The organism is Streptomyces sp. NPDC052721 (genome assembly GCF_040678315.1).
GTDB lineage: Bacteria > Actinomycetota > Actinomycetes > Streptomycetales > Streptomycetaceae > Streptomyces.
Genome location: NZ_JBFATL010000004.1, coordinates 224166 through 280598, shown reverse-complemented (window position 1 = coordinate 280598; position 56433 = coordinate 224166). Strand labels below are relative to the sequence as shown.

Sequence of the window (56433 nt, the reverse complement as noted above, 5' to 3'; positions counted from 1 at the left end):
AGACGGCGGCCGTCGACTCGTCCACGGGGACGGTGGACGGCGAGGACGGCCGCTGATGGCACCGGCGTACGCGGTTCCGCGCCTGCCGGAGCGCACCGGCCCGGACCTGGCCGACTTCGGTCTGGTCGGGATCCACGAGGCGTTCGCCTCCCAGGTGCCGGCCGCGCCGGCGGCCTGGGAGGAGCGAGGCCTGCCACCCGTGGACCGCGCCCGCCTGAACAGCACGGGCTCCTCCCTGGCCACGGACCACCCCTCCGCGGCAGCGGGCGCGCGTATCCTGGCGGCCCTGGCCCAGCGGCCGGCGGAGCGGGAGGGCCCGGGCAGTGGGCTGATCTCGGTCTGCGCGGCGGGCGGCCAAGGGGTGACGGCGATCCTGGAACGCCCCGACACCGGGCGGGGCAGGCAGAGTTGAGCAGCCGTCACATAACCCCCGAGGCTGCACATCCCCGGCCCCGGACCCTCCCCGAACCCGCACAAGCCCCTCACAGTGGAGCCGTACGATCACCTGCCTAACCGGCGGTAACCCCTTTCCGTGAAAGGGTCACCGCAGGTGCACGCACGCCAGAGGAGCCGCCCGTGTCCACGCCGTACCCGACCCCGCCCGCATCCTCCGGCACCACGGTCTCCGCCACCGACTACGACGGCCGCCCGGTCCTCGTCGAACCCGAGATACGCCGGCTGGACGGGGCCGTACGGGAAGTGGCGGTCCCCCCGTTCGCGCCCCCGGTCACCCACGGCTCCCTGGCCGACCTCCCGTACGAGAACGCGGAGACCGCCCCCGACCATGTCGTCCTCAGCCGCAAGCGCTCCGACGGCCGCTGGACGGACGTGACGGCCGCCCGCTTCGCCGCCGAGGTCCAGGCCGTGGCCAAGGGCCTGATCGCCGAAGGGCTGATGCCCGGCGACCGCATCGCCGTCATGTCCCGCACGACGTACGACTGGACCCTGCTCGACTTCGCCGCCTGGGCGGCCGGCCTGGTCACGGTCCCGGTCTACCCGACCTCCTCCGTCTTCCAGACCCGCTGGATCCTGCACGACTCCGGCGCGGTCGCCCTGGTCACCGAGACCGCCGCCCAGGCCGCCGCCATCGGCCCCGAACTCGCGCACCTGCCCGACCTGCGCCACGTGTGGGTGATGGAGAAGGACCACGTGGCCCGGCTCGCCGACGCGGGGGCAGCGGTGCCGGACGGCGAGACCGGCGTACGCCGGGGCATGCTCGGCCCCGACACGCTCGCCACCCTGATCTACACCTCGGGCACCACCGGCCGCCCCAAGGGCTGCGCCCTCTCCCACGGCAACTTCTTCGCCGAGGTCGACAACGCGATCGAACTCCTCTACCCCGTCTTCAAGGCGAAGGACGAAGACCCGTCGGTCCTGCTCTTCCTCCCGATGTCCCACGTCTTCGGCCGCATGGTGGCCATCGCCTGCGTCCGCGCCCGCGTCCGCCTCGGCCACGCCCCCAGCCTGGCCCCGCAGGACCTCCTCCCGGACCTGGACGCCTTCAAGCCGACCTGCCTGCTGACCATCCCCTACATGCTGGAGAAGGTCTACAACTCCGCGCGCGCCAAGGCGGAGGCCGGCGGCCGGGCGTCGGTCTTCGACCGGGCGGCGGCCGTGGCCCAGCGCTACGGCGAGGCGCTGGAGGCCCGCCAGACCGGCGCGGGCAACGGCCCGGGCCGCGCCCTGAGGACACAGCGCGCCTTCTACGACCCCCTCGTCTACCGCCGCCTGCGCGCCGCCATGGGGGGCCGTGTCCGGTACGCCATCTGCGGCGGCTCCCCGCTCGGCCGACGCCTCGCCGCGTTCTACGCCGGCGCCGGCATCGAGATCTTCGAGGGCTACGGCCTCACGGAGACCACCGGCGCCTCCACGGTCACCCCGCCCCTGAAACCCCGCCTCGGCACGGTCGGCTGGCCGCTGCCCGGCACGCGGGTGAGGATCGCGGCGGACGGCGAGATCCTCATCGGCGGCGACCACGTCCTGCGCGGCTACTGGGACCCCCAGGCGGGCGGAGTGGTCCCCGCGACCCGCGACGGCTGGCTGCCGACGGGCGACCTCGGCGAACTGGACGACGAGGGCTACCTGACCATCACCGGCCGCAAGAAGGAACTCCTGATCACGGCGGGCGGCAAGTCGGTGGCCCCGGCCCCGCTGGAGAACTGGCTGCGCCAGCACCCGCTGATCTCCCAGGTCATGCTGGTGGGCGACGCCCGCCCCTTCGTCGCCGCCCTGATCACCCTCGACCGCGACGGCATCACCCACTGGCGCCAGATGATCGGCAAGCACCCGGTCCCGCCGGAACTCCTGGTCGACGACGAGGAACTGAGGGCCGTGCTCCAGCGGGCGGTCGACGAGGCGAACCGCATGGTCTCCCGCCCCGAGTCCATCCGCCGCTTCACCGTCCTCCCGGTGGACTTCAGGGAGACGGCAGGCCACCTGACCCCCTCCATGAAGCTACGCCGGGACCAGATCCTGCGGGACTTCGCGGCGGAGGTGGAGGGGTTGTACGAGCGCTGAGGGAACCGGAGTGGACACGGGTGCGGTGATTGGCGCCAATCCCGGTGTGGTCACTTCACAGCACCGGCGACGGTCGGCACCCGCTCCTCGCTGGTCCCACCTCCTCCGGACTCGGCGGGGCGGGGAGCGGGTTGCCGCCTGGGTCGGTCGCGGCCCGCTCACGATCCTCGCGCGCTGTGCCGAGCCCAGTCAATCCTTGGGTTTCCTCATCAAACCCCAGTGTTAGCTTGGGTCTTGTGACCCTGGAAGACCTCCGCGTGTTCATCGCCGTGTGCCGTGCGGGCAGCCTCAGCTCGGTCGCCCGTGACCTCGGCCGCACCCAGTCCGCCGTCAGCCAGCACGTCAAGCGACTGGAGCGGGAGACCGGCGTGGCCCTGCTGGAACGCCAGCCGCGCGGGGTCGTACCGACCCAGGCCGGCCGGATACTGGAGGCCGCCGCAGGCGAGGGCATCAACGCCCTGGACGTCGCCGTACGACAGCTCCGCGACCTGGTCGACGGCCACAGCGGGTACGTCCGGGTAGCCACCGGCGCGACGACCGTCCGGCACTTCATGTCCGACGCGGTCGTCACGTTCCGCCGCGAGCACCCCAAGGTCAACCTGGAGTTCCGCACGGTCAGTTCGGGCCGGGGCAGCTTCGACGCCCTCGCCGACGGCACACTGGACCTCGCCTGGATCACCATCGGCCCACCGGTCCGGGGCATCGAGCAGCGCACGGTGGTGGAGCTGCCGTGGCTCCTCGCGGTCCGGGCGGACGACCCGCTGGCCGGCCGCCCGTGCCTGGACCCGGCCGAGCTGTCCGGCGTCCGGATCATCCGGCTCCCGCCGAACTCCACATCCGCCGCCCACCTGGAAGCGGCGTGCGCCGAGCGGGGCGTGCGGTTCGCCTACGAGCCGAGCGTGGCCGACTGGGACACGGCCCTGCTGCTCGCCGAGCTGGGGATCGGAAGGGCGGTCGTACCCGCCGTACCGGGGCTTCCGGTCCCCGGCGACGGCCCGCTGCGCCTGGTCCCGCTGCCCGGCCTCCGTCCCCTCCCCGTCGGCTGGGCCGTCCGCCGCTGGGACGCGCTCAGCCCGCCGGCCCGGGCCTTCGCGGACACGGTCGCCGCGTTGCGCTGAGCGCCAGCTCCACCCAGACCGTCTTGCCGACGTCCCGCTCGGACACGCCCCACAGTTTCGCGAGCACCTGTACGACGACGAGACCCCGGCCGTTCTCGTCCTCCAACCGCCCGTCCAGGAACCGCAGGGGGCGGTCACCCCGGGCGTCACTCACCTCGATACGCAAGGTGTCCTGGGCGAGGAGCAGAGCCAGCCGCAGTTCGAAGTCCCGGCCGGGTACGCGACCGTGGGTGACGGCGTTGGCGGCGAGTTCGGCCACGACGAGCTGGGCGGTGTGGCTGAGGTCGCCGTCATGGGGATACCCCCAGGTGGTGAGCGCGGTGGCGGTGAGCCGACGGGCCAGACGGGCGCCTCGGGGCGTCGAGCTGAGCCGTTGGACGAGTTCGGTTGTGGGGGTGGAGATTTCTACGTTCACATCACCGAGCGTGGTGGCTTCTCCCTACGCTGACCAGGGGAGACCCGGCGACTGTCCGTAGTCGTACGGGTGCGGCTTGTGGGAGTACGGGTCAGTCGGAGGGTGGCGTGACGGAGGAGAGCGAGCGGAGGCCGGAGACGCCGGCGGAGGAGAACGGGTCGGCTGCGGTGTTCGCCGTACTCGGCAAGCAGCTCAAGTTGATGAGGGAGCGGGCAGGGCTGAACCAGCGGGAGTTCGGCCAGTTGGTGGGGTACGGCCCCGATCAGATCTCCGCCATGGAGCGAGGGGTACGCACGCCGAGGCCGGAGTTCCTGAGGCGGGCCGACGAGATCCTCGGGGCGAACGGCATGTTCATCGCGGTCATCCCCGAGGTGGAGGAGGCGATGACCAGGGCGCGGACGCGGCATCCTGAGTGGTACCGGGGCTACGCGGCACTGGAGGCGCAGGCAGTGTCCCTGCACGACTACAGCACCATGGGCGTGCTGGGCCTGCTCCAGACCGAGGACTACGCGAGGGCTGTGTTCACCCAGCGGCATCCGCCCCTGGACGAGGAGACCATCGAGAAGCGGGTGGCGGACCGGCTCTCACGCCAGCAGATCTTCGAGCAGTGGCCGCCGCCCGAGTTCAGCTTCGTCATCGAGCAGGCGGTGCTGGAGCGGCCGATCGGCGGCCCGAAGGTGCTCAAAGACCAACTGCGTCAGTTGCTGAGGATCGGGCGGCGGCGAAACGTGCAGCTACAGGTCATGCCCACGGGACGGCATGAACACCCTTGCCTGGATAACGGCTTCACCTTGCTCATCCCCAAGGGGAAGGAGCAAGTTGCTTACATGGAGTCACAGGGATACCCGAAGTTGATCAGTGACCGAGAAGAGGTCCGCGTTCTCGCTGCTCGCTATGGGATCATCCGTGCTCAGGCCCTCAACCCGCACGAGTCTCTGGACTTGATCGAGAAGATGCTGGACGGACGATGACCATAGAGCAGTTGACCTGGTTCAAGTCGAGCTACAGCAGCGGCGAAGGCGGCCAGTGCCTAGAAGTCGCCCCCCACCCCACCGCCATCCACATCCGCGACTCGAAGCAACCCCTCGCCGCCCACCTCACCGTCACCCCCTCCGCATGGTCAGCCTTCCTTCTGGGCGAGAAGGAACGCCTGCGGGACGGGTGATTCGCCGCGCGTCGCCTCAGGGGCGCGCACGGTGGTGGAGCGGAGGGTGAAGCCGGCGTCGGAGAGCAGGTCTGCCATCTGCTCGGGGCGGCGCCGGTGGTAGTCCAGGGCCACGTCGTGACCGAAGGGGCGTTCGAGGCGGAGCGGCACGTCACCCACCTGGAAGGCGAGCAGGAGCCGGCCGCCGGAGCCCAGGACGCGGTGGAACTCGGTGAACAGGTCGGGGAGTTCGTCCACGGGTGTGTGGATGCTGGAGTACCAGGAGACCACCCCGGCCAGCGAACCGTCGGCGACCGACAGCTCCCGCATCGAGCCCTGCTCGAACCGCAGCGCGGGATGCTGGCGGCGGGCGATGGCGATCATGGCGTCCGAGAGGTCCAGGCCGAAGACGGACAGGCCCAGACCGGCCAGGTACGCGGTGATGTCGCCGGGGCCGCAGCCGAGGTCGGCCACCGTGCCGTGGGGGCCGACCTGTTCGGCGTACGCGCTGAGGAGGGCCCGTTCCAGGGGCCGTTCGGCGAGGGGGTCGCGGAAGTGGTCGGCGTAGTTCTCGGCGATGGTGTCGTAGAAGGCGCGGGTGTCGGTCATGGGGAGGGACCGTAGCGGCCCGCACGGACACTCCGCTTAGGCTGCTGCCGTTGGCCAACGCATCAACTGGGGGGACAGGCCGATGAACCAGTCGACGGAGGTGTTCCAGCCACTCCAGGCGGACGACCCACCCGTGGTGGCGGGCTACCGGCTCGCCGCGCGGCTGGGCGCGGGCGGTATGGGCCGGGTCTACCTGTCCCACACGCAGGGCGGCCGGCCCGTCGCGCTGAAGGTCGTACGGCCCGAGCTGGCGGACGATCCGGACTTCCGGCGGCGGTTCGGCAGGGAGATCAAGGCGGCTCGGCGGGTGCGGGGGGCGTACACCGCCGAGCTGATCGACGCCGATGCCGACGGCGTGCCGCCGTGGCTCGCCACGCTGTACGTGCCGGGGCCGTCCCTGGCGGAGGCCGTGGCCCGGCGGGGGCCGTTGCCGGTGGCGGCCGTGCTGTGGCTGATGGCGGGGGTGGCCGAGGCACTTGAGGCCATTCACGCCGAGGGGATCGTGCACCGTGACCTGAAGCCGTCGAACGTGCTGCTGGCCGCCGACGGGCCCCGGGTGATCGACTTCGGTATCGCGCTGGCCGCCGACGGCACCTCGTACACGGCGACGGGCGGCACGATCGGCACGCCCTCGTTCATGGCTCCGGAGCAGGCGTCCGGGGGTGAGGTGGCGGCGGCGACCGACGTCTTCGCGCTCGGGCAGACGGCCGCGTTCGCGGCGCTGGGCAGGCCGCTGTACGGGGACGGTCCGGCCGTGAACGTGCTGTACCGGATCGTGCATGCGGAGCCCGATCTCGATCTGCTGCCCGAGCCGTTGCGTCCGCTGCTCGCCCGGTGCCTGGCCGCCGATCCGGCGGAGCGGGCCACTCCGGCGGAGGTCGTGGAGTGGTGCCGGCAGCGGCTGGGCGCGGACGCCGACGCGGGCGGGGGACCGGCGGTGTGGCGGGAGATCACCGGACCGGAGGTCGTGGTTCCGGCACCCGTCCCGGAGCCGACCCCGGCGTACGCACAGCCACCGGTGCCCGCCCCCACCTCGCCCTATCGGCAGCAGCCGCTGATCGCGCCGGTCGGCTGGCCGCAGCCGACGCCGGAGCAGCGGAAGGCCCGCCGCCGGCGCGCCGCGCTGATCTCGGTCGCGGGTGTGGCGGGCGGCGCGCTGCTGGTGGCCCTGCTGGCGTGGTCGGTCATGGACGCGAAGGGCCGGGCGAGCGGGCGGAACACGGCCGGTTCCCGGACGTCCGCCACGGCATCTGCCCCACAGTCGTCCTCATCGGCGTCCGCGCCGGGCTCCTCGTCGGATTCCTCGTCCCGCTCCTCAGGCGCGTCCGTCCCGGGGGCCGGTGACGTCGGGTCCTCGGCCTCTCCCCGGGACCCGCGGCCGGAAGGGTTCTCCCAGCTGTGGCTGGACGCGAAGAACTCACTGAGCCTCAAGGGCCAGGAGCCCCAGCGGAAGAACCGCAAGGGCGACATCCGCTTCGACTGTCAGGCGATCGGCTGCGAACTGAAGAGCGACAACGTCGTGTTCATGCAGATGTACGGCGGACACGGCACCACCCTCGACGAGTGCCGTCTCTTCCTCAAGCACGCGACGAAGCACAGTTGGACGCTGAGCAGCGCGGCGGCCGGCACCGAGTTCTGCCTGAAGGACGACGAGGGCAACATCGGGCTGTACGTGATCCAGACGAAGTCCACCGCGATGCCCGACATGGCCTTCCTCATGGGTGACCTGACCGTCTGGCGCCACGCCGCCTAACCCACCCCCGCCACCCGCAGAAGCGCCGTCGTCGTGGCCGCCCCCAGCACCACCACGGCGAACGGTGCCCGCCGCCAGGCCAGGACGGCTCCCACCAGGACGCCGGTGGGGCGGGCCCAGCCCGCGAAGGTGCCGGACTCGGTGAGGGCGCCCGTGGCCAGCAGGGCGACCAGGAGGACCACGGCGCCCGCCGAGGCCAGTTCCTGGACGCGGGGCGGGACGGTGACCCGGCCGTGCAGGACCGGGCCGACCAGCCGGAAGGCGTACGTGCCGACGGCCAGGGCGAGGATGACGACGAGCGTGGTGTTCACGCGGCGGCTCCCCGGTCGGCCGGGCGCCGGTGCAGAAAGAGTCCCGTCAGGGCCAGCAGGACCGGGACCCCGGCCGGCACGACGGGCGTGACCGCCAGGGCGAGGGCGGCGCCGAGCAGGGCACACCGCCGTACCGTCGCGTCGGCGCGGAGGGCGGGCAGGACCAGGGCGACCAGGACGGCGGGGAACGCGGCGTCCAGGCCGTAGCGGGCGGTGTCACCGAGGGCGCTGCCCGCGAGCCCGCCGGCCACGACGCCGGTGTTCCACACGGCGAACAGCCCGAGCCCGGATATCCAGAACGCCCGCCGCTGCCGTACCGGGTCGGACTGGGCGAGGGCGAAGGCGACCGTCTCGTCGGTGACCAGGTGGGCGCCCAGGAAGCGGGTCGCCCGGTTGCTGCCGATGATCTCGGCCACGGCCAGACTGAAGGCCGCGGTCCGGGTGTTGAGCAGCAGCCCTGTGGCCACGGCGGCCACGGGGCCGCCCCCGGCGAGCAGCACGCCCACCGCGCTGAACTGGGCCGAGCCCGCGTAGACCACCAGGGACATCAGCACCGGCACCCACAGCGGCAGCCCGCCCGCGACGGACACGGCGCCGAAGGAGACGCCGACGATGCCGCTGGCCAGCCAGACGAGCGAGCTGTCGCGGAGGAGGGAGCGGTCCCTGTGCGGCTCGGGTGTTGTTCGGTGCGGCGAACGCATGTTCTCTACGATGGACAGTGAGCGCCCTGTCCGTCAAGGCGAACGAACGTACCGATGGAGCGAACGCGCATGTCCGAGGTGCCCGCCCGGCTCCCCATGGAGTGGATCGCCGCGTCCCTGAAGCGGGAGCGTGGCCGTGCCGGTCTGTCCCTGTCCGAGCTGGCCAAACGCGCCGGAATCGCCAAGTCCACGCTGTCCCAGCTGGAGGCGGCGAGCGGGAACCCGAGCATGGAGACCATCTGGGCGCTCGCGGTGGCGCTCGGCGTGCCGTTCAGCGCGCTGGTGGAGTCACCGGCGCCCAGCGTCCAGGTGGTCCGGGCCGGCGAGGGGCCCACGGTCGGCTCGGAGCGGTCCAGCTATGTGGCCTCGCTGCTGTCGGCGAGCCCGCCGGGGGCGCGCCGGGACATTTATTACGTGTGGCTGGAGCCCGGGACCGTACGGGATTCAGAGCCCCACATTCCGGGGACCGTCGAGCACATCGTGGTCAGCGACGGGGCCGTGAGAGCCGGTCCGCGCGGCGAGGCCGTGGAACTCGGCCCGGGGGACTACATGTCGTACCGGGGAGACATGCCTCACGCGTACGAGGCGCTCGCGGCCGGGACCAAGTTCGTGCTGATCATGCAGCACATGTGAGCGTTCGTGAATACGAAATGAACGGGGAAAGGCAGGAGCCCCGTCGCCGGTGGCGCGGGGCTCCTTGGGTACTGCACTCAGGTTCTGCGATCAGGCAGTGATCAGACGGGAGTGACGTTCTCCGCCTGCGGACCCTTCGGGCCCTGCGTCACGTCGAAGCTCACCTGCTGGTTCTCCTCGAGGGAGCGGAAGCCGGAGGCGTTGATCGCGGAGTAGTGAACGAAGACGTCGGGGCCGCCGCCCTCCTGGGCGATGAAGCCAAAGCCCTTTTCGGCGTTGAACCACTTCACGGTTCCGGTAGCCATAAGCCCTCCTTGGGCTCAAAAGGGTTGCCCTGCCTCCAGAACCTGCAAGTGCGAAACGGTGCTGCACGACTGCATTCGTCTGAAAACGACGAGAGCCCGCGGTTACATGCTCCGCAGGCTCTGTACTGCAAGGGAAACCAAACTGCAACTTGCGGCAAGCCTAGCATCCGGGCAGCCGAAAGCAATAGGGATCAAGATCACGTCACCCGGATGTTTGAACGTCCGCTAGGCCGTTCGGGGGTGGGGTCGGTCCCAGCACCGTACCCCGCGGGGTCTAGTCTCGCGATGTGGACAATTCTCGCACCCGGCCGCGCGTCGGCCACATCCAGTTCCTGAACTGCCTGCCCCTCTACTGGGGGCTCGCGAGAACCGGCACGCTCCTCGACTTCGAGCTCACCAAGGACACCCCGGAGAAGCTCAGCGAGCGGCTCGTGCGCGGCGACCTCGACATCGGGCCCGTCACCCTGGTCGAGTTCCTGCGCAACGCCGACGACCTCGTCGCCTTCCCCGACATCGCCGTCGGCTGCGACGGCCCGGTGATGTCCTGCGTGATCGTCTCGCAGGTCCCGCTGGACCGGCTCGACGGCGCCCGGGTCGCCCTCGGCTCCACCTCGCGCACCTCGGTCCGGCTCGCCCAGCTGCTGCTCGCCGAGCGGTACGGCGTCCAGCCCGACTACTACACCTGCCCGCCCGACCTCAGCCTGATGATGCAGGAGGCGGAGGCCGCCGTCCTCATCGGCGACGCCGCCCTGCGCGCCAACCTCCTCGACGGGCCCCGCTTCGGCCTCCAGGTGCACGACCTCGGCGCGCTGTGGAAGGAATGGACCGGCCTGCCCTTCGTCTTCGCGGTGTGGGCCGCCCGCCGGGACTACCTGGAACGCGAGCCGTTCATCACGCGCCAGGTCCACGAAGCCTTCCTCGCCTCCCGCAACCTCTCCCTGGAAGAGGTGCAGAAGGTCGCCGAACAGGCCGCCCGCTGGGAGGAGTTCGACGAGGCCACCCTGGAGCAGTACTTCACCACCCTCGACTTCAGCTTCGGCGCCCCGCAGCTGGAGGCCGTCGCCGAGTTCGCCCGCCGGGTCGGCCCGACGACCGGCTTCCCGGCCGACGTGAAGGTGGAACTGCTCCAGCCCTGAACGGGGTAGGAACCCGGGGCGGGCCGGCTGAGGGGGAGGGAAACGTGGGCGGGGTGACCACGGGGGTGCTGGTGCTCGGCGCCCTGCTGTGGGGCGCGCTGACGGGGGCGCTGCTGCCCCGCGCCGCCTACCGTTTCGCCGTACCGTCCGGTGAGCCGTGGCGCGACCGCTGCCCCGGCGGCCACCATCCGGTCCGGGGCTGGCTGGGCGGGGCGGGATGCGGGGAGTGCGCCGAGTCTCAGGAGCGCGCGCCTTCCTCGTCGTACACCTCCCACACCTCTTCGTACGCCCCCTCCGCGCCCCTCCTCGCCACCGCCACCGCCCTCGTCTGTGCCGCGCTCGCCGCCGCCACCGGCACCCGGCCCGAGTTGGGGGTGTGGCTGCTGCTCGCGCCCGTCGGCGTGCTGCTCGCCGCCGTCGACTTCCGGGTGCAGCGGCTGCCCGATCCGCTGACCCTCCCGCTCGCCGCCACCGCCCTCGCCCTGCTCGGCCTCGCCGCCCTGCTCCCCGAACACGCCGGCCACTGGCGCACCGCCCTCTACGGCGCCCTCGCGCTCGGCGCCGGCTACTACCTGCTGTACCGCGTCAACCCGGGCGGCATGGGCTTCGGTGACGTGAAGCTGGCCGTGGGCATGGGCGCCGTACTCGGCTGGTACGGCTGGCCAACCGTGCTGCTCGGCACCTTCGCCGGATTCCTGCTCGGCGCGCTCTACGGCGGCGCGCTCGTCCTCGCCCGGCGGGCTGGCCGGAAGACGGCCGTGCCGTTCGGCCCGTTCCTCCTCGCCGGTGCCCTCACCGGACTGCTGATCGGCGCGTACGCGGCCTGAGGTCTTTCACCCGAAACGGCTGGCGTAGGCTGGTTCGGTCCGTCCACACCCTTGACGAAAGGGACGCCCTGGTGACCGAGATGGCCGACCTCACGTCTGTCCTCGACCGTGCCGCCGCAGGTGGGCGGATCACCCCGGAAGAGGCGCTCGTCCTCTACCGCGACGCCCCCCTGCACGCCCTGGGCGCCGCCGCCGACGCCGTGCGCCGCCGCAAGTACGCGGGCATCGAGCACATCGCCACGTACATCATCGAGCGGAACATCAACTACACCAACGTGTGCGTCACGGCGTGCAAGTTCTGCGCCTTCTACGCGGCCCCCAAGGACAAGGAGAAGGGCTGGACGCGGGATCTGGACGACATCCTGCGCCGCTGCGCCGAGACCGTCGAGCTCGGCGGCACCCAGATCATGTTCCAGGGCGGCCACCACCCGGACTACGGCGTCGAGTACTACGAGAAGCACTTCCGGGCCATCAAGGAAGCCTTCCCGCAGCTGGTCATCCACTCCCTGGGCGCGTCCGAGGTCGAGCACATGGCCCGGATCAGCGGGGTCTCGGTGGAAGAGGCCATCACCCGTATCCACGAGGCCGGCCTGGACTCCTTCGCCGGTGCCGGCGCGGAACTGCTCCCCGAGCGCCCCCGAAAAGCCATCGCGCCCCTCAAGGAGAGCGGCGAGCGCTGGCTGGAGATCATGGAGACCGCGCACCGGCTGGGCGTCGAGTCCACCTCCACCATGCTCATGGGCACCGGCGAGACCAACGCCGAGCGGATCGAGCACCTGCGGATGATCCGGGACGTACAGGACCGTACGGGCGGCTTCCGCGCGTTCATCCCGTACACCTACCAGCCCGAGAACAACCACCTGAAGGGCCGCACCCAGGCGACCCTCTTCGAGTACCTGCGGATGATCGCCATCGCCCGCCTCTTCCTGGACAACGTCCAGCACATCCAGGGCTCGTGGCTCACCACCGGCAAGGAGGTCGGCCAGCTGTCCCTGCACTACGGCGCGGACGACCTGGGCTCGATCATGCTGGAGGAGAACGTGGTCTCCTCGGCCGGTGCCAAGCACCGCTCCAACCGTCTGGAGATCATCGACCTGATCCGCAAGGCGGGCCGCGTCCCGGCGCAGCGCTCGACGACGTACGAGCACCTGGTCGTCCACGACGACCCGGCCAACGACCCCGTGGACGACCGCGTGGTCTCCCACATCTCCTCCACGGCCATCGAGGGCGGCACGGCCCACCCCGAGCTGAAGCTGCTCGCGTCGAACTAGGGCCGCCTTGCTGACGATTCACGCGGACTCCCGGGGGCACGCCTTCCTCGTCAAGGGCGAGTGGATCGAGGCGGTCGGTCCCCTGGAGGAGCTGGCCGCCGCGCAGCCAGGCGTGCGCGTGCGCAGCTGGCCCGGCATCCTCACGCCCGGGTTCGTCAACCTCTACGGCAACGAGCTGCTGGAGCAGACGTACCACCCGGACCCACGGGAGGCCGACGACCTCGGCACCGAGCCGCTGACCGGGGACGCGCTCACCCTGCTCACCCTGGACGACGCCCGCCGGGGCGCGAGCGCCCGGCGGGGCATCCAGCGCATGCTGACGTACGGCACGGTCGCCGTGGCCTGCGAGCCCTTCCGCAGCCGCGCGGTACGGGACGCCGTACGACGCACCGGGATCGGGACCGTGGGACGGCTGAACACCCCCGACGACCCGCCCTCCCTGGACCCGTTCGGCTCCGCCAGGCCCCCCATGCCGGCGACGGAACGCCGCCAGGGCTCCGCCGCCCGCTTCGCCGTGTTCGACGTACGCGACGAGGAGGAACTGGCCGAGCGGGGCGCGGGGACGTGCGTGGCGACGGTGGTGGCGGGGCGCTTGGTGTTCCGCCGCCGCTGAGACGCCGTGGCGATCCGCTCACCCGGAGAAGCGGCGCGCGAAAGCCTGGTGCCGGCCGTCCCGCTGATCGCGGCACGCAGGAAGCCGACGCTCCTGCCGAGAGGGCGGGCTGCAAGAATGGGCGGGTGACCCGCGCTTCCCTGAACAAGCAGCCGCACGAAGTCGCCTCGATGTTCGACGACGTGGCGGAACGGTACGACCTGACGAACGACGTGCTGTCGCTCGGCCAGGACCGGCGCTGGCGCAAGGAGGTGGCGACGGCGGTCGACGCGCGCCCCGCGCAAAAGGTCCTGGACCTCGCCGCCGGGACGGCCACCTCCTCGCTGCCCTTCGCGCGGACGGGCGCGTACGTCGTCCCCTGCGACTTCTCCCTCGGCATGCTCCAGGTCGGCAAGAAGAAGCACACCTGGCTGCCGTTCACGGCGGGCGACGCGACGAGGCTGCCCTTCAAGGACGACACCTTCGACGCGGTGACGATCTCCTTCGGGCTGCGCAACGTGCAGGACACGGACGCGGCGCTGCGCGAGATGTACCGGGTCACCCGGCCCGGCGGACGCGTGGTGATCTGCGAGTTCTCCCACCCGACGTGGGCGCCGTTCCGCACCGTCTACACCGAGTACCTGATGCGGGCGCTGCCGCCGGTCGCGCGCGCGGTGTCCTCCAACCCGGACGCGTACGTCTACCTCGCCGAGTCCATCCGGGCCTGGCCCGACCAGCCCGCGCTCGCCGAACGGCTCCGCAAGGCGGGCTGGTCCAAGGTGGCGTGGCGCAACCTCACCGGCGGGGTGGTCGCGCTGCACCGGGGCTTCAAGGAGAGCTGAATCCGGCCACCGCGTACGGGTCGCCGGGCTGTTCCAGCTCCCGTCGCAGTCCGCCCGCCGGGGGTCGCGGAACGCGTGGTTCACGCACGCCTCCGCCGCCCTCGCCCTCACCGAAGTCGAACCACACGTACACCATCGAGTCCGGCGGCACCTCGGCACCGGGCTGCGGATACTGGCGTACGACGTAGTCGACGACGGTGCGGTGGAACTCCGGGCGGTCCGGCGCGTTGAGGAACAGTCCCCGCGCCCTGGCCGTTTCGCGCGCGTCCACGGCCATCAGACCGACCAGACGCGGGACGCGCACTTCGGGTGTTTTGGGTGTTATGCGCACAGATGTCACCCCCAGCGGTACTGGAAGGGTAACTCTCGCCCGGCCCACCCGGAAGGCGCCGGTGTCTTTCTGTAACAGATGACTACTGTGCGTGATGAAAGGGGAGCCGGAAGCACAGGGCCGGCTCGTTCAGCGTGGGGTGCGCGTAGGTCTCCGCCCGCTCCATGCCGAGCCGCCGGGCCACCGCGATCGACCGCTCGTTGCCCTGCGGGACCATCGCCACCACCCCCGGCACCCCGGCCTCCCGTACACGTCTGAGCGTCTCCCGCGCCGCCGCCGTCGCGTACCCCTTGCCCCAGTGCGCCCGCCCGAGCCGCCAGCCGATCTCGGTCTCGCCGACCGGGCCCCAGTCCGGCCGCCACGGGTGCGCGCCGGTGAAGCCGACGACCTCCCCGGACTCGTCCAGCAGGGTCCACAGGCAGAAGCCGTGCTCGGCGTCGTTCCGCCGCTGGCGCGCGGTGAGTTCCTCGTAGACCGACAGCTCCGCCGGCCTGCCGCCGTGGAACTCCATGACCTCCGGGTCGGCGAAGATCCGGTGCCAGGCGACCGCGTCCTCGTGCGTGGGAACGCGCAGCCGTACCGCGGGGAGAGGTCGGTTCACGGGGCAGCCCTTCAGCCAGGCGATCAAGTCCGCTGAATAGACTGCCCATGTCCAGTGCCGGTCGGCACGCACATTTCGAAACTTGGGGAGATCCCGCCGTGACCGAGCCCCTCTCCGACCACACCGCCGATGTGATCGTCGTGGGCGCGGGGCCAGCCGGCTCCACGACCGCGTACCACCTCGCCAAGGCCGGTCTCGACGTCCTGCTCCTGGAGAAGACCGAGTTCCCGCGTGAGAAGGTGTGCGGCGACGGCCTCACCCCGCGCGCGGTCAAGCAGCTCGTCGCCATGGGCATCGACATCTCGGAGGAGGCCGGCTGGCTGCGCAACAAGGGCCTGCGCATCATCGGCGGCGGCTCCCGCCTCCAGCTCGACTGGCCGGATCTCGCCGCCTATCCGAACTACGGCCTGGTCCGCAAGCGCGACGACTTCGACGAGCAGCTCGCCCGCAACGCCCAGAAGGCCGGCGCCCGCCTGTACGAGCGCTGCAACGTCAGCGGCCCGGTCCTCGACGACCGCACCGGCCGCATCACCGGCGTCACCGCCAAGCTCGGCGAGGAGAAGCGCGAGGTCACCTTCCACGCGCCGCTCGTCGTCGCCGCCGACGGCAACTCCACCCGCCTCTCCCTGGCGATGGGCCTGCACCGCCGCGAGGACCGCCCCATGGGCGTCGCGGTCCGGACGTACTTCCAGAGCCCCCGCCACGACGACGACTACCTGGAGTCGTGGCTGGAACTGTGGGACCGCCGCGGCCCCCAGGACCGCCTGCTGCCCGGCTACGGCTGGATCTTCGGCATGGGCGACGGCACGTCGAACGTGGGCCTCGGCGTGCTGAACACCTCCGCCTCCTTCAAGGAGCTGGACTGGCGCGAGATCCTCAAGGCCTGGTGCGCCTCCATGCCGGAGGACTGGGGCTACACCCCCGAGAACATGACCGGCCCGATCCGCGGCGCGGCCCTGCCCATGGCCTTCAACCGCCAGCCGCACTACACGCGCGGGCTGCTGCTCGTCGGCGACGCCGGCGGCCTGGTGAACCCCTTCAACGGCGAGGGCATCGCCTACGCCATGGAGTCCGGCCAGATCGCCGCCGACGTCATCGTGCAGGCCCACGCGCGCGCGACGCCCGCCCAGCGCGAGATCGCCCTCCAGCACTACCCGCGCGTCCTCAAGGACACCTACGGCGGTTACTACACGCTCGGCCGCGCCTTCGTGAAGCTCATCGGCAACCCGAAGGTCATGCAGATCGCCACCCAGCGCGGCCTGACCCACCCGCTGCTGATGAAGTTCACCCTGAAGCTGCTGGCGAACCTCACCGACCCGACGGGCGGCGACGCGATGGACCGCATCATCAACGGCCTGAGCAAGGTGGCCCCGAAGGCGTGACTAGGCGCTGAAAGCCGCGGCGTTGGCGGCCCGGCGGGCGTACACCGCGTCCCGCTGGTCCGCCATCTGCCGCAGCGCGTCCTTCTTGTCCCGTTTCGAGAGCCGGTCCAGATAGACGTACCCGTTGGTGTGGTCGGTCTCATGGGCCAGGCACCGCGCGAAGTACCCGGTGCCCTCGACGACGACGGGGTTGCCGTCCCTGTCCTGCCCGCGCACGACGGCCCGGTCCGGCCGCGGTACGGCCATCACGGCACCCGGCACCGACAGGCACCCCTCGCCCTCGTCCAGCAGCCGTCGCCCGGTCGTGGGCGTTTCGAGCACCGGATTGACGATGTGCCCGACATGTCGGACTCCTTCGTCATCGGGGCAGTCGTACACGAACAGCCGCAGATCCACCCCGACCTGATTCGCCGCCAGCCCCGCGCCCTCGGCGACATACATGGTGCGGAACATGTCGTCGATGAGCGCGGCGAGGTCGGGCCCGAACTCCGTGACGTCCCGGCACGGCCTGTGCAGCACCTCTTCACCGACCTCGGTGACACGGCGCACCGCGCCCCGTCCGGCCTCGGGGGCGTACCGCGGGTAGTGGTCGGCGGGGCTTCCCTGTACGAACACGCGTGGCATCGCGCGGACTCCTTCGCTCGGCGACGGACCACCGGACGGCGGCCCGAGCAGAGCATGTCAGGAACGACGCGAGGCGGGTCAGGGGCGGCGCGCCGCCTTCCAGGGACGGCGCGCGGTGTTCCAGGTACGACGCAAGGGCCGCTGCCCCCGAGCGGCTGCGGCCCTACGCGTGTGAGAGGTGCGGAGTGCGCTCAGAGCACCCGCACGGCGCCGGTGGGCGGGTCGTACGACAGCGGGCGCTCCACGACGCCGCTGGAGGGGTTCTGCGCGCCCACGAACATGCCGTCGCCGACGTACACCCCGACGTGGTACGCGCTGCCCGCGCTGCCCCAGTACAGGATGTCGCCCGGCTGGAGGTTGCTCAGCGAGACCTGGGTGCCGGCCGTCGACTGGTCCTGGGAGACGCGCGGCAGGCTGATGCCGACCTGCTTGAAGGCCGTCTGCACCAGGCCCGAGCAGTCGTAGGCGGAGGGGCCGGTGGCGCCGGAGACGTACGCCTTGCCGACCTGCGCCTTGACGAAGCTGATGACGGCCGCGGCCGAACCGGTGGCCGTGGAGGTGCTGGTGGAGGTGGACGTGGAGGTGGAGGTGGAGCCGGCGTCCGCCGTGGTGGAGAGCGTGGTCCGCTCCGCGGAGCGGGAGGCGCGGGCGGCGGCCTCCTTGCGGGCGGCCTCCTGGGCCTTCTTCTTGGCCTCCGCCGCCTTCTTCTTGGCGTCGGCGAGGTCCGTCTTGGCCTGCTTCGCGGCCTTCGCGGCAGCCGCGTCACGCTCGGCCTGCAGCTGGTAGTTCGCGGCGGCCTGTTCGGTGGCGTCCGCGGACTGGGCCGCCTGAGCGGCCAGGTCGGCCGTCAGGGTGGGCAGTTCGAGGGTCTGCGTCACCGGCTCGGCCGCGTTCGCCGAGCCGGACGCCCCGGCGACTGCCAGGGTGCCGAGGACGCCACCGGCAACTCCGGCCCGCATCGCGAGGGTCGACGCGCTGCGGCGGGGCTTCCGGTGGCTGCGTATGTGAGCGGTGTGGGACATGGGAACAACCGGTACCAGGGGCTCCTTCATATCTTCAAGAAACGTGTGCTGCGCCACATTTGTTCAATCGAGACCCGGAAACCCGGGCGTGTCGCTCTTTATTGACGCCGTAACGGACATTGCGGACGCTCGTGATCAAGGCCTTGATCACGGTCTTTGATCATTACGTCCGAATTGCCCCCCGCCTACCACTGGTTGGGTTCGTTGGCCAAGCCCGGTTCTCAGGGGTCTCTCATGGATGTGGCGGAGGTCACGGAACGATTACCGGAATCGTGGCGTCCGACGCCTGTCCGGCTCGTGAACGCGTGCACGCGCCCGGAACCGCGTCCACACCCCGCCCCGGCCTCCCTCCGAGGTGTGAACGCGCCCCACTACCAGCCCCCCGCGTCCATCGCCAATTTGCATGCATCGGAAGCATCTTGATATGGAGACGCCCCCTCCGGCCTGCGATGACGTGCGAGATTGTCACTTCTGGTGATCAACTGAACGCTTCGCGTATGAAGATCACTCATCATCCGACTTCATGATCCTTCGTCAGGTGGTGGAGATCACAAAGCTTGTGTAATACCCCGTGTCGCAGATCACAGAGCGGCGGGCATAAGATGCGAGGCAGTTGGGCTTGTGACCTGCTTCACATGTTCGCGATCTTCGCCGGGGCGAGCGGGGTTCGTGGGACCGGTGAGGCGGATGTGAGCCCAGTGCAACCGCCAGCAGTCAGTGCCGACTGAGAGGAGCGAGGAGCGGTGAACGCGTATGCGCCCATCCTCGTACTGGGAGCCCTCGGGGCAGGCTTTGCGATCTTCTCCGTGGTCATGGCCACGCTGATCGGTCCGAAGCGGTACAACCGCGCGAAACTCGAAGCCTACGAGTGCGGCATCGAGCCGACCCCCACGCCGGCCGGCGGCGGGCGCTTCCCCATCAAGTACTACCTGACGGCGATGCTCTTCATCGTCTTCGACATCGAGATCGTCTTCCTCTACCCCTGGGCCGTCACCTTCGACGCCCTGGGGATTTTCGGGCTCGTGGAGATGCTGCTCTTCGTGCTCACCGTCTTCGTCGCCTACGCGTACGTATGGCGGCGCGGCGGCCTGGAATGGGACTGAGGGGCCTTTAACGACATGGGACTCGAAGAAAAGCTGCCGAGCGGCTTCCTGCTGACCACCGTCGAGCAGGCCGCGGGCTGGGTGCGCAAGGCGTCCGTCTTCCCGGCCACCTTCGGCCTCGCCTGCTGTGCCATCGAGATGATGACCACCGGCGCCGGCCGCTACGACCTGGCCCGCTTCGGCATGGAGGTCTTCCGCGGTTCACCGCGCCAGGCGGACCTGATGATCGTCGCCGGCCGGGTCAGCCAGAAGATGGCGCCCGTCCTGAGGCAGGTCTACGACCAGATGCCCAACCCCAAATGGGTGATCTCCATGGGCGTCTGTGCCTCCTCCGGCGGCATGTTCAACAACTACGCGATCGTCCAGGGCGTCGACCACATCGTCCCGGTCGACATCTACCTGCCCGGCTGCCCGCCCCGCCCCGAGATGCTGATGGACGCGATCCTCAAGCTCCACCAGAAGATCCAGTCCTCCAAGCTCGGCGTGAACGCCGAGGAAGCGGCCCGCGAGGCGGAGGAGGCGGCGCTCAAGGCCCTGCCCACGATCGAGATGAAGGGGCTGCTGCGGTGAGCGACGCGAACGGCACCCAGGGAGACCACGGGGTGAACGGCTCCGCGAACGGGGTGAACCCCGAGAAGGATCTCTCCGCCTCCAACCTCCCCGGCCGGCGCGGCCAGGGCGGCGAGGAGATCCGCGTCCAGCGCGGCATGTTCGGCGCCGACAACGGCGGCGACACCTCCGGCTACGGCGGCCTGGTCCGCTCGGTCCGACTCCCGGGACCGGCGGCCCGGCCCTACGGCGGATGGTTCGACGAGGTCGCCGACGAGCTGGAGGGCGCCCTGGAGGAACAGGGACTCCTCCCCGGGAACGCCATCGAGAAGACGGTCGTCGACCGCGGCGAGATCACCTTCCACATCGAACGCGAGCACCTGGTCCGTGTCGCCCGCACCCTGCGCGACGACCCGGCCCTGCGCTTCGAGCTGTGCACCGGCGTCAGCGGCGTCCACTACCCGAACGACAAGGGCCGCGAGCTGCACGCCGTCTACCACGTGCGCTCGATCACCCACAACCGGCTGATCCGCCTCGAAGTCAGCGCCCCCGACAGCGACCCGCGCATCCCGTCGCTGGTCTCCGTCTACCCGACGAACGACTGGCACGAGCGCGAGACCTACGACTTCTTCGGCATCGTCTTCGAAGGTCACCCGGCCCTGACGCGGATCATGATGCCGGACGACTGGCAGGGCCACCCGCAGCGCAAGGACTACCCCCTCGGCGGCATCCCCGTCGAGTACAAGGGCGCCCAGATCCCGGCTCCGGACCAGCGGAGGTCGTACTCGTGAGCACGCAGTCAGCATCCGCCGCGTCGGCCGCGTCCGCGCGCGAGACCACCGAGGGCACCGTCTACACGGTCACCGGTGGCGACTGGGACGAGGTCGTCCAGTCCGCGGCCCGCGCCGACGACGAGCGCATCGTCGTCAACATGGGTCCCCAGCACCCGTCCACCCATGGAGTGCTCCGCCTGATCCTGGAGATCGAGGGCGAGACGGTCACCGAGGCCCGCTGCGGCATCGGCTACCTCCACACCGGCATCGAGAAGAACCTCGAATACCGCACGTGGACGCAGGGCACCACGTTCGTGACGCGCATGGACTACCTGACGTCCTTCTTCAACGAGACCGCCTACTGCCTCGCCGTCGAGAAGCTCCTCGGCATCGAGGACCAGATCACCGAACGCGCCAAGATCATCCGGGTGCTCCTGATGGAGCTGAACCGGCTGTCTTCCCACCTGGTGTGCATCGCCACCGGCGGCATGGAGCTGGGCGCCACCACGATCATGATCTACGGATTCCGTGATCGTGAAATGATTCTCGACATCTACGAGCTGGTCACGGGCCTGCGCATGAACCACGCGTACATCCGGCCCGGCGGACTCGCCCAGGACCTGCCGCCCGGCGCGGTGGACCAGATCCGCGAGTTCGTGAAGAAGATGAAGAAGAACCTCCCGGAGTACGACAAGCTCGCCACCGGGAACCCCATCTTCAAGGCCCGCATGCAGGACATCGGCTACCTCGACCTGGCCGGCTGCATGGCCCTCGGCGCGACCGGCCCGATCCTGCGTGCCACCGGCCTGCCGCACGACCTGCGCAAGGCCCAGCCGTACTGCGACTACGAGACGTACGACTTCGACGTCCCGACCGCCGACACCTGCGACGCCTACGGCCGCTTCCTCATCCGCCTGGAGGAGATGCGCCAGTCGCTCGGGATCATCGAGCAGTGCCTGGACCGGCTCCAGCCCGGCCCGGTCATGGTCGCCGACAAGAAGATCGCCTGGCCCGCCCAGCTCGCTCTGGGACCGGACGGACTCGGCAACTCCCTCGACCACATCAAGAAGATCATGGGCACCTCCATGGAGGCCCTCATCCACCACTTCAAGCTGGTCACCGAGGGCTTCCGGGTCCCGCCGGGACAGGCGTACGCGGCCGTCGAGTCGCCCAAGGGCGAACTCGGGGTGCACGCGGTCTCCGACGGCGGCACCCGCCCCTACCGGGTCCACTTCCGCGACCCGTCCTTCACCAACCTGCAGGCCATGGCGGCGATGTGCGAGGGCGGCCAGGTCGCCGACGTCATCGTCGCCGTAGCGTCCATCGACCCCGTGATGGGAGGCGTCGACCGGTGACCACCTCTTCTTCCGAGCGGGGCGTCAGCCTGGGCATGCCCGAACTGCCCGCACCCGCGTACCCGGACGACGTCCGGGCCCGGCTGGAGGCGGACGCGCGCGAGGTGATCGCGCGCTACCCGGACTCCCGGTCCGCCCTGCTGCCGCTGCTCCACCTCGTGCAGTCGGAGGAGGGCCATGTCACGCGCACCGGCATGCGGTTCTGCGCGGACATGCTGGGCCTGACCACGGCCGAGGTCACCGCCGTCGCCACCTTCTACACGATGTACCGGCGCAAGCCGTCCGGCGACTACCAGGTCGGCGTCTGCACCAACACGCTGTGCGCGGTCATGGGCGGTGACGCGATCTTCGAGAGCCTCCAGGAGCACCTGGGCGTCGGCAACGGCGAGACCACCGACGACGGCAAGGTCACCCTGGAGCACATCGAGTGCAACGCGGCCTGCGACTACGCGCCGGTCGTGATGGTCAACTGGGAGTTCTTCGACAACCAGACCCCGGCGAGCGCCAAGCGCATGGTCGACGATCTGCGGGCGGGGCGCCCCGTGCAGCCCACGCGCGGGGCGCGCCTGTGCACCTTCAAGGAGACCGCGCGGATCCTGGCCGGCTTCCCCGACGAGCGGCCCGGGGCCGTCGAGGAGGGCGGCAGTGCGGGACCCGCGTCGCTGGTGGGCCTTCGCCTGGCAAGGGGAGAGGCCGCACCCGCGCGCGTGGTCCATCCGCGCGGAGGTCCGCATGAGGAACCGCAGGACAAGGTGCACGAGCCGTCGCCGGCCGAGCACCTCAGCTCCCATGACGCGCCGCAGGACACATCGGCCTCCGACCCTGCCCACCCCGCGGGGCCTACCGCCGAGGAGGGTGAGTGATGACCGTGGTATCCGAGGTCAAGGACCCGAGCCCGGAGAAGCTGCTCGCACCCGTGCTGTCGGCCTTCTGGGACGAGGACCGGTCCTGGACTCTGGACGTCTACCGGAGGCACGAGGGATACGAGGGGCTCCGCAAGGCCCTCGCCATGTCACCGGACGACCTGATCGCGTACGTCAAGGACTCCGGGCTGCGGGGCCGCGGCGGCGCGGGATTCCCGACCGGGATGAAGTGGCAGTTCATCCCGCAGGGTGATGGAAAACCGCACTATCTAGTTGTCAACGCCGACGAGTCGGAGCCGGGCACCTGCAAGGACATCCCGCTCCTCTTCGCGAACCCGCACAGCCTCATCGAGGGCATCGTGATCGCGTGCTACGCCATCAGGTCGTCGCATGCCTTCATCTATCTGCGGGGTGAAGTCGTCCCCGTTCTGCGGCGGTTGCATGAGGCCGTGCGCGAGGCCTACGCGGCGGGCTACCTCGGCGAGAACATCCTGGGCAGCGGACTCGACCTCCAGCTCACCGTGCACGCCGGCGCCGGCGCGTACATCTGCGGTGAGGAGACCGCACTGCTCGACTCGCTCGAAGGCCGCCGTGGTCAACCGCGGCTCCGTCCCCCCTTCCCTGCCGTGGAAGGCCTCTACGCCTGTCCCACTGTGGTGAACAACGTCGAGTCGATCGCGTCGGTTCCCGCCATCCTGAAAAACGGCAAGGACTGGTTCAGGTCGATGGGCAGCGAGAAGTCCCCGGGCTTCACGCTCTACTCGCTCAGCGGCCATGTCGCGAGCCCCGGCCAGTACGAGGCCCCGCTCGGCATCACGCTGCGCCAGCTCCTCGACATGAGCGGCGGCATGCGGCCGGGCCACCGCCTGAAGTTCTGGACGCCGGGCGGGTCCTCCACGCCGATGTTCACCGACGAGCACCTCGACGTCCCCCTCGACTACGAGGGCGTCGGCGCCGCCGGCTCCATGCTCGGCACCAAGGCGCTGCAGTGCTTCGACGAGACGACCTGCGTGGTGCGGGCGGTGACCCGCTGGACCGAGTTCTACGCCCACGAGTCCTGCGGCAAGTGCACACCCTGCCGCGAAGGGACGTACTGGCTGGTGCAGTTGCTGCGGGACATCGAGGCCGGCAAGGGCGTGATGTCCGACCTCGACAAGCTCGCCGACATCGCCGACAACATCAACGGCAAGTCCTTCTGCGCCCTCGGCGACGGCGCCGCGTCCCCGATCTTCTCCTCGCTGAAGTACTTCCGCGAGGAGTACGAGCAGCACATCACGGGCCGGGGCTGCCCCTTCGACCCGGCCAAGTCGACGGCCTGGGCGGACCGCCCGGAGGTGAACGCATGACCGTGACCACCAGTGCTCCCGCGGGTGGGGGAGAGGCGGCGGTCCCGCCGGAGGACCTCGTCACGCTGACGATCGACGGCATCGAGATCAGCGTGCCCAAGGGCACCCTGGTCATCCGGGCCGCCGAGCAGCTCGGCATCGAGATCCCGCGCTTCTGCGACCACCCCCTGCTGGACCCGGCCGGCGCCTGCCGCCAGTGCATCGTCGAGGTCGAGGGCCAGCGCAAGCCGATGGCGTCCTGCACGATCACGTGCACGGACGGCATGGTCGTGAAGACCCACCTGACCTCGCCGGTCGCCGAGAAGGCCCAGCAGGGTGTGATGGAGCTGCTGCTCATCAACCACCCGCTGGACTGCCCGGTCTGCGACAAGGGCGGTGAGTGCCCGCTGCAGAACCAGGCGATGTCGCACGGCAACGCCGAGTCCCGCTTCGACGGCAAGAAGCGGACCTACGAGAAGCCCGTGCCGCTCTCCACCCAGGTGCTGCTCGACCGGGAGCGGTGCGTGCTGTGCGCCCGCTGCACCCGCTTCTCCAACCAGATCGCGGGCGACCCCATGATCGAGCTGGTCGAGCGGGGCGCGCTCCAGCAGGTCGGCACAGGCGAGGGCGACCCGTTCGAGTCGTACTTCTCCGGCAACACCATCCAGATCTGCCCGGTCGGCGCGCTCACCTCGGCCGCCTACCGGTTCCGCTCCCGCCCCTTCGACCTCGTCTCCTCCCCGTCGGTGTGCGAGCACTGCTCCGGCGGCTGCGCCACCCGCACCGACCACCGGCGCGGCAAGGTCATGCGGCGGCTCGCCGCCTACGACCCCGAGGTCAACGAGGAGTGGATCTGCGACAAGGGACGCTTCGCGTTCCGCTACGCGCAGCAGAAGGACCGCCTCGACACGCCGCTGGTGCGCAACGCCGACGGTGTCCTGGAGCCCGCTTCCTGGCCCGAGGCGCTGGAAGCGGCCGCGCGGGGCCTGAGCGCCGCCCGCTCCCGGGCCGGTGTCCTCATCGGCGGCCGGCTGACCGTCGAGGACGCCTACGCGTACAGCAAGTTCGCGCGCGTGGCGCTCGACACCAACGACATCGACTTCCGCGCGCGCGTGCACAGCGGCGAGGAGGCCGACTTCCTGGCGGCCCGGGTGGCCGGCCGCGGCCGGGACCTCGACGGTACGGGCGTCACGTACACCTCCCTGGAGAAGGCGCCCGCCGTCCTGCTGGTCGGCTTCGAGTCGGAGGAGGAGGCACCGGGCGTCTTCCTGCGGCTGCGCAAGGCCTGGCGCAAGCGTAAGCAGCGGGTGTTCTCGCTGGCCACGCACGCCACCCGGGGCCTGGAGAAGGCGGGCGGCACGCTGCTGCCGGCCGCTCCGGGCACCGAGCCGGAGTGGCTGGACGCGCTCGCGAGCGGCGTCGGCCTGGAGGAGCCCGGCACGCTCGCCGCCGAGGCCCTGCGCACCGAGGGCGCCGTCATCGTCGTAGGAGAGCGGCTGGCCGGTGTCGCGGGCGGACTCACCGCCGCCCTGCGCGCCGCCGCCGCGACCGGCGCCGAGCTGGTGTGGATCCCGCGCCGGGCCGGTGAGCGCGGCGCCGTCGAGGCGGGCGCCCTGCCCTCGCTGCTGCCGGGAGGCCGCCCGGCGACCGACCCGCGCGCGCGGGAGGAGGTCGCCGCGGCCTGGGGCCTCGCCGAACTCCCGGCGCGCTACGGCCGCGACACCCACCAGATCGTCGAGGCCGCCGCCACCGGCGAACTCTCGGCACTCCTGGTGGCCGGCGTGGAGGTCGCCGACCTGCCCGACCCGGCACGCGCGCGTGAGGCGCTGGAGAACGTCGGCTTCCTGGTGTCGCTGGAGCTGCGGCCCAGCGAGGTCACCGCCCACGCCGACGTCGTCCTGCCGGTCGCCGCGGTCGCCGAGAAGGCGGGCACCTTCCTCAACTGGGAGGGCCGTGTGCGCTTCTTCGAGGCCGCGCTCAAGCCCGACCAGATGACCCGCCCGCTCGCGCCGACCGACACGCGGGTGCTGCACATGCTCGCCGACGCCATGGACGGTGTCGAAGGCGCCGACGGCCGCCGGCAGCTGGGCCTGCCGGACCTGCGCAGCACGCGCGCGGAGATCGACCGGCTCGGCTCCTGGGACGGCCCCCGCGCCTCCGGACCCACGGAGATCGCGGGCGCGCTGCCCCGCCCGGCCGCGGGTGAGGCCGTGCTCGCCGGGCACCGGCTGCTGCTCGACCAGGGCGTCCTCCAGGAAGGCGACGAGGCGCTCGCCGGCACCCGGCACGCCGCACACGCGCGCGTGTCCGCCGCGACGGCCGCCGAGGCGGGCGTCGCGGACGGCGGCATCCTGACCGTCACCGGCCCCGCCGGCGCGGTCGGACTGCCCCTGCAGATCACCGAGATGCCCGACCGGGTGGTCTGGCTCCCGCTGAACTCCGTCGGTGCCGGCGTCGCCTCCGACACCGGGGCACGGCCCGGCTCCCTCGTCCGCATCGGCCCGGCGGCAGTCGCCGGCGAGGCCCCCAAGGAGGTGGAGGCATGAGCCCGTACCTCGCCGCTGAAGACCTCTCGATGTTCGGCCGCGACCCCTGGTGGCTGGTCGTCGTCAAGGCCGTCTTCTGCTTCGCGTTCCTGATGGTGACCGTTCTGTTCTCCATCGTCTGGGAGCGCAAGGTCGTCGCCTGGATGCAGCTGCGCATCGGCCCCAACCGGCACGGCCCCTGGGGCATGCTCCAGTCGCTCGCCGACGGCGTGAAACTGATGCTCAAGGAAGACCTCATCGTCAAACGCGCGGACAAGGTGGTCTACGTCCTCGCGCCGATCGTCGCGGCCATCCCGGCCTTCATGGCGATCGCGGTGATCCCCTTCGGACCGGCCGGCAACGAGATCTCGATCTTCGGCCACCGCACCACGATGCAGCTCACCGACCTGCCGATCGCGATGCTCTACATCCTCGCCATCGCCTCGGTCGGCATCTACGGCATCGTGCTGGCGGGCTGGAGTTCCGGCTCCACCTATCCGCTCCTGGGCGGCCTGCGCTCCTGCGCGCAGATGATCTCGTACGAGATCGCCATGGGCGCCGCGTTCGCCTCCGTGTTCCTCTACTCGGGGTCGATGTCGACGTCCACGATCGTGGAGCAGCAGCACGACCGCTGGTACATCCTGCTGCTGCCGGTCTCCTTCATCCTGTACATCGTCACGATGGTCGGCGAGACCAACCGCGCCCCGTTCGACATGCCGGAGTCCGAGGGCGACCTGGTCGGCGGCTTCAACACCGAGTACTCGTCGATCAAGTTCGCGATGTTCATGCTCGCCGAGTACGTGAACATGGTGACGGTCTCGGCCGTCTCGGCCACCCTGTTCCTCGGTGGCTGGCGCGCCCCCTGGCCGGTCAGTTCCTTCTGGGAGGGCGCGAACCACGGCTGGTGGCCGCTGCTCTGGTTCGTCATCAAGGTCCAGCTGCTGCTGTTCTTCTTCATCTGGCTGCGCGGCACGCTCCCGCGCGTGCGCTACGACCAGCTGATGAAGCTCGGCTGGAAGGTCCTCATCCCGGTCTCCGTGACCTGGCTGATGCTGGTCGCGACCGTCCGCGCCCTGCGCAACGAGAACTACGACTTCGCCGACATCGCCCTCTACGTCGGCGGCGGTGTCCTCGCCCTGCTGCTGATCTCCTTCGTCGCCGACATGTTCCGCGACAAGGCGAAGCCGGCCGGACAGCCCGCCGACGAGCAGCCGGCCTTCGACCCGATGGCGGGCGGGTTCCCCGTGCCGCCGCTGCCCGGACAGGAGCTGCCGCCGGCGCCGAGGCGCCGCCCGCGCTGGGGCGAGCGGGAGCTGATTGTCAGTGGTGGACCGGACACTGTCAGTGACGGATCTTCGGATGGAAAGGAGGCGTCCGATGGCTGAGGAGCCTCAGGAGGCCGGGCAGACCAAGCCCGGATTCCAGAACCCCGTGGCCGGCTTCGGCGTGACCTTCAAGGCCATGTTCAAGAAGCGGCTGACCGAGCAGTACCCGGAGCAGAAGAAGACCACGGCTCCGCGGTTCCACGGACGGCACCAGCTCAACCGCCATCCGGACGGCCTGGAGAAGTGCGTCGGCTGCGAGCTGTGCGCCTGGGCCTGCCCCGCCGACGCCATCTACGTGGAGGGCGCCGACAACACCGACGAGGAGCGCTACTCGCCGGGTGAGCGGTACGGCCGCGTCTACCAGATCAACTACGCCCGCTGCATCCTGTGCGGGCTGTGCATCGAGGCGTGCCCCACGCGCGCGTTGACGATGACGAACGAGTTCGAACTGGCCGACTCCAGCCGCGCCAACCTCATCTACACCAAGGAGCAGCTGCTCGCCGGTCTCGAAGAGGGCATGGTCGACACGCCGCACGCCATCTTCCCGGGGACGGACGAACAGGACTACTACCGCGGCCTGGTGACGCAGGCCGCGCCCGGTACGGTCCGCCAGGTGGCCGTCTCCAGGGGCGAGGTCCCGCAGGAGGCCGCCTCCACCTTCGGCGAGGACGAGCCGGCCTCGGAGAAGGTGATCGGCCGATGAGCGCGCAGCACCTCGCCGCCTACACCACCTCCACCGGTGAGGCCTTCCAGTTCTGGGTCCTCGGTACGGTCGCGGTGATCGGCGCCCTGTGCACCGTCTTCATGAAGAAGGCCGTGCACAGCGCGCTCTGCCTCGCCGGCACCATGATCGTCCTGGCGGTGTTCTACCTCGCCAACGGCGCCTACTTCCTCGGGATCGTGCAGATCGTCGTCTACACCGGCGCGATCATGATGCTGTTCCTGTTCGTGGTGATGCTCGTCGGCGTCACGGCCGCGGACTCCCTGAAGGAGACCATCAAGGGCCAGCGCTGGCTGGCCCTCCTGTGCGGGGCCGGCTTCGGGGTGCTGCTGTTCGCCGGCATCGGCAACGCCTCCCTGAAGGAGTTCAACGGCACCGGCCGGGCGAACGCGAACGGCAATGTGGAGGGGCTGGCGTCCCTCATCTTCACCAAGTACGTCTTCGCCTTCGAGATCACCGGCGCGCTGCTCATCACGGCGGCCGTCGGCGCCATGGTGCTCACCCACCGGGAGCGCACCGAGCGCGCCAGGACCCAGCGCGAGCTGTCCGAACAGCGCATCCGCGAAGGGAAGCACATCCCGCCGCTGCCCGCCCCCGGTGTCTACGCCCGGCACAACGCCGTGGACATCGCGGGCCTGCTGCCCGACGGCACCCCGTCCGAGCTGACCGTCAGCAAGACGCTGCGCGAACGCGGCCAGATCCGTGACGTGTCCACGGAGGCGCTCAACGACCTGCGGGCGCTGGAGCAGCGCGCGGAGGAGCGTCTGGGGCGCCGGGCGATCGAGCCGGAGACGTTCAAGCGGCCCGAGGAGGCGTCGAAGTGAACCCGGTCAACTACCTCTACCTCGCCGCCCTGTTGTTCACGATCGGCGCGACCGGCGTCCTGATCCGGCGCAACGCCATCGTGGTCTTCATGTGCATCGAGCTGATGCTGAACGCCTGCAACCTCGCGTTCGTCACCTTCTCCCGGATGCACGGCAACCTCGACGGCCAGATCATCGCCTTCTTCACGATGGTCGTCGCCGCCGCGGAGGTCGTGGTGGGTCTCGCGATCATCGTGTCGCTGTTCCGTGCCCGCCACTCGGCCTCGGTCGACGACGCCAGCCTGATGAAGCTGTAAGGGGTCGGAAGAATCGTGGAGAACCTGATCGCGCCGCTCATCGCGGCGCCCCTGCTCGGAGCGGCCGTCCTCCTGGTCGGCGGCCGGCGCCTCGACCGCGTCGGCCACTGGATCGGCACGCTCCTGTCGGCCGCCTCCTTCGTGTTCGGCCTCATCCTCTTCGCCGACCTGCTCGGCAAGGGCGTGGAGCAGCGGACCCTGACGCAGCACCTGTTCAGCTGGGTCCCCGTGGCCGGCTTCCAGGCGGACGTCACCTTCCGCCTGGACCAGCTGTCCATGACGTTCGTGCTGCTCATCACGGGCGTCGGCTCGCTGATCCACCTGTACTCGGTCGGGTACATGGAGCACGACGAGCGGCGTCGCCGCTTCTTCGGCTATCTGAACCTGTTCCTCGCGGCGATGCTGCTGCTCGTCCTCGCCGACAACTACCTGCTGCTGTACGTCGGCTGGGAGGGCGTCGGTCTCGCCTCGTACCTGCTGATCGGCTTCTGGCAGCACAAGCCCAGCGCGGCCACGGCCGCGAAGAAGGCCTTCCTGGTCAACCGGGTCGGCGACATGGGCCTGTCGATCGCGATCATGCTGATGTTCACCACCTTCGGCAGCTTCGCCTTCGGCCCGGTCCTCAGCCACACCGGTGACACCTCCGAGGGCAAGCTCACCGCGATCGGCCTCATGCTGCTGCTCGCCGCCTGCGGCAAGTCCGCCCAGGTGCCGCTGCAGTCCTGGCTCGGGGACGCCATGGAGGGCCCGACCCCGGTCTCCGCCCTCATCCACGCGGCGACGATGGTGACCGCGGGCGTCTACCTGATCGTCCGCTCCGGCGCCATCTTCAACGCGGCCCCCGACGCGCAGCTGGCCGTCACGGTCGTCGGCGCGGTCACGCTCCTGTTCGGTGCGATCGTCGGTTGCGCCAAGGACGACATCAAGAAGGCGCTGGCCGGCTCGACCATGTCGCAGATCGGCTACATGGTCCTCGCGGCGGGCCTCGGGCCCATCGGCTACGTCTTCGCGATCATGCACCTGGTGACGCACGGCTTCTTCAAGGCCGGGCTGTTCCTCGGCGCGGGTTCCGTGATGCACGGCATGAACGACGAGGTCGACATGCGCCGCTACGGCGGCCTCAGGAAGTACATGCCGGTCACGTTCGTCACCTTCGGCCTCGGCTACCTCGCCATCATCGGCTTCCCGGGCCTGTCCGGCTTCTTCTCCAAGGACAAGATCATCGAGGCGGCGTTCGCCAAGGGCGGCACCGAGGGCTGGATCCTCGGCGGCGCGGCCCTGCTGGGCGCGGCCATCACCGCCTTCTACATGACGCGCGTGATGCTGATGACGTTCTTCGGCGAGGAACGGTGGCGCAACGCCCCGACCCCGTCCCCGGCCGAGCCCAGCGTGGAGCCCGCCGCCGAGACCCGGGGCGAGCACGCCGAGCCGCACCCGCACGAGTCCCCGAAGGTCATGACGATCCCGATGATCGTCCTCGCCGTCGGTTCCGTCTTCGGCGGTGCCTTCTTCAGCATCGGTGACCGCTTCCTCAACTGGCTGGAGCCGGTCACCGGTCACGATCACGGCGACTCGCCGCTCAGCGCCGGGGTGATCACCGGGGCCACCATGGTCTGCCTGGTCATCGGTGTCGCCGTCGCCTGGGCCCAGTACGGCCGCAAGCCGGTCCCGGCCGTCGCCCCGCGCGGCTCCCTGCTCACTCGCGCGGCCCGCCGCGACCTGCTCCAGGACGACTTCAACCACGTGGTCCTGGTGCGTGGCGGCGAGCACCTGACGCGCTCCCTGGTGTACGTCGACCACACCCTGGTCGACGGCGTCGTCAACGGCACGGCGGCCGGCTTCGGCGGCCTGTCGGGACGGCTGCGCCGGCTCCAGAACGGCTTCGCCCGCTCCTACGCGGTCTCGATGTTCGGCGGCGCGGCACTCCTGGTCGCCGCGACCCTGCTGATGAGGGCGGTCTGATACCGATGTCCTTTCCTCTGCTGACAGCGACGGCGGCGCTCCCGGCCCTCGGGGCGGTCGCCACGGCCGCCGTGCCGGCCGCCCGGCGCACCGCCGCCAAGTGGCTGGCGCTGGTCGTCTCGCTCGCCACGCTCGCCCTGGCGATCACCGTCCTGGTCCGCTTCGACCCGGACGGCTCCCGCTACCAGCTCACCGAGTCCCACGCCTGGATCAAGGACTTCGGGGTCAGGTACGAACTGGGCGTCGACGGCATCGCGGTCGCGCTGATCGCGCTGACCGCCGTACTGATCCCGTTCATCATCCTCGCGGGCTGGCACGACGCCGATCCGCTGGAGACCGGCAGCCGCCGCTGGCGGCCCACCCAGGGCTTCTTCGCGCTGATCCTGGCCGTCGAGGCGATGGTGATCATCTCCTTCGAGGCCACCGACGTCTTCCTCTTCTACATCTTCTTCGAAGCCATGCTCATCCCGATGTACTTCCTCATCGGCGGCTTCGGGGACCGTGCCCACGAGCACGGCGAGGAGACGGCCGCCACCCAGCGGTCGTACGCGGCGGTGAAGTTCCTGCTCTACAACCTGGCCGGCGGTCTGATCATGCTGGCCGCGGTGATCGGCCTCTACGTGGTCGCCGGGAACTTCTCGCTCACGGAGATCGCCGAGGCCCGCGCCAGCGGCTCGCTGCACATGGCGACCAGCACCGAACGCTGGCTGTTCCTCGGCTTCTTCTTCGCCTTCGCGGTGAAGGCGCCGCTGTGGCCGCTGCACACCTGGCTGCCGAACGCCATGCAGGAGTCCACCGCCCCGGTCGCCGTCCTCATCACCGCGGTCGTCGACAAGGTGGGCACCTTCGCGATGCTCCGCTTCTGCCTCCAGCTGTTCCCGGAGGCGTCGAAGTGGGCGACGCCCGTCATCCTCGTCCTGGCGGTCATCAGCATCGTCTACGGCGCGCTGCTCGCCGTCGGCCAGCGGGACATCAAACGCCTGGTGGCCTACGCGTCCATCTCGCACTTCGGTTTCATCATCATGGGCATCTTCGCGATGACCGGCCAGGGCCAGTCCGGCGCCACGCTCTACATGGTCAACCACGGCATCTCCACGGCCGCCCTGATGCTGGTCGCCGGCTTCCTCATCTCCCGGCGCGGCTCCCGGCTCATCGCGGACTACGGAGGCGTGCAGAAGGTCGCCCCGGTGCTCGCCGGCACCTTCCTGATCGGTGGCCTCGCCACCCTGTCGCTGCCCGGACTGGCGCCGTTCGTCAGCGAGTTCCTGGTCCTGGTCGGCACCTTCACGCGCTACCCGGTGATCGGCGTCATCGCCACCTTCGGCATCGTCCTCGCCGCGCTGTACACGCTCGTGCTGTACCAGCGGACGATGACGGGCCCGGTGAAGCCGGAGGTCTCCGCGATGCCCGATCTCCGCGTGCGTGAGCTGGTGGTCGTCGCCCCGCTGATCGTGCTGCTGATCTTCCTGGGCGTCTATCCGAAGCCCGTGACGGACATCGTCAACCCGGCGGTCAAGCAGACCATGTCCGACGTCCAGAAGAAGGACCCCAAGCCCGAGGTGGAGGCGGCCAAGTGAGCACACCAGCCGTCCACAGCCTGTGGACAACCGCGGCCGAACCGATCTCGAAGATCGACACGCCGAAGATCGAATACGGACAATTGTCGCCGACACTGATCGTCATCGGTGCGGCACTGGTCGGGGTCCTCATCGAGGCGTTCGTGCCGCGCCGGTCCCGCTACTACGCGCAGGTGTTCGTGTCCGTCGTCGCCCTGTGCGCCGCGTTCGCCGCGGTCGTCGCGCTCGCGGCCGACGGGTTCGGCACCACGAAGGCGCACATCGCGGCGATGGGCGCCATCGCGGTCGACGGCCCCGCCCTCTTCCTGCAGGGCACGATCCTGCTGGCCGGACTGGTCGGCCTGTTCACCTTCGCCGAGCGGCGCCTGGATCCGGCCGCGCACGGCAACCGGGTCGACTCCTTCGCGGCGCAGGCCGCCTCCGTACCCGGCAGCGACAGCGAGAAGGCCGCCGTGAAGGCGGGCTTCACCACCACGGAGGTCTTCCCGCTGCTGCTCTTCGCGGTCGGCGGCATGCTGATCTTCCCGGCGGCGAACGACCTGCTGACCCTGTTCGTGGCACTGGAGGTCTTCTCCCTGCCGCTGTACCTGCTGTGCGCGCTGGCCCGCCGCAAGCGGCTGATGTCGCAGGAGGCCGCGGTCAAGTACTTCCTGCTGGGCGCGTTCGCCTCCGCGTTCACCCTGTTCGGCATCGCGCTGCTGTACGGCTACGCGGGCTCGATGTCGTACGCGCGCATCGCCCAGGTCGTCGACGGCACGGTCACCGACGTCGACCCGGCCCTCGCCAACACCATGGGCAACGACGCGCTGCTGCTGGTCGGCGGCGCGATGCTCCTGATGGGCCTGCTGTTCAAGGTGGGCGCGGTGCCGTTCCACATGTGGACGCCCGACGTCTACCAGGGCGCGCCGACCCCGGTGACCGGCTTCATGGCGGCGGCGACGAAGGTGGCCGCGTTCGGCGCGCTGCTGCGCCTGCTGTACGTCGTCCTGCCCGGGCTGCGCTGGGACTGGCGGCCGGTCATGTGGGCCGTGGCGATCATCACCATGCTGGGCGGTGCGGTCGTCGCCATCACCCAGACCGACATCAAGCGGCTGCTGGCGTACTCGTCCATCGCGCACGCCGGTTTCATCCTGGCGGGTGTGATCGCCACCTCGAAGGACGGCGTGTCGTCGGTGCTCTTCTACCTGGCGGGCTACTCCTTCGTCACGATCGGCGCGTTCGCCGTGGTCACGCTGGTGCGCGACGCGGGCGGCGAGGCGACCCACCTGTCGAAGTGGGCGGGCCTCGGCCGCCGCTCGCCGCTGGTGGCGGCCGTGTTCGCGGTGTTCCTGCTGGCCTTCGCCGGTATCCCGCTGACCTCCGGGTTCGCCGGGAAGTTCGCCGTGTTCAAGGCGGCGGCGGACGGCGGCGCGGCCCCGCTGGTCGTGATCGGTGTGATCTCCTCGGCGATCGCCGCGTTCTTCTACATCCGCGTGATCGTGCTGATGTTCTTCAGCGAGCCGCGGCCGGAGGGCCCGACCGTCGCCGTACCGTCACCGCTCACCATGCTCGCGATCGGCCTGGGCGTGGCCGTGACGCTGGTCCTCGGTGTGGCGCCGCAGTACTTCCTGGACCTGGCGAACCAGGCGGGAGTCTTCGTGCGCTGACGCCGGCGTCACCCGCGCCGCTGCCCGGCACCCTCACAGGAGGGCGCCGGGCAGCGGTGTTCCCGCGGTCACTCCGGCTATCGCTGACCGGTGTCGCACGGAAACGACCGAGCCTGTGGATAACTCCGGGGCTGTCGGTCCGGACCCCTATGGTGGAGGCAGCGGTCGAGAGACGACACACGGGGGACCGACGGGGGACAGGACGATGGGCGTGACGGGCGGGATCAGCGAGATGGCACAGGTGACCGAGGGGCCGGGCGCGGCCGACAGCGAGGCGCTGGCCACGCTCGACCGGGTCTTCGGATACGACGCCTTCCGGGGTGAGCAGCAGGCGATCATCGAGCATGTGGTGGCGGGTGGCGACGCCGTCGTCCTCATGCCGACCGGCGGCGGAAAATCGCTGTGCTACCAGATCCCGGCCCTGGTCCGGCCCGGCACCGGCGTCGTCGTCTCGCCGTTGATCGCCCTCATGCAGGACCAGGTGGATGCCCTGCGTGCCCTCGGTGTCCGCGCCGGCTTCATCAACTCCACCCAGGACTTCGACGAGCGGCGCATGGTCGAGGCCGAGTTCCTGGCCGGCGAGCTGGACCTGCTGTACCTGGCGCCGGAGCGGCTGCGCGTGGACGCCACGCTGGACCTGCTCTCCCGTGGCAAGATCTCCGTCTTCGCGATCGACGAGGCCCACTGTGTGTCCCAGTGGGGCCACGACTTCCGCCCCGACTATCTCGCCCTCTCCCTGCTCGGCGAGCGCTGGCCGGACGTCCCGCGGATCGCCCTCACCGCCACGGCCACCCACGCCACCCACCAGGAGATCACCCAGCGGCTGAACCTGCCGACGGCCCGGCACTTCGTCGCCAGCTTCGACCGGCCCAACATCCAGTACCGGATCGTGCCCAAGGCCGACCCCAGGAAGCAGCTGCTCGCCTTCCTCCGGGAGGAACACGCGGGCGACGCCGGCATCGTGTACTGCCTCTCGCGCAACTCGGTGGAGCGCACGGCGGAGTTCCTGACCGCCAACGGCATCCAGGCGGTGCCGTACCACGCGGGCCTGGAGGCGGCCACGCGCGCGGCGCACCAGGCCCGGTTCCTGCGCGAGGACGGCCTGGTCGTGGTCGCGACCATCGCCTTCGGCATGGGCATCGACAAGCCGGACGTACGCTTCGTCGCCCACCTGGACCTGCCCAAGTCGATCGAGGGGTACTACCAGGAGACCGGCCGGGCGGGCCGCGACGGCCTGCCGTCCACGGCCTGGATGGCATACGGCCTGAACGACGTCATACAGCAGCGCAAGCTGATCCAGTCCGGCGAGGGCGACGAGGCGTTCCGCCGCCGGGCCGCCGCCCACCTCGACGCCATGCTCGCGCTGTGCGAGACCGCCCAGTGCCGCCGTGGCCAGCTGCTCGCCTACTTCGGGCAGGACCCCGAGGCCGCGGCGTGCGGCAACTGCGACACCTGCCTCACCCCGCCCGAGACCTGGGACGGCACGATCGCCGCGCAGAAGGTGCTCTCCACGGTGGTGCGGCTGCAGCGGGAGCGCGGGCAGAAGTTCGGCGCGATGCAGATCGTCGACATCCTGCTCGGCAAGCGCACCGCCAAGGTGATCCAGTTCGACCACGACCAGCTGTCCGTCTTCGGCATCGGACAGGACCTCTCCGAGGCCGAGTGGCGCGGGGTCATCCGGCAGCTGCTGGCCCAGGGACTCCTCGCGGTCGAGGGGGAGTACGGCACGCTGGCGCTCACCGGGGCGAGCGGCTCGGTGCTGCGGCGCGAGCGCGAGGTGCCGCTGCGCAAGGAGCCGAAGAAGCCGGCCACCTCCCGGACGCGGTCCACCGGCTCCTCCGGGGGCGACCGCAAGGCCAAGGCCGTCGCGGCCGAGCTGCCCGAGGCGCTGCTCCCCGCCTTCGAGGCCCTGCGGGCCTGGCGCGCCGAACAGGCCCGGGAACAGGGCGTCCCGGCGTACGTCATCTTCCACGACGCCACCCTGCGCGAGATCGTGACCCGGTGGCCCGGCTCGGTGCGGGAGCTGGGCACGGTGAACGGCGTCGGCGAGAAGAAACTGGTGACGTACGGCGAAGGGGTGCTCGAAGTGCTGGCCTCCCTGGACGGGGCCGCCAAGCCCGCCGACGAAGCCCCGGCGGCCGGCGGCACACCGGACCCCGACTGGCCCGAACCGCCGGACGAGCCGGAACCGGACGACTGGATATAGCCCGGTACGGTCTGGCGCGCTGCGGGAGCTCAAAGCCCCCGCGCCGCACGGGCCCGGACGTCCGCGTCCGAGTCGGCCGTGGCCGTGGCGAGGGCCGAGCGGGCCTCCGCCGAGGTCCGGTGCCGGCCCAGAGCCGGGACCGCCGCCTCACGGACGTCGGCGTTCGGGTCGGCAAGGGCCTTGGCGAGGGCCGGGACGGCCGTGTCGCGGGCCCGGCCGACAGCGTGGTCGCGGCACCGGACCGCACCTGCCAGGCCGGGTCCGACAGGGCGGCCACGGCACGTGCGGCCAGCGGCGGCGAGCAGCCGGTGGCGGCCGGCGCACCCAGCGCGGCGCCGCGCACCAGCGGATCACCGTCCTCGGTCAACCGGTCCAGAGCGGCGGTGAGCAGATCCCGGTCGGCCGCGGCGAGGGACGCCGAGAGACGGTGGCCAGGGCCTTCGCCACGGTGACCCGGACCTCCCGGGAGGGATCGTCCGCCGCGCCCGCCGGCGGCCGGACCGCGTCCACCGAGACGAGCGCCCGCACGGCCTCCGTCCGGACGGCGATGCCGGGGTCGTCCAGCGCCGCCGCGAACACCCTGGCCTCGCCGAGGCGCAGGGCCCGCAGCACATCGAGGGCGGCGGCCCGGACCACGGGGTCGGCCTGACCGAGCGCCCCGGCGAGAGCGGCGCCCAGGGCCGGTTCGGCGGCAGCGTCTCGACCCCCTCCCGCAGCCAGGCCGCGGCAGCCGCGCGGACCTCGGCATCGGGGTCGGTGAGCGCACCGGCGAGGGCCCGGCCGGTGCCGGGCGGCACGGTCTCCGTGAGCACCGCGACGGCCGTACGGCGCACAGGGGGATCGGAGTCGGCCAGGCACGGCTCGACCGCCGAGAGTTCGGGCTCCGCCTCGGTCTGCCCCAGCAGCCCGAGCAGCCGGTGCTCTCGTTCTCCGGGGCACGATCTGCCGCCCGGCGGATCCGGTCAGGACAGTGCCGTCAAACCCGGGGCGAAGGTGATCAGCAGCGGGATCAGCGGCACCAGCGCGGCCACTGTCGTCGTCAGCGCCCGGTGCCGGCGCAGCAGCCGTGGCGGCGGCTCCAGCAGGCGGTCGACGCGCTCGCCGAGGAGACGGCGGCTGGAGTCGCAGGACAGGACACCCCGGTGCTGGTTCAGCTCGATCAGGGCGAGGGCCGTGGTGAGGTGCCCGCAGCGCCGGGAGGCCGTGTCGTCGGCGGCCAGCTCGACCAGGCGGTGCGTCTGGTCGCAGAAGTGGGCGAAGAGCGGCACGCGCGGAAAGCCCGTGGCGAGGGCGGTGGACAGGTGCAGCAGCCAGTCGTGGTGGGCGCGGGCGTGCCCGCGCTCGTGGGTGAGGACGGCGTCCAGTTGAAGGTCGGTGAGGCGGTGCAACGCCCCCGTGGTGACGACCAGTTGCGGCGGGTGACCCGGCATCCACCAGGCGTCCGGGTACTCGTCCTCCAGCACCAGCATCGGCCCGCGCGCCGCCGGCAGCCCGGCCGGCAGCTCGGGGGCACGCTCGCGCAGGTGCGCCCGGGCCTGGCCCCGGCTGCGGCGGGCCTCGACGAGTTCGCGGGCCAGCATCGCCGTCGTCCAGGCGGCCCCGCAGGCCAGCAGTACGGTGAGCGCGGCGGCCCACACCGGCGCGGTGGACAGGTCGTACGCGGCGGTGACGGCGGGCGGCGCGGGCGCGAACACGCGGTCGCGGACGGTGTGGAAGACGGCCGCCGCGCCCAGGACCAGTGCGGTCAGGCAGCACAGCAGGACGGTGGCGACCAGGCACTGCCACACCCACAGTGCGACCACGGGTTCCCGCTCGGGCCAGGCGGCACGGGTCAGCGCGCGCGGCGCCGGTACGGCGGCCGTCAGGGCGACGACGCTCAGCAGGAGCAGGCAGACAGTCATGCCGGGGCTCCGGTTCCTGGTCGGAGAGGTGTGCGGGTGACGGTGGTGCCGGGCACGCGTCACGCGACGGCGGCTCGCGCGTGGTGCGTGTCCCCGTCAGTATGACGAAGACGGGCGGCCGGAGTCAGGTGCCGACACCGATCCGCCGGGACCGGACCAGGCCCGTGACTCCCGCCGCGCCCGGCCGGCCCGCCACACAAGCCACCGGCCCGCCCGGCACAGCCGCCCGGCGACCCCCCGCAGCGTCAGCCCGACACCACCCGCCCGCTGACCTCCCCCAGCCCCACCCGGCGGCCGTCCGCGCCCGGGGCCCATGCCGACAGGGTGACCACGTCGCCGTCCTCCAGGAAGGTCCGTTTGCCGTCCGGGAGTTCGAGGGGGTCGCGGCCGTTCCAGGTCAGTTCCAGCAGGGAGCCGCGCTGGCGTTCGGCGGGGCCGCTCACCGTGCCGGAGCCGTACAGGTCGCCCGTGCGCAGCGAGGCGCCGTTCACGGTCATGTGGGCGAGCTGCTGGGCGGCGGTCCAGTACATGGTGGAGAAGGGCGGTTCGGAGACGACGTGGCCGTTGACCGCGACCGAGATGCGCAGGTCGTAGCCGCCAGGTTCCGTGCCGGGCGCCGAGTCGTCCAGGTAGGGCAGCAGCGGATGGGTGCGCTCCGGAGGCGCCACGCGCGCGTGCTCCAGCGCCTCCAGCGGAGTGATCCACGCCGACACCGAGGTGGCGAAGGACTTGCCGAGGAACGGGCCGAGAGGGACGTACTCCCAGGCCTGGATGTCCCGCGCGGACCAGTCGTTCAGCAGGCACAGTCCGAAGACGTGCTCCCGGAAGCCGCCGAGCGCGACCGGGCTGCCGAGCCGCGACGGCACGCCCACGACGAAGCCGACCTCGGCCTCGATGTCCAGCCGGATCGAGGGGCCGAAGACGGGCGCGGGGTCGGCCGGGCCCTTGCGCTGCCCGGACGGCCGTACGACGTCCGTGCCGGAGACGACCACGGTGCCGGAGCGGCCGTGGTAACCGATCGGCAGGTGCTTCCAGTTGGGGGTGAGGGAGTCCTCGGCGTCGGGGCGGAAGATCTGGCCGACGTTCCGGGCGTGGTTCTCCGAGGCGTAGAAGTCGACGTAGTCCGCGACCTCGAAGGGCAGGTGCAGGGTCACCTCGGACAGGGGGTGGAACAGCGGCTCGACGGTCGCGCGGTGCGCCGGGTCCGTGACCCAGGACGTGACGGCGCGCCGTACGTCCGACCAGGTGGAGCGGCCGGCGGCCAGCAGCGGGTTGAGGGTGGGCCGGGCGAGCAGCGGCTGGTGGGGCGAGCCGAGCGCGGCGGCCGCGGCGCCCGCGTCGAGGACGTGGTTCCCGAGCCGGACGCCGATCCTCCGCTCCGTGCTGCCGGAGGGCGCGAACACGCCATAGGGGAGGTTGTGCGGACCGAAGGGGTCGCCCTCGGGGACGTCGAAGGGGGGCATGGGGTGCTGCCTCACTCTCATCCGGGCCATGCATGGCACCGCGTTCCATGTGGTCGGGCCACACGTTACGGCCGAGCTGAGTGTCTTGGGCAGTGCCTCACCAGGTGCTCGAAAGGTTTGGGGGCGGAGGCGGAGGACGGCAGCCCCCTGCTCAAGTTCGCTTCACCGCGCCTGGTCACACACCTGGCCGCACCCCACGACTGAGCGGCGCTCACCGCGCGGTCCACGGTGAGGGGTTGGCGGGAACGGCACGTAAGTGCGGGGAATGACGGGTGAGTCGGCGGGGCGTCCTGTCCGTATTCTCTGATCATGGCACCCACCCCGGCATATGCACTGATCGCCACTGACCTGGACGGGACGCTGCTGCGCGGCGACGACACCGTCTCGGACCGGTCCCTCGCCGCGCTCGCGCGGGTGGCGCGGGCCGGTGCCCGGCACCTGGTGGTGACGGGCCGCCCGGCACCGCGGGTGCGGCCGCTGCTGGCGGACCTCGGCTGCGCCGGGCTCGCGGTGTGCGGGCAGGGGGCCCAGGTCTACGACGCCGGTACCGACCGTCTGCTGTGGTCGGTCCGGCTGGACCGGGAGCTGGCCGAGACCGCGCTCGGCAAGATCGAGGCGGAGGTGGGGCAGATCTACGCGGCGGTCGACCAGGACGGCGTGGACGGGCTCACGCTCATCGAGCCGGGCTACCGGATGCCCCACCCGACGCTGCCCGCGGTGCGGGTCGGCCGGCGGGACGATCTGTGGTGCGCGCCCATCAGCAAGGTGCTGCTGCGGCACGCCACCCTGTCCGACGACGAGTTGGCGGCCGTGGCCCGCGCGGCGGTGGGCTCGCTGGCGACGGTCACCATGTCGGGGCCGGGCACGGTGGAGCTCCAGCCGTGCGGGGTGACGAAGGCGACCGGGCTGGCGCTGGCCGCCGAACGTCTCGGGATCGCCGCCGAACGGGCTCTCGCGTTCGGCGACATGCCCAACGACATCCCGATGTTCGACTGGGCCGGGCGCGGTGTCGCCATGGCCAACGCGCATCCCGAACTCAAGGCGGTGGCCGACGAGGTCACCCTGTCGAACGAGGACGACGGCATCGCCGTCGTCCTCGAACGACTCTTCCCGACCGACTGACCGGAACATCAGTAGCGCCCGGCCCGGCCGCCGGTGCCGGTCAGTACGCGCCGAACACGTTGTCGATGGACCCGTACCGCGCGGCCGCGTAGTTGCAGGCGGCGGTGATGTTGGCGACCGGGTCGTAGATGTTGAAGGACGTTCCGGGCACGTGGTACGCGTTGAACGTCGGGTCGATGACCTGGAGCAGGCCCTTGGACGGGATGCCCTTGGCGGCGTTGGAGTCCCAGAGGTTGATGGCGTTCGGGTTGCCCGAGGACTCGCGGATGATGTTGCGGTAGATGCCGTTGTAGGTGCCCGGGATGCGCTTCTCGGCCATGATCGCGAGCGACTCGCGGATCCAGCCGTCGAGGTTGTTCGGGTAGCCGGCGGGGGTGGTGGCCGCCGTGGTGGTGGCGGTGCTGGGGGCCGCGGAGGCGCTGGTCGCGCCGATGAGCGGCAGGGCGAGGACGGCGGCGCCGGTGCCGGCGGCGGTGAGCGCGCGGACGAGACGGCTGTTCCGGGTACGGCGGGGCTGAGCGACAGCAGACATGGGGGCGTTCCTCTCCGGCGCCTGCGGGGTGAGCTGTCGGGTTCGGGCGGGGAGGTGCCCGGCCGTGCCCCTGACGGAGGCATGGCTTCACCCCTAGCCGTCCGGCGCGGCGTGTGCCGTCCGGACCGGCGGCTTACCTGGGTCCCCCGCTCCTGCCGTACGAATTTCGTCGATGGGTATGCGGGCGGCGGCAGGATTCGGCGTCCGCCCGACGGCCCGGAACGTATGCGAGAGCACATGTCGGGAACAAGGGCCGGATTCATGCAACGTGCGATTTGACCTTGATCGACGGCGTATGGGGTGCTTGATCCTTTGCGGTTGCCAATGCTCAACTCGCCAACGGCGCAAGGGGTCACGGGGGTTCGGCCGGGGAGGTGGGGCGGCCGGTCGCGTGACCCAATTCACGAAATAGCAAACAGTTTTAAATCGGACATGGGGGATTAGGGGGATTCATGCTTGAAGTCGGGGTGATGCCGGAACCTGGCATATGGGGCGCGTCGTTGCCGAGGTGGGGGCACAGTGTCCGGATTACTCTTATATGGATAAATTTCCGTTCACACTGTGTGATCAAGACCATGCCGGTCATGGTCCGGTATCGCCCGGGCTGGACCGGTGGGCGCTATCGGTGATCGAAAGAGGACCGGATACGCTGACTTGAGTGAGGGCAGCGACCTATCGACAAACCGTGTAATCGCCAGCAGACACCAGCAGACAGGAGACCCCTCGTGACCGTCGTCGGGCCGTTCGGGCTGAGCGTGCGGGACCAGGCTCTCGAAGCCGATGTCCAGGCCGGATTGGCGGCTGTCGAGGAAGGCTTGCTCGAAGCCACCAAGAGCGAGGTCCCGTTCATCACGGAGGCCGCGCAGCACCTGGTGCGGGCGGGCGGGAAGCGGTTCCGGCCACTCCTCGTGATGCTCGCCGCCCAGTTCGGCGACCCCTACGCGCCGGGCGTGGTGCCGTCGGCCGTGGTCGTGGAGCTGACCCACCTGGCCACGCTGTACCACGACGACGTCATGGACGAGGCGGCCGTACGGCGTGGCGTGGACAGCGCCAACACGCGCTGGGGCAACTCCGTCGCGGTCCTCACCGGCGACTTCCTCTTCGCCCGCGCCTCCCAGATCCTCGCCGACCTCGGCCCCGAGGCGGTCCGGGTGCAGGCCCTGGCGTTCGAACGGCTCGTCACCGGCCAGATCCTGGAGACCGCGGGCCCCTCGGACGGCCGAGACCCGGTCGAGCACTATCTGGACGTGCTCGCCGGCAAGACGGGCTCCCTGGTGGCGGTGTCGTGCCGGTTCGGCGCGATGATGTCCGGCGCCGACGAGACGCTCGTCGACGTGCTCACCCAGTACGGCGAACGGCTCGGAGTCGCCTTCCAGCTCGCGGACGACGTCCTGGACATCGCCTCCGACTCCCACGAGTCCGGCAAGACGCCGGGCACCGACCTGCGCGAGGGCATCCCGACCCTGCCGGTGCTCCGGCTGCGCGAGCGGGCCGCCCGGCTGGGGCTGGCCGAGGACGTCGCGCTGTGCGAGCTGCTGGACTCCGACCTCAGCGACGACGCCCGGCACGCCGAGGCGCTGGCCGCGCTGCGCGCGCACCCCGCGCTGGAGCAGGCCCGCCGGGACACCGTGCGGTACGCGGAGGAGGCGCGGGCCGCGCTCGCCCCGCTGCGCGAGTGCGATGCCAAGGCGGCGCTGATCGAGCTGTGCGACGCGGTCGTGCACCGCGCCGGCTGACCCGGCCGGTCACCCGTACGGGCGCCGGCGTCCGGCACGACCCCTACGGGTCGGGTGGAGAAACCGCCGCCGGGTGTCATACCGCAGGTGTAGACGGAGTTGGCTCCGAGGTCTGACGCTTGTTCACGGCCGATTTGGTCAGATGGACACCACGGAAATCACCACTCCTCACCGTTTCGGGTGAGAATGGCGGCTCAGGGTGGACCAGCGGACCAGCGTGAGGACAGCCGCCGCCGACGACGGAGGTAAGGCACACATGGCACCGTACGAATCCGACGACGCAGTGGGCGCCGCGCGCGACGAGCACCCGCGCTCCGGCCGGCGCAAGGCCGCCCGGTACGCCGTGCCGGTCGCGGTGGTGGGGGTGGCGGCGGCCACGATCGGGCTGGTCCCGGCGCTCGCCGACTCCGGTGACCCCGACCTGCCGAAGATCAGCGCACAGCAGCTCATCGAGAAGATCGCCAAGTCGGACGTGCAGCAGCTGTCCGGCACGGTGAAGATCAGCACCGACCTCGGCCTGCCCGACCTCGGCGGCCTGGAGGACGGCCTGATGTCCGGCGCGGGCCGGGGCGGCTCGGGCGACGGCTCCTCCGCCGACCCGCAGGCCAAGCTCACCGAACTGGTCTCCGGCACGCACACCCTGCGCGTCGCCGCCGACGGCCCGGACCGGCAGAAGCTGTCGCTGCTGGAGAGCGGCGCCGAGTACAGCCTGATCCACGACGGCAAGGACGTCTGGGGCTACGACAGCAAGAGCAACGAGGTCCACCACTCCACCCGGCCCGGCTCCGGCAAGGAGCGTGAGGCCGAGCCGCCGGCCACGCCCAAGGACTTCGCCGACCAGGCCCTGAAGTCGGTGGACGACACCACGTCCGTCACCGTCGACGGCACCGCCCAGGTCGCCGGGCGCGACGCCTACAAGCTGCTGATCCGGCCCAGGCAGTCCGGCACCACGGTCGGCGCGATCAGCATCGCCGTGGACGCGAAGACCGGCATGCCGCTGAAGTTCACGCTGACGCCGAGGAGCGGTGGCGCCGCCGTGTTCGACGCGGGCTTCACCCAGGTCTCCTTCACCCGGCCGGCCGCCTCCACGTTCGACTTCACGCCGCCCAGGGGCGCGAAGGTCACCGAGGAGAAGGACGCGGCCGGGGCCCGGGAGCACGCCCCGAAGCACGGCGAGGACTTCGCCGGAGGCCTTGAGGGCAGGGACGGGCTGAAGGTGCTGGGCAAGGGCTGGACGTCCGTCGCCACCTTCGACACCGGCGCCAAGGGCGGCCTGCCGACCGGCTCCCAGGGCGGTGACCTCGGCGGCTTCCTCGGCTCGCTGGGCGACCCGGTCTCCGGGAAGTTCGGCAAGGGCACGGTCTTCTCCACCCGTCTGGTCAACGCCCTGATCACCGACGACGGCACGGTGTACGCCGGCGCGGTGACCAAGGAGGCCCTGGTGAAGGCGGCCGACGCGGGGAAGTGACCTTCCCGGCACGCCGCACCGGATGAGACGAACGGGACGAACCGAGGGGAGCCGATGGACGAACCGTCCGCCACGCAGCCGGACCCGGGCGACGCGACGGCGAGTGTGATCGCCACACGCGGCCTCACCAAGCGCTACCGCGGCGGACAGCTCGCCGTGGACGGTCTCGACCTGACCGTCCCGGCGGGCAGCGTCTTCGGCTTCCTCGGCCCGAACGGCTCCGGCAAGACCACCACCATCCGCATGCTGATGGGTCTGATCGAGCCGACCGCGGGCACCGCCCGGGTGCTCGGCCGGCCCATGCCGCGGGCGGCCCGTACGGTCCTGCCGCAGGTCGGCGCGCTCATCGAGGGCCCCGCCCTGTACGGCTTCCTCTCCGGCCGGGACAACCTGCTGCGCTACGACGCCGCCGACCCGACCGCCGACCCGCGCACCCGGCGCGCCCGCGTCGCCGCGGCGCTGGACCGGGTCGGTCTCGCCGCCGCCGCGGGCAAGAAGGCGAAGGCGTACTCGCTCGGCATGAAACAGCGTCTGGGACTGGCCGCCGCGCTGCTCCAGCCGCGCAGACTGCTCGTCCTGGACGAGCCCACCAACGGTCTCGACCCGCAGGGCATGCGCGAGATCCGCACCCTGGTCAGGGAGTTGGCCGCCGACGGCACGACCGTCTTCCTCTCCTCGCACCTCCTCGACGAGATCGAACAGGTGTGCACCCATGCGGCGGTCATGGCGCAGGGCCGGCTCGTCACCCAGGGCGCGGTGGCCGATCTGGCCGCCGGGGCGCGCGGCCGGCTGGTGGTGACCACCCCGGACCCGGCCGAGGCGGCACGCGTGCTGAAGGAACTGGGCGTCGCAGACGTGACGGCCGACGGCGACCGGGTCACCGGCGAACCCCCGGCGCGGGATCTCGCCGAGGTGACCGCGGCCCTGGTCACGGCGGGCGTCCGGGTCCGGGGCCTCACCGTCGAACGGGCCTCGCTGGAGGACGCGTTCGTGGCGCTGACCGGGGAGGGCTTCGATGTCGCGGGCTGATGTGCTCCAGGCGGGCGCCGGGCGCCGGGCGAACCCCCTGTGGACCCTCGGGCTGTTGCGCAGCGAGCTGGTCACCACCGTCCGCCGCTGGCGCACGCTGGCCCTGCTCGGGGTGCTGGCCGCGGTGCCGGCGCTGGTCGGGATCGCGGTGAAGATCGAGACGCGGGGCGGCGGGCCGGCGGGCGGGGGCGGCGGCGAGGGCCCTGCCTTCATTTCGCAGATCACCAACAACGGCCTGTTCCTGGTGTTCACCGCACTGGCCGCGACCCTGCCGTTCTTCCTGCCGATGGCGGTCGGCGTCGTGGCGGGCGACGCGATCGCCGGGGAGGCCGGCGCGGGCACCCTGCGCTATCTGCTGGTCGCCCCGGCCGGCCGCACCCGGCTGCTGCTCACCAAGTACGCGACCGTGCTGGCCTTCTGTCTGCTGGCCACCCTGGTCGTCGCCGTCTCGGCGCTGCTCGTCGGCGCGCTGCTCTTCCCGCTCGGCGAGCTGACCACGATCTCCGGCACCCGGATCAGCTTCGCCGAGGGGCTCGGCCGCGCCCTGCTGATCGCCCTCGTGGTCGCGGCCTCCCTGGTCGGCGTGGCGGCCCTCGGCCTGTTCGTGTCGACGCTCACCAACAGCGGCATCGCGGCGATGGCGACCACGGTCGGCCTGCTCATCACCGTGCAGATCGTCGACCAGATACCCCAGTTGCACGCGATCCAGCCGTACCTGTTCTCGCACTACTGGCTGTCCTTCGCCGACCTGATGCGCGATCCCGTCTACTGGGACGACCTGGTGAAGAACCTGGGTCTCCAGGGGCTGTACGCGGCCGTGTTCGGCGCGGCGGCCTGGGCGCGGTTCACGGCGAAGGACATCAACGCCTGACGCGGGCTCACCGGAGTGGGGCGCCGACGGCCTCGTACGGGAAGCGCGCGAGGGGCGCGTCCTGCGCGAAGAACGTCTTCGCGCGCGCCAGCGCCTCGGCGTCCTCGTGTACGTCACCGGGCGCGCTGCCGTTGCCGAGCAGGACCCCGCCGAAGCGCATCCGCAGGTAGGCGGCCGAGTTGTTGAGCGTGCCGGCGTACGGGTCGGCGACCGACGGCTCGTCGTCCGCCAGCGCGGCGATGCCCCAGAGGGTGCGGCCGGCCATCGTCGCCTTGAAGTCGACGCCCGGGGTGCGCAGCCAGGCCGACCAGTAGTCCAGGTAGCGCTTGGTGAGGCTGGACACCGAGTACCAGTACAGCGGCGAGGCGATCACGATGTCCGTCGCCGCCAGCGTGGCGTCGAGCAGCAGGCCGGCCGGGGTGTCCGGGGACGGCCGGACATGGTCGCTGTCGTGCCGCAGGTCCACGAAGTCGGGCAGGGGGTGGTCGGCGAGGCGGATCCAGCGCTGTTCGACCTCGCCGGGCAGCTGCGCGGCGGCCTCGCGGGCCAGCAGTTCGGTGTTGCCCGCTTCCCGGGCGCTGCCCAGGAGGAAGAGGAAACGGCGGCTCATGAGTCCCCCAGATGTGTCATGTCGTACCGCGATTGAATGCGTACGCATCCTATGCACATGCAAGCAACTTCCGCCAGAGTGCGGCTGGTGCGAGGCTGTGACGTCGCGGTGACGTGGAAAACCGTGCGGAGCGGACACACTGGTGGGCAGGACGCGTACGACCGGATCGCGACGCCGGGGGAGTGAGGGACACCGATGGCTGGAGTCAGCTTCGAGAAGAAGCGGGCGCGGCAGCCCGTGGGGCCCGCGGCGGCGGTGTCCGTCCGGGTGTTCGGCGCGGGAGGCGCGTCGGTGGACGGGGCGTCGGTCGTGGCGGCACCGGGCGAGGAGATCCAGCAGGCCGTGCTCGACCACCTTCAGCGCCTGGCCATCAGCGTGGGCGCGCCCATACGCGCCACGGTCCACGACGACCTCGCGGGCTGCGTGGTCCCCCTGGAGGTCTCCGCGGACGGCTCCAGCCGGGTGACGGGGGAGGCGGTCCGGGTGACCCCGCGGCCGGCGGCGTCCGGGACGCCGGGCACCGTGCAGGCCCCGACCGGGCAGTTCGGACCGGCGCCGGTGATGAACGGGCCCGACACGGACACACAGGGCCCCGCGGCTCACAGCCCCCTCGCTGCCCTGCCGCCGGAGCCCTCCGCTCCCACCCCCACCCCGGCCCGTGGATTCGACGCGGTCGCCGAGGAGGTGCTCGGGGACGGGCCGCTGACCGAGACCGCCGAGGGTGCGGAACTGCTCACCGAGCCGCTGAGCCGGATCAACGAGGCCGTGCGGTCCGGCCGTATCGACACGGCGGCGGAACTGGCCGACCGGACGCTCGCCGAGGCGTCCGCCGTGTTCGGCCCGCGCCACGCCGAGGTGCTGCACCTGCGCGAACTGTCCGCCTACATCGCCTACCTGGCCGGTGACCCGGTCCGCGCCTTCCGGCTGTCCCTGGACGTCGCCGGGCTGCGCCGGCAGGCACGGGACGGGGAGGCCGCCTACGACAACGTGCGCAGCGCGGCCACCGCCTGGCGCGCGGTGCGCGACCCGGAGGAGGGCCTGCGCCTGGGCCGCGACCTGATCGACCTGTGGACGGACCTCACCGCCGAGCCGGGCCCCGCCGCGGACGACCCGGGCCCGCTGGAGTCCGCCCGCGCCCGCATGGTCCGCCTGACCGACCGCGTGGCCAAGGCGGCGGCGCAGGCGTGACCGGCCTCACGCAGAGCGGGCGGACCCGGCGTCACTGCACGCAGAACTCGTTGTCCTCCGGGTCCGCCATCACCACCCACTGGCCGCCGGGCTCCTTCACCTCGCGCACCACCCGGGCGCCCAGCGCCTGAAGGCGTGCCACCTCGTCCGCGCGCCGCTCCGGGCCGGCGTGGACGTCGAGGTGGAGCCGGTTCTTCACGGTCTTGGGCTCCGGTACCCGCTGGAACAGCAGCCGCCGCCCGAGCCCGGTGCCGGACCCGGGGTCGTACGGGTCGTCGGGGTGCCGTACGGCGATCAGGTCACGGAACGCGGCCCGCCCGTGGTACTCGACGGTGGCCTCCCCGGACAGCGCGCCGACGGACAGCAGCCGTTCGACGAGGGCGCTGTTGTCCTCGGGGGTGTAGTGCAGCGCGGCGGCCCAGAAGTCGGCCTGTGCGTGCGGGTCGGCCGCGTCGATGACGAGCTTCCAGTGCAGGGGGGCGGGCGCCTGTGTGGTCATGGCTCCCACTTATAGCCGGACGCGTCGGCGGAAGGGGGCACTCCGCCCCCTGGGGCGACTGTGCCCCCTCCAGGTCAGGCGTCCGCCGGAGTCGACGCCGACGGCGATGTCGACGCCGATGTCGGCGTCTCGACCGTGCGGGCCGTCGGCACGGCGAGCCGCGCCGGTCGCCTGGCCCACCGCAGCGCGTCGCCCGTGAGCAGGATCAGCGCCAGCCAGACGAGCGCGAACCCGGCCCACCGCTCGGCCGGCATGGCCTCGTGGAAGTAGAGGACGCCGAGGAGGAACTGGAAGATCGGGGCCAGGTACTGCAGCAGGCCCAGCGTGGACAGGGGCACGCGGATCGCCGCCGCGCCGAAGCAGACCAGCGGGAGGGCGGTGACGATGCCCGTGGAGGCGAGCAGGGCGGCGTGTCCGGCGCCCTCGCCCAGGAAACTCGCCTCGCCGTGCGCGGTCAGCCACAGCAGATAGCCGAGCGCCGGCAGGAACTGGATGGCGGTCTCGGCGGCCAGTGACTCGACCCCGCCGAGGTCCACCTTCTTCTTGACCAGCCCGTAGGTGGCGAAGGAGAAGGCGAGGCAGAGGGAGATCCACGGGGGGCGGCCGAAGCCGACGGTCAGTACGACGACGGCGGCGAGGCCTATGCCGACCGCCGCCCACTGCACGGGCCGCAGCCGCTCCTTGAGGAGCAGCACGCCCATCGCGATGGTGACCAGCGGGTTGATGAAGTAGCCGAGCGAGGCCTCGACGACGTGGCCGGCGTTCACCGCCCAGATGTAGACGCCCCAGTTCACGGTGATGACACCGGCGGCCACGGCGACGAGGCCGAGCCGACGGGGCTGGCGCAGCAGCTCTCCGGCCCAGGCCCAGCGGCGTACGAAGAGCAGCGCGGCGGCGACGAACACCAGGGACCACACCATGCGGTGGGCCAGGATCTCCATGGCGCCGGCCGGTTTGAGCAGCGGCCAGAACAGGGGCACCAGCCCCCACATGCCGTAGGCGGCGAAGCCGTTCAGCAGGCCTGTGCGGTGCTCACCCTCGGACGTCCCGGCCACGTCCCCTCCTTCTCGCTCGTGCGTCCGCGCGTGGACGCACGAGGACGAAGGTAGCGCCGGGCGACCCCGGCTGTCATGCTCGTATCGCCATACGGTCATGACAGCCGGGGGTCCGCCCGTGTCAGCCCTTGAGCGCGGCGGTGACGGCCTCCGCGAGCGGCGTGGCCGGGCGGCCGGTCAGCCGGGACAGGTCGCCGGAGGAGACGACCAGCTCTCCCTTCTCGATCGAGGCGTCCACGCCGGCCAGGATCCCGGCCACCGGCGCGGGCACCCCGGCGCCGGTCAGGATGCCGGTGAGGGCCTCCACCGAGACCGGGTTGTAGACGATCTCCCTGCCGGTCTGCCGGCTCAGCTCGGCCGCGTACTCGGCGAAGCTCCACGCCTCGTCGCCGCCCAGCTCGTACGTCGTGTTCTCGTGACCCTCGCCGGTCAGCACCGCGACCGCGGCGGCGGCGTAGTCGGCGCGGGCGGCCGAGGAGACCCGGCCGTCACCGGCGGCGGCCACCACCGCGTTGTGCTCCAGCACCGGCGCCAGGTTCTCGGTGTAGTTCTCGTGGTACCAGCCGTTGCGCAGCAGGCTGTAGGGCAGGCCGGAGGCGAGCAGCACCTGCTCGGTCGCCCGGTGGTCGTCGGCCAGTGAGGCCGTCAGGGTGCCGGGGGCGCTGGTGTAGGCGAGCAGTGCCACGCCGGCCGCCTTGGCCGCCTCGATGACGACCGTGTGCTGCCCCACCCGGCCCTTGTCGAACTCGTTGCCGGAGATCAGCAGGACCTTGTCACCGGCGGCGAACAGGCCGTCGAAGGTCTCGGGCACGTTGTAGTCGGCGACGGCGAGCCGCACTCCCCGGGCGGCGAAGCCGGCGGCCTTCGCCTCGTCGCGCACGACGGCGGTGATCTGCTCGGCCGGGACCTTCTCCAGCAGCTGTTCCACGACGTGCCGGCCGAGGTGTCCGGTGGCTCCGGTGACGACGATGCTCATGAGGGGTGACTCCTTCTCCGGTGGGTATGCCACTCACCCTAGGAGCTGCACTAACCGAGCGAAAGTACCCACTTTGAAGTAAGGTACTGGTATGCCGGTAAGCAAGAACGTGGTGGACGCCGAGGCGATGTGCCCGCACCGCCTGGTCCTGGAGCACGTCACCAGCCGCTGGGGTGTCCTCGTCCTCATCGAGCTGCTGGAGCGGCCGTACCGGTTCAGCGAGCTGCGCCGGGCGATCAGCGGCTCCGGCGGCCGGGGCGTCAGCGAGAAGATGCTCACCCAGACCCTCCAGACCCTGGAGCGCGACGGCCTGGTCCACCGGGACGCCAAGCCGGTCATCCCGCCCCGCGTCGACTACTCGCTCACCGGCCTCGGCCGCGAGGCGGCGGAGCAGGTCCGGGCCCTCGCCCAGTGGACGCACAACCGCATGGACGAGGTCGAGAAGGCCCGCCGTGCCTACGACGAGAGCCGTCGCGCACACGCCGAGAGCCGCCGCGCATACGACGAAGCCCGGGACAACCAGTCCCGGGCCTCCTGAACCGGCAGCCTGATCAGCCGACGACCGTCCACGTGTCCCCGCCCGCCAGCAGCGCGGCCAGGTCACCCTTGCCGTGCTGCTCGACCGCGGTGTCGAGCTGCTCGGCCATCGCCGTGTCGTAGACCGGCCGTTCGACGGAGCGGAACACTCCGACCGGGGTGTGGTGCAGGGTGTCCGGATCGGCCAGCCGGGACAGGGCGAAGGCCGTGGTCGGGGACGCGGCGTGGGCGTCGTGCACCAGGACCTCCGCCTCGTTCTCCGGGGTCACGGTCACCACCTTCAGATCGCCGGTCCGCCGGTCGCGTACGACCCCTCTCGCGCCGTCGGGCCCGAAGCGGATCGGCTGCCCGTGCTCCAGCCGGATCAGCGCCTCCTCGGCCCGCTGCTTGTCCTTCAGGGCGTCGAACGCGCCGTCGTTGAAGATGTTGCAGTTCTGGTAGATCTCGATCAGCGCCGTGCCCGGGTGGTCGGCGGCGGCGCGCAGCACCTCGGTCAGGTGCTTGCGGTCCGAGTCGATCGTGCGCGCCACGAAGGACGCCTCCGCGCCGATCGCCAGCGACACCGGGTTGAACGGCGCGTCCAGCGAACCCATCGGCGTCGACTTGGTGACCTTGCCGACCTCGGAGGTGGGCGAGTACTGGCCCTTCGTCAGGCCGTAGATCCGGTTGTTGAACAGCAGGATCTTCAGGTTGACGTTGCGGCGCAGGGCGTGGATCAGATGGTTGCCGCCGATGGACAGCGCGTCGCCGTCACCGGTGACGACCCACACGCTCAGGTCCCGGCGGGAGGAGGCCAGGCCCGTGGCGATGGCCGGGGCGCGGCCGTGGATGGAGTGCATCCCGTAGGTGTTCATGTAGTACGGGAAGCGGGAGGAGCAGCCGATGCCGGAGACGAAGACGATGTTCTCCTTCGCCAGCCCCAGCTCCGGCATGAAGCCCTGCACGGCCGCGAGGATCGCGTAGTCACCGCAGCCCGGGCACCAGCGCACCTCCTGGTCCGACTTGAAGTCCTTCATCGACTGCTTGGCCTCGGCCTTGGGGACCAGCTGCAGCAGCCCGTTGGTGGCGTCAGTCATCGATGGCCTCCTTCAGCGCCGCGGCGAGCTGTTCCGCCTTGAACGGCATGCCGTTGACCTGGTTGTAGGAGTGGGCGTCGACCAGGTACTTCGCCCGGACGAGGGTGGCGAGCTGCCCGAGGTTCATCTCGGGGACGACCACCTTGTCGTAGCCCTTCAGGACCGTGCCGAGGTTGCGCGGGAAGGGGTTGAGATGGCGCAGATGGGCCTGGGCGATCGACTCGCCGGCCGCGCGCAGCCGCCGTACCGCCGCCGTGATCGGGCCGTAGGTCGAGCCCCAGCCGAGGACCAGGGTCCTCGCTCCGTGCGGGTCGTCGACCTCCACGTCGGGGACCTCGATGCCGTCGATCTTGGCCTGCCGGGTGCGGACCATGAAGTCGTGGTTGGCCGGGTCGTAGGAGATGTTGCCCGTGCCGTCCTGCTTCTCGATGCCGCCGATGCGGTGCTCCAGGCCCGGGGTGCCCGGGATCGCCCACGGCCGGGCCAGCGTCTGCGGGTCCCGCTTGTACGGCCAGAAGACCTCGGTGCCGTCCTTCAGCGTGTGGTTCGGGCCGGAGGCGAACTGCACCCGCAGGTCGGGCAGCTCGTCCAGGTCGGGGATGCGCCACGGCTCGGAGCCGTTGGCCAGATAGCCGTCCGACAGCAGCATCACCGGCGTGCGGTAGGTCAGCGCGATCCGGGCCGCCTCCAGGGCGGCGTCGAAGCAGTCGGCCGGGGTCTGCGGCGCGACCACCGGCACCGGCGCCTCGCCGTTGCGGCCGTACATCGCCTGGAGCAGGTCGGCCTGCTCGGTCTTGGTCGGCAGACCCGTCGACGGGCCGCCGCGCTGGATGTCCACCACCAGCAGGGGCAGCTCCAGCGAGACCGCGAGACCGATCGTCTCGCTCTTCAGGGCGATACCGGGGCCGCTCGTCGTGGTCACCGCCAGCGAGCCGCCGAACGCCGCGCCCAGCGCCGCGCCGATGCCCGCGATCTCGTCCTCGGCCTGGAAGGTGCGCACGCCGAAGTTCTTGTGCTTGCTCAGCTCGTGCAGGATGTCCGAGGCCGGCGTGATCGGGTACGACCCCAGGAACAGCGGAAGATCCGCCTGGCGGGACGCGGTGATCAGGCCGTAGGCCAGGGCGAGGTTGCCGGAGATGTTCCGGTAGGTGCCGACCGGGAAGGCCTTGGTGGCCGGCGCGACCTCGTAGGAGACCGCGAAGTCCTCGGTCGTCTCGCCGAAGTTCCAGCCCGCGCGGAACGCCGCGATGTTGGCCTCCGCGATGTCCGGCTTCTTCGCGAACTTCGATTTCAGGAACTTCTCGGTGCCCTCGGTGGGCCGGTGGTACATCCAGCTCAGCAGACCCAGCGCGAACATGTTCTTGCTGCGCTCGGCCTCCTTGCGGGAGAGGTCGAACTCCTTCAGCGCTTCCACGGTGAGCGTGGTCAGCGGCACCGGATGGAGGCTGTAGCCGTCGAGCGAGCCGTCGTGGAGCGGGTCGCTGGCGTACCCGACCTTCTGCAGGGCGCGCTTGGTGAACTCGTCGGTGTTGACGATGATCTCGGCGCCGCGCGGGAGGTCGCCGATGTTGGCCTTCAGGGCGGCCGGGTTCATGGCGACCAGGACGTTCGGCGCGTCACCGGGGGTGAGGATGTCGTGGTCGGCGAAGTGGAGCTGGAAGGACGAGACACCCGGCAGGGTGCCGGCGGGGGCGCGGATCTCGGCGGGGAAGTTCGGGAGGGTGGAGAGGTCGTTGCCGAAGGAAGCGGTCTCCGAGGTGAAACGGTCCCCGGTGAGCTGCATGCCGTCACCCGAGTCCCCCGCGAACCGGATGATCACCCGGTCCAGGCGCCGCACGTCCTTCGCGCCGCCCGGTTTGCGCTGCTCTCCCACGACGGTTCCGTCGGTCTGCTCCGCTGGGCTGCTGACCTGGCTGGTCACTGAACTGGACCTCCTTCGAGGCGGCTGTCCGGGGCCTGGTCGTCCCACGGACCATCCCAGGATCAACCCTACGTCGGTTAGGGTCGCCTTCCCGAGGCCATCCAAGGATTGGACGACATTTCGAGACGGCCTGTCGCGCTGTGTGCACATCATGTCCCGCATCGCCCGAGCACCGGTCAAGGCGCTCCCCGCGCGTGTACAGGTTCTCTCCTCCGGCTCCCGTCCGGACCCGGCGGTCGCCCTCTACGGGTCCCTCCGGGCCTTCCTCCCGGGTACCCGCCTCAACCGAAGCGGGAGAGGCTGACGCGGCGCTGACAGGGGGCTGACACCGGACCGGGCCCTCTAGGCCCTGTCGTCAAACTCCCGTCTGACGCGCGACGCCATGCACGCACTCTCGCCGCACCGGGCCCCGACCCAAGTACATCCAGTACGAGGGCCGGGGCCCGGCACGCCGAGAGCACGCACCTGACGCCGCGCGGCCCGCCCTCCGGGCGGACGACGGGAGTTTGACGACAGGACCTAGGAGTTCAGGTAGGTGAGGACGGCCAGAACCCGCCGGTGGTCCCCCTCGCTCGGGGCCAGGCCGAGCTTCAGGAAGATGTTGCTGACGTGCTTCTCCACGGCGCCGTCGCTGACCACCAGCTGCCGGGCGATCGCCGAGTTCGTCCGTCCCTCCGCCATCAGCCCCAGCACCTCGCGCTCCCGGGGCGTCAGCCCCGCCAGCACGTCCTGCTTGCGGCTGCGGCCGAGCAACTGCGCGACCACCTCCGGGTCCAGCGCCGTACCGCCCTCGGCGACCCGCACCACCGCGTCCACGAACTCCCGGACGTCCGCCACCCGGTCCTTGAGCAGATAGCCCACGCCCCGGCTGGAACCGGCCAGCAGCTCGGTGGCGTAGCGCTCCTCGACGTACTGCGACAGCACCAGCACCCCGAGCCCGGGGTGCAGCCGGCGCAGCAGTACGGCCGCCCGGACGCCCTCGTCGGTGTGCGTCGGCGGCATCCGTACGTCCGCCACCACCACGTCGGGCAGCTCACCCCGCTCGTCCAGCCCGGAGATGGTCTTCATCAGCGCGTCCGCGTCGCCGACGCCCGCCACGACATCGTGCCCGCGGTCGGTCAGCAGCCGGGTCAGGCCCTCCCGCAGCAGCACTGAATCCTCGGCGATGACCACCCGCACCCTGTCCTCCACGATCTTCCGGCCCCCAAGCCCGATCCCCCGCGACGCCGTCCGCCCGGGGCGTCCTCCGGGGGTCCAGCATTCCA

At 71.1% G+C, this 56433-nt stretch carries 55 protein-coding genes, 2 pseudogenes and 1 riboswitch (1 of these 58 cut by a window edge); of the genes and pseudogenes, 35 read left to right on the top strand and 22 right to left on the bottom strand.

All coding sequences use genetic code 11. From position 1 onward, the window contains the following. The 3 genes and pseudogenes from AB0L21_RS06595 to AB0L21_RS06585 all read left to right on the top strand — a co-directional run. A pseudogene (locus tag AB0L21_RS06595) lies at window positions 1–412 on the top strand (acetyl-CoA C-acyltransferase) (its annotated part extends 40 nt beyond the left edge of the window); the annotation flags it as partial. Between the two features lie 164 nt (window positions 413–576). After that, window positions 577–2517 carry an AMP-dependent synthetase/ligase gene (locus AB0L21_RS06590; RefSeq protein WP_365782566.1) on the top strand — a complete coding sequence of 647 codons (1941 nt, stop codon included), beginning with the start codon at window positions 577–579 and terminating at the stop codon, window positions 2515–2517. A gap of 236 nt (window positions 2518–2753) precedes the next feature. Beyond that, window positions 2754–3635, top strand: coding sequence for a LysR family transcriptional regulator (locus AB0L21_RS06585; RefSeq protein ID WP_365782564.1), 882 nt, complete (start codon window positions 2754–2756; stop codon window positions 3633–3635). On the opposite strand, the gene AB0L21_RS06580 is transcribed toward AB0L21_RS06585, so the two are convergent. After that, window positions 3586–4050: an ATP-binding protein gene (locus AB0L21_RS06580; RefSeq protein WP_365782562.1), complete on the bottom strand. Its 465-nt coding sequence runs from the start codon at window positions 4048–4050 to the stop codon at window positions 3586–3588. The two genes, AB0L21_RS06585 and AB0L21_RS06580, sit on opposite strands and share 50 nt — an antisense overlap. A 107-nt stretch (window positions 4051–4157) precedes the next feature. Between AB0L21_RS06580 and AB0L21_RS06575 the strand changes: the two genes are divergently transcribed. Both AB0L21_RS06575 and AB0L21_RS06570 read left to right on the top strand, forming a co-directional pair. Next, on the top strand, window positions 4158–5021 hold the full coding sequence (locus tag AB0L21_RS06575; protein ID WP_365782560.1) for a helix-turn-helix transcriptional regulator: 864 nt from the start codon (window positions 4158–4160) through the stop codon (window positions 5019–5021). Further along, a complete protein-coding gene (locus AB0L21_RS06570; RefSeq protein WP_365782558.1) occupies window positions 5018–5215 on the top strand; it encodes a DUF397 domain-containing protein in 198 nt (65 codons plus the stop codon). The genes AB0L21_RS06575 and AB0L21_RS06570 overlap by 4 nt, the downstream gene beginning before the upstream one ends. Here the strand turns inward: AB0L21_RS06570 and AB0L21_RS06565 are convergent. Beyond that, window positions 5171–5803, bottom strand: a complete 633-nt coding sequence (locus AB0L21_RS06565; protein ID WP_365782556.1) for a methyltransferase domain-containing protein — start codon at window positions 5801–5803, stop codon at window positions 5171–5173. The genes AB0L21_RS06570 and AB0L21_RS06565 overlap by 45 nt on opposite strands. Before the next feature lie 82 nt (window positions 5804–5885). Here AB0L21_RS06565 and AB0L21_RS06560 point away from each other — a divergent pair, with 82 nt between their 5' ends. Further along, window positions 5886–7556: a serine/threonine-protein kinase gene (locus AB0L21_RS06560; protein ID WP_365782554.1), complete on the top strand. Its 1671-nt coding sequence runs from the start codon at window positions 5886–5888 to the stop codon at window positions 7554–7556. Here the strand turns inward: AB0L21_RS06560 and AB0L21_RS06555 are convergent. Together AB0L21_RS06555 and AB0L21_RS06550 are read right to left on the bottom strand one after the other, a co-directional pair. After that, window positions 7553–7867: an AzlD domain-containing protein gene (locus AB0L21_RS06555; RefSeq protein WP_365782552.1), complete on the bottom strand. Its 315-nt coding sequence runs from the start codon at window positions 7865–7867 to the stop codon at window positions 7553–7555. The genes AB0L21_RS06560 and AB0L21_RS06555 overlap by 4 nt on opposite strands. Beyond that, a complete protein-coding gene (locus tag AB0L21_RS06550; RefSeq protein WP_365782550.1) occupies window positions 7864–8568 on the bottom strand; it encodes an AzlC family ABC transporter permease in 705 nt (234 codons plus the stop codon). Before AB0L21_RS06550 ends, AB0L21_RS06555 begins: the two co-directional genes overlap by 4 nt. Window positions 8569–8637: 69 nt before the next feature. Here AB0L21_RS06550 and AB0L21_RS06545 point away from each other — a divergent pair, with 69 nt between their 5' ends. Then, window positions 8638–9201, top strand: a complete 564-nt coding sequence (locus AB0L21_RS06545; RefSeq protein ID WP_365782548.1) for an XRE family transcriptional regulator — start codon at window positions 8638–8640, stop codon at window positions 9199–9201. A gap of 101 nt (window positions 9202–9302) precedes the next feature. On the opposite strand, the gene AB0L21_RS06540 is transcribed toward AB0L21_RS06545, so the two are convergent. Beyond that, on the bottom strand, window positions 9303–9506 hold the full coding sequence (locus AB0L21_RS06540; protein ID WP_003992177.1) for a cold-shock protein: 204 nt from the start codon (window positions 9504–9506) through the stop codon (window positions 9303–9305). 287 nt (window positions 9507–9793) lie between these two features. Between AB0L21_RS06540 and AB0L21_RS06535 the strand changes: the two genes are divergently transcribed. The 5 genes from AB0L21_RS06535 (at window position 9794) to AB0L21_RS06515 (ending at window position 14174) form a co-directional block, all read left to right on the top strand. Beyond that, window positions 9794–10642, top strand: a complete 849-nt coding sequence (locus tag AB0L21_RS06535; protein WP_365707938.1) for a menaquinone biosynthesis protein — start codon at window positions 9794–9796, stop codon at window positions 10640–10642. A 53-nt stretch (window positions 10643–10695) separates the two neighbouring features. Next, window positions 10696–11469, top strand: coding sequence for an A24 family peptidase (locus tag AB0L21_RS06530; protein WP_365782608.1), 774 nt, complete (start codon window positions 10696–10698; stop codon window positions 11467–11469). Between the two features lie 71 nt (window positions 11470–11540). Continuing rightward, the gene (gene mqnC, locus AB0L21_RS06525; protein ID WP_365782546.1) at window positions 11541–12740 is read left to right on the top strand and encodes a cyclic dehypoxanthinyl futalosine synthase; all 1200 of its coding nucleotides are present in this window, start codon (window positions 11541–11543) and stop codon (window positions 12738–12740) included. A gap of 7 nt (window positions 12741–12747) precedes the next feature. Then, window positions 12748–13353 (top strand): hypothetical protein, encoded by a 606-nt coding sequence (locus AB0L21_RS06520; protein WP_365707934.1) that lies wholly within the window; start codon window positions 12748–12750, stop codon window positions 13351–13353. A 125-nt stretch (window positions 13354–13478) separates the two neighbouring features. Further along, window positions 13479–14174, top strand: coding sequence for a demethylmenaquinone methyltransferase (locus AB0L21_RS06515; RefSeq protein ID WP_365782544.1), 696 nt, complete (start codon window positions 13479–13481; stop codon window positions 14172–14174). Here the strand turns inward: AB0L21_RS06515 and AB0L21_RS06510 are convergent. Both AB0L21_RS06510 and AB0L21_RS06505 read right to left on the bottom strand, forming a co-directional pair. Beyond that, window positions 14161–14478, bottom strand: a complete 318-nt coding sequence (locus AB0L21_RS06510) for a PASTA domain-containing protein (RefSeq protein ID WP_365707930.1) — start codon at window positions 14476–14478, stop codon at window positions 14161–14163. The two genes, AB0L21_RS06515 and AB0L21_RS06510, sit on opposite strands and share 14 nt — an antisense overlap. A gap of 109 nt (window positions 14479–14587) precedes the next feature. Next, window positions 14588–15106: a GNAT family N-acetyltransferase gene (locus AB0L21_RS06505; RefSeq protein WP_365707928.1), complete on the bottom strand. Its 519-nt coding sequence runs from the start codon at window positions 15104–15106 to the stop codon at window positions 14588–14590. 47 nt (window positions 15107–15153) lie between these two features. On the opposite strand from AB0L21_RS06505, the gene AB0L21_RS06500 reads away from it, so the two are divergent. Then, a complete protein-coding gene (locus AB0L21_RS06500) occupies window positions 15154–16488 on the top strand; it encodes a geranylgeranyl reductase family protein (RefSeq protein ID WP_365707926.1) in 1335 nt (444 codons plus the stop codon). Here AB0L21_RS06500 and def read toward each other — a convergent pair whose 3' ends face one another. Further along, on the bottom strand, window positions 16489–17112 hold the full coding sequence (gene def / locus AB0L21_RS06495; RefSeq protein WP_365782542.1) for a peptide deformylase: 624 nt from the start codon (window positions 17110–17112) through the stop codon (window positions 16489–16491). It lies immediately after the preceding gene. Window positions 17113–17303: 191 nt separating this feature from the next. Further along, window positions 17304–18134 (bottom strand): C40 family peptidase, encoded by an 831-nt coding sequence (locus tag AB0L21_RS06490; protein WP_365782540.1) that lies wholly within the window; start codon window positions 18132–18134, stop codon window positions 17304–17306. Window positions 18135–18877: 743 nt separating this feature from the next. Between AB0L21_RS06490 and AB0L21_RS06485 the strand changes: the two genes are divergently transcribed. The 15 genes from AB0L21_RS06485 (at window position 18878) to recQ (ending at window position 37184) form a co-directional block, all read left to right on the top strand. After that, window positions 18878–19237, top strand: a complete 360-nt coding sequence (locus AB0L21_RS06485; RefSeq protein ID WP_003992243.1) for an NADH-quinone oxidoreductase subunit A — start codon at window positions 18878–18880, stop codon at window positions 19235–19237. Between the two features lie 15 nt (window positions 19238–19252). Then, window positions 19253–19807, top strand: a complete 555-nt coding sequence (locus AB0L21_RS06480) for an NADH-quinone oxidoreductase subunit B family protein (RefSeq protein ID WP_007383964.1) — start codon at window positions 19253–19255, stop codon at window positions 19805–19807. Then, the gene (locus AB0L21_RS06475; protein ID WP_365707920.1) at window positions 19804–20577 is read left to right on the top strand and encodes an NADH-quinone oxidoreductase subunit C; all 774 of its coding nucleotides are present in this window, start codon (window positions 19804–19806) and stop codon (window positions 20575–20577) included. The genes AB0L21_RS06480 and AB0L21_RS06475 overlap by 4 nt, the downstream gene beginning before the upstream one ends. Further along, window positions 20574–21914 carry an NADH-quinone oxidoreductase subunit D gene (locus tag AB0L21_RS06470; RefSeq protein WP_365707918.1) on the top strand — a complete coding sequence of 447 codons (1341 nt, stop codon included), beginning with the start codon at window positions 20574–20576 and terminating at the stop codon, window positions 21912–21914. Before AB0L21_RS06475 ends, AB0L21_RS06470 begins: the two co-directional genes overlap by 4 nt. Continuing rightward, on the top strand, window positions 21911–22777 hold the full coding sequence (gene nuoE / locus AB0L21_RS06465; RefSeq protein WP_365707916.1) for an NADH-quinone oxidoreductase subunit NuoE: 867 nt from the start codon (window positions 21911–21913) through the stop codon (window positions 22775–22777). The genes AB0L21_RS06470 and nuoE overlap by 4 nt, the downstream gene beginning before the upstream one ends. Then, entirely contained in the window at window positions 22774–24123 is a 1350-nt protein-coding gene (gene nuoF / locus AB0L21_RS06460; protein ID WP_181140426.1) for an NADH-quinone oxidoreductase subunit NuoF, read from the top strand. Before nuoE ends, nuoF begins: the two co-directional genes overlap by 4 nt. After that, a complete protein-coding gene (locus tag AB0L21_RS06455) occupies window positions 24120–26648 on the top strand; it encodes an NADH-quinone oxidoreductase subunit G (RefSeq protein ID WP_365782538.1) in 2529 nt (842 codons plus the stop codon). The genes nuoF and AB0L21_RS06455 overlap by 4 nt, the downstream gene beginning before the upstream one ends. Next, complete coding sequence (nuoH, locus tag AB0L21_RS06450) at window positions 26645–28012, top strand: NADH-quinone oxidoreductase subunit NuoH (protein WP_365707911.1); 1368 nt, start codon at window positions 26645–26647, stop codon at window positions 28010–28012. The genes AB0L21_RS06455 and nuoH overlap by 4 nt, the downstream gene beginning before the upstream one ends. Then, window positions 28005–28655, top strand: a complete 651-nt coding sequence (gene nuoI, locus AB0L21_RS06445; RefSeq protein WP_365782536.1) for an NADH-quinone oxidoreductase subunit NuoI — start codon at window positions 28005–28007, stop codon at window positions 28653–28655. Before nuoH ends, nuoI begins: the two co-directional genes overlap by 8 nt. After that, window positions 28652–29497 carry an NADH-quinone oxidoreductase subunit J gene (locus tag AB0L21_RS06440; protein ID WP_365707907.1) on the top strand — a complete coding sequence of 282 codons (846 nt, stop codon included), beginning with the start codon at window positions 28652–28654 and terminating at the stop codon, window positions 29495–29497. The genes nuoI and AB0L21_RS06440 overlap by 4 nt, the downstream gene beginning before the upstream one ends. Continuing rightward, window positions 29494–29793 carry an NADH-quinone oxidoreductase subunit NuoK gene (gene nuoK / locus AB0L21_RS06435; protein WP_030641022.1) on the top strand — a complete coding sequence of 100 codons (300 nt, stop codon included), beginning with the start codon at window positions 29494–29496 and terminating at the stop codon, window positions 29791–29793. The genes AB0L21_RS06440 and nuoK overlap by 4 nt, the downstream gene beginning before the upstream one ends. 15 nt (window positions 29794–29808) lie before the next feature. Further along, window positions 29809–31755, top strand: coding sequence for an NADH-quinone oxidoreductase subunit L (gene nuoL / locus AB0L21_RS06430; RefSeq protein WP_365782534.1), 1947 nt, complete (start codon window positions 29809–29811; stop codon window positions 31753–31755). A 5-nt stretch (window positions 31756–31760) separates the two neighbouring features. Next, complete coding sequence (locus AB0L21_RS06425) at window positions 31761–33332, top strand: NADH-quinone oxidoreductase subunit M (protein WP_365782532.1); 1572 nt, start codon at window positions 31761–31763, stop codon at window positions 33330–33332. After that, window positions 33329–34978 carry an NADH-quinone oxidoreductase subunit NuoN gene (gene nuoN, locus AB0L21_RS06420; protein ID WP_365782530.1) on the top strand — a complete coding sequence of 550 codons (1650 nt, stop codon included), beginning with the start codon at window positions 33329–33331 and terminating at the stop codon, window positions 34976–34978. The genes AB0L21_RS06425 and nuoN overlap by 4 nt, the downstream gene beginning before the upstream one ends. Before the next feature lie 205 nt (window positions 34979–35183). Further along, complete coding sequence (gene recQ, locus AB0L21_RS06415; protein ID WP_365782528.1) at window positions 35184–37184, top strand: DNA helicase RecQ; 2001 nt, start codon at window positions 35184–35186, stop codon at window positions 37182–37184. Window positions 37185–37213: 29 nt separating this feature from the next. Here recQ and AB0L21_RS06410 read toward each other — a convergent pair whose 3' ends face one another. The 5 genes and pseudogenes from AB0L21_RS06410 to fahA form a co-directional block, all read right to left on the bottom strand. Then, on the bottom strand, window positions 37214–37438 hold the full coding sequence (locus tag AB0L21_RS06410) for a HEAT repeat domain-containing protein (protein WP_365782606.1): 225 nt from the start codon (window positions 37436–37438) through the stop codon (window positions 37214–37216). A gap of 109 nt (window positions 37439–37547) precedes the next feature. After that, a complete protein-coding gene (locus tag AB0L21_RS06405; RefSeq protein ID WP_365782526.1) occupies window positions 37548–37820 on the bottom strand; it encodes a hypothetical protein in 273 nt (90 codons plus the stop codon). Window positions 37821–37909: 89 nt separating this feature from the next. Next, a pseudogene (locus tag AB0L21_RS06400) lies at window positions 37910–38038 on the bottom strand (hypothetical protein); the annotation flags it as partial. Window positions 38039–38146: 108 nt separating this feature from the next. Next, entirely contained in the window at window positions 38147–39085 is a 939-nt protein-coding gene (locus AB0L21_RS06395) for a M56 family metallopeptidase (protein ID WP_365707895.1), read from the bottom strand. Between the two features lie 245 nt (window positions 39086–39330). Next, complete coding sequence (gene fahA, locus AB0L21_RS06390) at window positions 39331–40548, bottom strand: fumarylacetoacetase (RefSeq protein ID WP_365707893.1); 1218 nt, start codon at window positions 40546–40548, stop codon at window positions 39331–39333. A 309-nt stretch (window positions 40549–40857) separates the two neighbouring features. Between fahA and AB0L21_RS06385 the strand changes: the two genes are divergently transcribed. Beyond that, window positions 40858–41670 (top strand): HAD family hydrolase, encoded by an 813-nt coding sequence (locus AB0L21_RS06385; protein ID WP_365707891.1) that lies wholly within the window; start codon window positions 40858–40860, stop codon window positions 41668–41670. 40 nt (window positions 41671–41710) lie between these two features. Here AB0L21_RS06385 and AB0L21_RS06380 read toward each other — a convergent pair whose 3' ends face one another. Then, window positions 41711–42202 carry a transglycosylase SLT domain-containing protein gene (locus tag AB0L21_RS06380; protein ID WP_365782524.1) on the bottom strand — a complete coding sequence of 164 codons (492 nt, stop codon included), beginning with the start codon at window positions 42200–42202 and terminating at the stop codon, window positions 41711–41713. Window positions 42203–42207: 5 nt separating this feature from the next. Then, window positions 42208–42384: riboswitch (cyclic di-AMP (ydaO/yuaA leader) on the bottom strand. Window positions 42385–42927: 543 nt separating this feature from the next. Between AB0L21_RS06380 and AB0L21_RS06375 the strand changes: the two genes are divergently transcribed. The 4 genes from AB0L21_RS06375 (at window position 42928) to AB0L21_RS06360 (ending at window position 47306) form a co-directional block, all read left to right on the top strand. Continuing rightward, complete coding sequence (locus AB0L21_RS06375; RefSeq protein ID WP_365707887.1) at window positions 42928–43938, top strand: polyprenyl synthetase family protein; 1011 nt, start codon at window positions 42928–42930, stop codon at window positions 43936–43938. Window positions 43939–44194: 256 nt separating this feature from the next. Next, window positions 44195–45406, top strand: a complete 1212-nt coding sequence (locus tag AB0L21_RS06370; protein ID WP_365782522.1) for a DUF2092 domain-containing protein — start codon at window positions 44195–44197, stop codon at window positions 45404–45406. A gap of 54 nt (window positions 45407–45460) precedes the next feature. Further along, entirely contained in the window at window positions 45461–46435 is a 975-nt protein-coding gene (locus AB0L21_RS06365; protein WP_365707883.1) for an ABC transporter ATP-binding protein, read from the top strand. Next, window positions 46422–47306 carry an ABC transporter permease gene (locus AB0L21_RS06360; RefSeq protein WP_365707881.1) on the top strand — a complete coding sequence of 295 codons (885 nt, stop codon included), beginning with the start codon at window positions 46422–46424 and terminating at the stop codon, window positions 47304–47306. Before AB0L21_RS06365 ends, AB0L21_RS06360 begins: the two co-directional genes overlap by 14 nt. Window positions 47307–47313: 7 nt before the next feature. Here AB0L21_RS06360 and AB0L21_RS06355 read toward each other — a convergent pair whose 3' ends face one another. Then, window positions 47314–47916, bottom strand: a complete 603-nt coding sequence (locus AB0L21_RS06355; protein WP_365782520.1) for an NAD(P)H-dependent oxidoreductase — start codon at window positions 47914–47916, stop codon at window positions 47314–47316. A 195-nt stretch (window positions 47917–48111) separates the two neighbouring features. Here AB0L21_RS06355 and AB0L21_RS06350 point away from each other — a divergent pair, with 195 nt between their 5' ends. Then, window positions 48112–49104, top strand: a complete 993-nt coding sequence (locus AB0L21_RS06350) for a hypothetical protein (protein ID WP_365707877.1) — start codon at window positions 48112–48114, stop codon at window positions 49102–49104. Window positions 49105–49135: 31 nt separating this feature from the next. Here the strand turns inward: AB0L21_RS06350 and AB0L21_RS06345 are convergent, their stop codons facing one another. From AB0L21_RS06345 to AB0L21_RS06335, 3 genes are all read right to left on the bottom strand, one after another. Further along, window positions 49136–49603, bottom strand: coding sequence for a VOC family protein (locus AB0L21_RS06345; protein ID WP_365782518.1), 468 nt, complete (start codon window positions 49601–49603; stop codon window positions 49136–49138). Between the two features lie 74 nt (window positions 49604–49677). Next, window positions 49678–50658, bottom strand: a complete 981-nt coding sequence (rarD, locus tag AB0L21_RS06340; RefSeq protein ID WP_365707873.1) for an EamA family transporter RarD — start codon at window positions 50656–50658, stop codon at window positions 49678–49680. Between the two features lie 121 nt (window positions 50659–50779). Then, complete coding sequence (locus tag AB0L21_RS06335; protein ID WP_365782516.1) at window positions 50780–51634, bottom strand: SDR family oxidoreductase; 855 nt, start codon at window positions 51632–51634, stop codon at window positions 50780–50782. Window positions 51635–51725: 91 nt separating this feature from the next. Here AB0L21_RS06335 and AB0L21_RS06330 point away from each other — a divergent pair, with 91 nt between their 5' ends. Next, the gene (locus AB0L21_RS06330; protein WP_365782515.1) at window positions 51726–52172 is read left to right on the top strand and encodes a helix-turn-helix domain-containing protein; all 447 of its coding nucleotides are present in this window, start codon (window positions 51726–51728) and stop codon (window positions 52170–52172) included. Between the two features lie 13 nt (window positions 52173–52185). Here the strand turns inward: AB0L21_RS06330 and AB0L21_RS06325 are convergent, their stop codons facing one another. From AB0L21_RS06325 to AB0L21_RS06315, 3 genes are all read right to left on the bottom strand, one after another. Then, window positions 52186–53247: a 2-oxoacid:ferredoxin oxidoreductase subunit beta gene (locus AB0L21_RS06325; protein ID WP_365707867.1), complete on the bottom strand. Its 1062-nt coding sequence runs from the start codon at window positions 53245–53247 to the stop codon at window positions 52186–52188. Further along, a complete protein-coding gene (locus tag AB0L21_RS06320; protein WP_365782513.1) occupies window positions 53240–55168 on the bottom strand; it encodes a 2-oxoacid:acceptor oxidoreductase subunit alpha in 1929 nt (642 codons plus the stop codon). Before AB0L21_RS06320 ends, AB0L21_RS06325 begins: the two co-directional genes overlap by 8 nt. A 519-nt stretch (window positions 55169–55687) precedes the next feature. Continuing rightward, window positions 55688–56359 (bottom strand): response regulator transcription factor, encoded by a 672-nt coding sequence (locus AB0L21_RS06315; RefSeq protein ID WP_365704498.1) that lies wholly within the window; start codon window positions 56357–56359, stop codon window positions 55688–55690. Between the last annotated feature and the right edge of the window lie 74 nt (window positions 56360–56433).

Bases quoted from the DNA above. Each gene is read 5' to 3' on its own strand.
- AB0L21_RS06490 (WP_365782540.1), bottom strand. From the start codon at position 18,134: ATGTCCCACACCGCTCACATACGCAGCCACCGGAAGCCCCGCCGCAGC.
- AB0L21_RS06540 (WP_003992177.1), bottom strand. From the start codon at position 9,506: ATGGCTACCGGAACCGTGAAGTGGTTCAACGCCGAAAAGGGCTTTGGC.
- recQ (WP_365782528.1), top strand. From the start codon at position 35,184: ATGGGCGTGACGGGCGGGATCAGCGAGATGGCACAGGTGACCGAGGGG.
- AB0L21_RS06325 (WP_365707867.1), bottom strand. From the start codon at position 53,247: ATGACTGACGCCACCAACGGGCTGCTGCAGCTGGTCCCCAAGGCCGAG.
- AB0L21_RS06380 (WP_365782524.1), bottom strand. From the start codon at position 42,202: ATGTCTGCTGTCGCTCAGCCCCGCCGTACCCGGAACAGCCGTCTCGTC.
- AB0L21_RS06395 (WP_365707895.1), bottom strand. From the start codon at position 39,085: ATGACTGTCTGCCTGCTCCTGCTGAGCGTCGTCGCCCTGACGGCCGCC.
- nuoH (WP_365707911.1), top strand. From the start codon at position 26,645: ATGAGCCCGTACCTCGCCGCTGAAGACCTCTCGATGTTCGGCCGCGAC.
- AB0L21_RS06550 (WP_365782550.1), bottom strand. From the start codon at position 8,568: ATGCGTTCGCCGCACCGAACAACACCCGAGCCGCACAGGGACCGCTCC.
- AB0L21_RS06560 (WP_365782554.1), top strand. From the start codon at position 5,886: ATGAACCAGTCGACGGAGGTGTTCCAGCCACTCCAGGCGGACGACCCA.
- AB0L21_RS06480 (WP_007383964.1), top strand. From the start codon at position 19,253: ATGGGACTCGAAGAAAAGCTGCCGAGCGGCTTCCTGCTGACCACCGTC.
- AB0L21_RS06425 (WP_365782532.1), top strand. From the start codon at position 31,761: ATGTCCTTTCCTCTGCTGACAGCGACGGCGGCGCTCCCGGCCCTCGGG.
- AB0L21_RS06565 (WP_365782556.1), bottom strand. From the start codon at position 5,803: ATGACCGACACCCGCGCCTTCTACGACACCATCGCCGAGAACTACGCC.
- nuoI (WP_365782536.1), top strand. From the start codon at position 28,005: ATGGCTGAGGAGCCTCAGGAGGCCGGGCAGACCAAGCCCGGATTCCAG.
- AB0L21_RS06360 (WP_365707881.1), top strand. From the start codon at position 46,422: ATGTCGCGGGCTGATGTGCTCCAGGCGGGCGCCGGGCGCCGGGCGAAC.
- AB0L21_RS06370 (WP_365782522.1), top strand. From the start codon at position 44,195: ATGGCACCGTACGAATCCGACGACGCAGTGGGCGCCGCGCGCGACGAG.
- AB0L21_RS06455 (WP_365782538.1), top strand. From the start codon at position 24,120: ATGACCGTGACCACCAGTGCTCCCGCGGGTGGGGGAGAGGCGGCGGTC.
- AB0L21_RS06545 (WP_365782548.1), top strand. From the start codon at position 8,638: ATGTCCGAGGTGCCCGCCCGGCTCCCCATGGAGTGGATCGCCGCGTCC.
- AB0L21_RS06335 (WP_365782516.1), bottom strand. From the start codon at position 51,634: ATGAGCATCGTCGTCACCGGAGCCACCGGACACCTCGGCCGGCACGTC.
- AB0L21_RS06350 (WP_365707877.1), top strand. From the start codon at position 48,112: ATGGCTGGAGTCAGCTTCGAGAAGAAGCGGGCGCGGCAGCCCGTGGGG.
- AB0L21_RS06355 (WP_365782520.1), bottom strand. From the start codon at position 47,916: ATGAGCCGCCGTTTCCTCTTCCTCCTGGGCAGCGCCCGGGAAGCGGGC.
- fahA (WP_365707893.1), bottom strand. From the start codon at position 40,548: ATGCCCCCCTTCGACGTCCCCGAGGGCGACCCCTTCGGTCCGCACAAC.
- AB0L21_RS06500 (WP_365707926.1), top strand. From the start codon at position 15,154: ATGTCCAGTGCCGGTCGGCACGCACATTTCGAAACTTGGGGAGATCCC.
- AB0L21_RS06330 (WP_365782515.1), top strand. From the start codon at position 51,726: ATGCCGGTAAGCAAGAACGTGGTGGACGCCGAGGCGATGTGCCCGCAC.
- AB0L21_RS06365 (WP_365707883.1), top strand. From the start codon at position 45,461: ATGGACGAACCGTCCGCCACGCAGCCGGACCCGGGCGACGCGACGGCG.
- AB0L21_RS06345 (WP_365782518.1), bottom strand. From the start codon at position 49,603: ATGACCACACAGGCGCCCGCCCCCCTGCACTGGAAGCTCGTCATCGAC.
- AB0L21_RS06570 (WP_365782558.1), top strand. From the start codon at position 5,018: ATGACCATAGAGCAGTTGACCTGGTTCAAGTCGAGCTACAGCAGCGGC.
- AB0L21_RS06385 (WP_365707891.1), top strand. From the start codon at position 40,858: ATGGCACCCACCCCGGCATATGCACTGATCGCCACTGACCTGGACGGG.
- AB0L21_RS06440 (WP_365707907.1), top strand. From the start codon at position 28,652: ATGAGCGCGCAGCACCTCGCCGCCTACACCACCTCCACCGGTGAGGCC.
- def (WP_365782542.1), bottom strand. From the start codon at position 17,112: ATGCCACGCGTGTTCGTACAGGGAAGCCCCGCCGACCACTACCCGCGG.